Origin of the sequence: Pseudomonas sp. AF32, assembly GCF_022342325.2 — a bacterium.
Classification (GTDB): Bacteria; Pseudomonadota; Gammaproteobacteria; order Pseudomonadales; family Pseudomonadaceae; genus Aquipseudomonas; species Aquipseudomonas uvaldensis.
The window spans coordinates 50521-92712 of sequence record NZ_RQJK02000026.1 but is presented as its reverse complement, the minus strand read 5'-3'; the positions used below and the strand labels follow the sequence as shown (position 1 = coordinate 92712).

46 protein-coding genes and 1 pseudogene (1 of these 47 only partly in view) are annotated in these 42192 nt (G+C 60.2%); 10 read left to right on the top strand and 37 right to left on the bottom strand.

Translation table 11 applies throughout. The annotated features are described in order from the left end of the window. Window positions 1–330: 330 nt before the first annotated feature. Window positions 331–807, top strand: a complete 477-nt coding sequence (locus EGM97_RS22305; RefSeq protein ID WP_238962162.1) for a hemerythrin domain-containing protein — start codon at window positions 331–333, stop codon at window positions 805–807. A gap of 56 nt (window positions 808–863) precedes the next feature. On the opposite strand, the gene EGM97_RS22300 is transcribed toward EGM97_RS22305, so the two are convergent. The 7 genes from EGM97_RS22300 to EGM97_RS22270 all read right to left on the bottom strand — a co-directional run bounded on the left by EGM97_RS22300 (window position 864) and on the right by EGM97_RS22270 (window position 7521). Further along, window positions 864–1745, bottom strand: coding sequence for a LysR family transcriptional regulator (locus EGM97_RS22300; RefSeq protein ID WP_238962163.1), 882 nt, complete (start codon window positions 1743–1745; stop codon window positions 864–866). Window positions 1746–1855: 110 nt separating this feature from the next. Beyond that, window positions 1856–2485 (bottom strand): isochorismate family cysteine hydrolase YcaC, encoded by a 630-nt coding sequence (gene ycaC / locus EGM97_RS22295; RefSeq protein ID WP_238962164.1) that lies wholly within the window; start codon window positions 2483–2485, stop codon window positions 1856–1858. Between the two features lie 144 nt (window positions 2486–2629). Beyond that, the gene (locus EGM97_RS22290; RefSeq protein WP_053158860.1) at window positions 2630–4468 is read right to left on the bottom strand and encodes an amidohydrolase; all 1839 of its coding nucleotides are present in this window, start codon (window positions 4466–4468) and stop codon (window positions 2630–2632) included. A 118-nt stretch (window positions 4469–4586) separates the two neighbouring features. Next, window positions 4587–5216, bottom strand: coding sequence for an antibiotic biosynthesis monooxygenase (locus EGM97_RS22285; protein ID WP_238962165.1), 630 nt, complete (start codon window positions 5214–5216; stop codon window positions 4587–4589). Beyond that, entirely contained in the window at window positions 5209–5622 is a 414-nt protein-coding gene (locus EGM97_RS22280; RefSeq protein ID WP_238962166.1) for a DoxX family protein, read from the bottom strand. The genes EGM97_RS22285 and EGM97_RS22280 overlap by 8 nt, the downstream gene beginning before the upstream one ends. Next, complete coding sequence (locus EGM97_RS22275; protein ID WP_238962167.1) at window positions 5619–6566, bottom strand: LysR family transcriptional regulator; 948 nt, start codon at window positions 6564–6566, stop codon at window positions 5619–5621. Before EGM97_RS22275 ends, EGM97_RS22280 begins: the two co-directional genes overlap by 4 nt. Window positions 6567–6699: 133 nt before the next feature. Continuing rightward, window positions 6700–7521: an alpha/beta fold hydrolase gene (locus EGM97_RS22270; protein ID WP_238962168.1), complete on the bottom strand. Its 822-nt coding sequence runs from the start codon at window positions 7519–7521 to the stop codon at window positions 6700–6702. Window positions 7522–7732: 211 nt separating this feature from the next. On the opposite strand from EGM97_RS22270, the gene EGM97_RS22265 reads away from it, so the two are divergent. Continuing rightward, entirely contained in the window at window positions 7733–10543 is a 2811-nt protein-coding gene (locus EGM97_RS22265) for an ATP-binding protein (protein WP_238962169.1), read from the top strand. Here the strand turns inward: EGM97_RS22265 and EGM97_RS22260 are convergent. Both EGM97_RS22260 and EGM97_RS22255 read right to left on the bottom strand, forming a co-directional pair. Next, window positions 10490–11953 (bottom strand): ATP-binding protein, encoded by a 1464-nt coding sequence (locus EGM97_RS22260; protein WP_238962170.1) that lies wholly within the window; start codon window positions 11951–11953, stop codon window positions 10490–10492. The two genes, EGM97_RS22265 and EGM97_RS22260, sit on opposite strands and share 54 nt — an antisense overlap. 181 nt (window positions 11954–12134) lie before the next feature. Beyond that, window positions 12135–13085, bottom strand: coding sequence for a GlxA family transcriptional regulator (locus EGM97_RS22255; protein ID WP_238962171.1), 951 nt, complete (start codon window positions 13083–13085; stop codon window positions 12135–12137). 245 nt (window positions 13086–13330) lie between these two features. Here EGM97_RS22255 and EGM97_RS22250 point away from each other — a divergent pair, with 245 nt between their 5' ends. Further along, window positions 13331–14053 (top strand): pirin family protein, encoded by a 723-nt coding sequence (locus tag EGM97_RS22250; protein WP_238962172.1) that lies wholly within the window; start codon window positions 13331–13333, stop codon window positions 14051–14053. 23 nt (window positions 14054–14076) lie between these two features. Here the strand turns inward: EGM97_RS22250 and EGM97_RS22245 are convergent, their stop codons facing one another. After that, entirely contained in the window at window positions 14077–15117 is a 1041-nt protein-coding gene (locus EGM97_RS22245) for a GlxA family transcriptional regulator (protein ID WP_238962173.1), read from the bottom strand. 353 nt (window positions 15118–15470) lie between these two features. Between EGM97_RS22245 and EGM97_RS22240 the strand changes: the two are divergent. The 6 genes and pseudogenes from EGM97_RS22240 to EGM97_RS22215 all read left to right on the top strand — a co-directional run. After that, window positions 15471–16553, top strand: a pseudogene (locus EGM97_RS22240) (cache domain-containing protein); the annotation flags it as partial. A gap of 6 nt (window positions 16554–16559) precedes the next feature. Next, on the top strand, window positions 16560–17414 hold the full coding sequence (locus EGM97_RS22235) for a methyl-accepting chemotaxis protein (protein WP_477788856.1): 855 nt from the start codon (window positions 16560–16562) through the stop codon (window positions 17412–17414). Window positions 17415–17525: 111 nt separating this feature from the next. Beyond that, window positions 17526–18188 carry a class I SAM-dependent methyltransferase gene (locus EGM97_RS22230; RefSeq protein ID WP_238962175.1) on the top strand — a complete coding sequence of 221 codons (663 nt, stop codon included), beginning with the start codon at window positions 17526–17528 and terminating at the stop codon, window positions 18186–18188. Between the two features lie 152 nt (window positions 18189–18340). Continuing rightward, on the top strand, window positions 18341–18604 hold the full coding sequence (locus EGM97_RS22225) for a hypothetical protein (RefSeq protein WP_238962263.1): 264 nt from the start codon (window positions 18341–18343) through the stop codon (window positions 18602–18604). A 385-nt stretch (window positions 18605–18989) separates the two neighbouring features. Continuing rightward, the gene (locus tag EGM97_RS22220) at window positions 18990–19361 is read left to right on the top strand and encodes a hypothetical protein (protein WP_238962176.1); all 372 of its coding nucleotides are present in this window, start codon (window positions 18990–18992) and stop codon (window positions 19359–19361) included. Between the two features lie 12 nt (window positions 19362–19373). Beyond that, the gene (locus EGM97_RS22215; protein WP_238962264.1) at window positions 19374–20063 is read left to right on the top strand and encodes an SOS response-associated peptidase family protein; all 690 of its coding nucleotides are present in this window, start codon (window positions 19374–19376) and stop codon (window positions 20061–20063) included. Between the two features lie 468 nt (window positions 20064–20531). On the opposite strand, the gene EGM97_RS22210 is transcribed toward EGM97_RS22215, so the two are convergent. The 9 genes from EGM97_RS22210 to EGM97_RS22170 all read right to left on the bottom strand — a co-directional run bounded on the left by EGM97_RS22210 (window position 20532) and on the right by EGM97_RS22170 (window position 28384). Then, a complete protein-coding gene (locus EGM97_RS22210; RefSeq protein ID WP_238962177.1) occupies window positions 20532–21047 on the bottom strand; it encodes a lysis system spanin subunit in 516 nt (171 codons plus the stop codon). Continuing rightward, complete coding sequence (locus EGM97_RS22205) at window positions 21044–21469, bottom strand: cell wall hydrolase (protein ID WP_238962178.1); 426 nt, start codon at window positions 21467–21469, stop codon at window positions 21044–21046. Before EGM97_RS22205 ends, EGM97_RS22210 begins: the two co-directional genes overlap by 4 nt. Before the next feature lie 60 nt (window positions 21470–21529). Next, window positions 21530–22024, bottom strand: coding sequence for a tail fiber assembly protein (locus EGM97_RS22200; RefSeq protein ID WP_238962179.1), 495 nt, complete (start codon window positions 22022–22024; stop codon window positions 21530–21532). Between the two features lie 10 nt (window positions 22025–22034). After that, window positions 22035–22763 (bottom strand): S8/S53 family peptidase, encoded by a 729-nt coding sequence (locus EGM97_RS22195; RefSeq protein WP_238962180.1) that lies wholly within the window; start codon window positions 22761–22763, stop codon window positions 22035–22037. Window positions 22764–22857: 94 nt separating this feature from the next. After that, on the bottom strand, window positions 22858–23535 hold the full coding sequence (locus EGM97_RS22190; RefSeq protein WP_238962181.1) for a hypothetical protein: 678 nt from the start codon (window positions 23533–23535) through the stop codon (window positions 22858–22860). Continuing rightward, window positions 23535–23846, bottom strand: a complete 312-nt coding sequence (locus tag EGM97_RS22185) for a hypothetical protein (RefSeq protein WP_238962265.1) — start codon at window positions 23844–23846, stop codon at window positions 23535–23537. Before EGM97_RS22185 ends, EGM97_RS22190 begins: the two co-directional genes overlap by 1 nt. An 8-nt stretch (window positions 23847–23854) precedes the next feature. After that, on the bottom strand, window positions 23855–27334 hold the full coding sequence (locus EGM97_RS22180; protein WP_238962182.1) for a TipJ family phage tail tip protein: 3480 nt from the start codon (window positions 27332–27334) through the stop codon (window positions 23855–23857). A gap of 57 nt (window positions 27335–27391) precedes the next feature. Continuing rightward, entirely contained in the window at window positions 27392–27982 is a 591-nt protein-coding gene (locus EGM97_RS22175) for a tail assembly protein (RefSeq protein WP_238962183.1), read from the bottom strand. Between the two features lie 57 nt (window positions 27983–28039). Further along, complete coding sequence (locus tag EGM97_RS22170; RefSeq protein ID WP_238962184.1) at window positions 28040–28384, bottom strand: hypothetical protein; 345 nt, start codon at window positions 28382–28384, stop codon at window positions 28040–28042. 139 nt (window positions 28385–28523) lie between these two features. On the opposite strand from EGM97_RS22170, the gene EGM97_RS22165 reads away from it, so the two are divergent. After that, window positions 28524–28913 (top strand): hypothetical protein, encoded by a 390-nt coding sequence (locus EGM97_RS22165; protein ID WP_238962185.1) that lies wholly within the window; start codon window positions 28524–28526, stop codon window positions 28911–28913. Between the two features lie 99 nt (window positions 28914–29012). Here the strand turns inward: EGM97_RS22165 and EGM97_RS22160 are convergent, their stop codons facing one another. From EGM97_RS22160 to EGM97_RS22075, 18 genes are all read right to left on the bottom strand, one after another. After that, window positions 29013–29474 carry a type II toxin-antitoxin system YafO family toxin gene (locus tag EGM97_RS22160; RefSeq protein ID WP_238962186.1) on the bottom strand — a complete coding sequence of 154 codons (462 nt, stop codon included), beginning with the start codon at window positions 29472–29474 and terminating at the stop codon, window positions 29013–29015. After that, window positions 29471–29641 (bottom strand): hypothetical protein, encoded by a 171-nt coding sequence (locus EGM97_RS22155; RefSeq protein WP_238962187.1) that lies wholly within the window; start codon window positions 29639–29641, stop codon window positions 29471–29473. Before EGM97_RS22155 ends, EGM97_RS22160 begins: the two co-directional genes overlap by 4 nt. A gap of 129 nt (window positions 29642–29770) precedes the next feature. Further along, a complete protein-coding gene (locus tag EGM97_RS22150) occupies window positions 29771–30547 on the bottom strand; it encodes a C40 family peptidase (RefSeq protein ID WP_238962188.1) in 777 nt (258 codons plus the stop codon). Window positions 30548–30549: 2 nt separating this feature from the next. Beyond that, on the bottom strand, window positions 30550–31299 hold the full coding sequence (locus tag EGM97_RS22145) for a phage minor tail protein L (RefSeq protein ID WP_238962189.1): 750 nt from the start codon (window positions 31297–31299) through the stop codon (window positions 30550–30552). A gap of 9 nt (window positions 31300–31308) precedes the next feature. Continuing rightward, window positions 31309–31647, bottom strand: a complete 339-nt coding sequence (locus tag EGM97_RS22140) for a phage tail protein (RefSeq protein WP_238962190.1) — start codon at window positions 31645–31647, stop codon at window positions 31309–31311. Continuing rightward, window positions 31647–34616 (bottom strand): phage tail tape measure protein, encoded by a 2970-nt coding sequence (locus EGM97_RS22135; RefSeq protein ID WP_238962191.1) that lies wholly within the window; start codon window positions 34614–34616, stop codon window positions 31647–31649. The genes EGM97_RS22140 and EGM97_RS22135 overlap by 1 nt, the downstream gene beginning before the upstream one ends. Window positions 34617–34626: 10 nt before the next feature. Next, on the bottom strand, window positions 34627–35001 hold the full coding sequence (locus EGM97_RS22130; protein WP_343075400.1) for a DUF1799 domain-containing protein: 375 nt from the start codon (window positions 34999–35001) through the stop codon (window positions 34627–34629). Next, the gene (locus EGM97_RS22125) at window positions 34926–35312 is read right to left on the bottom strand and encodes a phage tail assembly chaperone (RefSeq protein ID WP_238962192.1); all 387 of its coding nucleotides are present in this window, start codon (window positions 35310–35312) and stop codon (window positions 34926–34928) included. Before EGM97_RS22125 ends, EGM97_RS22130 begins: the two co-directional genes overlap by 76 nt. A gap of 9 nt (window positions 35313–35321) precedes the next feature. Next, window positions 35322–35969, bottom strand: a complete 648-nt coding sequence (locus EGM97_RS22120) for a phage tail protein (RefSeq protein WP_238962193.1) — start codon at window positions 35967–35969, stop codon at window positions 35322–35324. Between the two features lie 72 nt (window positions 35970–36041). After that, the gene (locus EGM97_RS22115) at window positions 36042–36461 is read right to left on the bottom strand and encodes a phage tail terminator-like protein (RefSeq protein WP_238962194.1); all 420 of its coding nucleotides are present in this window, start codon (window positions 36459–36461) and stop codon (window positions 36042–36044) included. Then, a complete protein-coding gene (locus EGM97_RS22110; protein ID WP_477788853.1) occupies window positions 36458–37132 on the bottom strand; it encodes a hypothetical protein in 675 nt (224 codons plus the stop codon). Before EGM97_RS22110 ends, EGM97_RS22115 begins: the two co-directional genes overlap by 4 nt. A gap of 2 nt (window positions 37133–37134) precedes the next feature. Further along, entirely contained in the window at window positions 37135–37518 is a 384-nt protein-coding gene (locus EGM97_RS22105; protein ID WP_238962195.1) for a hypothetical protein, read from the bottom strand. A gap of 1 nt (window position 37519) precedes the next feature. After that, on the bottom strand, window positions 37520–37888 hold the full coding sequence (locus tag EGM97_RS22100; RefSeq protein ID WP_238962196.1) for a hypothetical protein: 369 nt from the start codon (window positions 37886–37888) through the stop codon (window positions 37520–37522). A 6-nt stretch (window positions 37889–37894) separates the two neighbouring features. Further along, window positions 37895–38173 carry a hypothetical protein gene (locus EGM97_RS22095; protein ID WP_238962197.1) on the bottom strand — a complete coding sequence of 93 codons (279 nt, stop codon included), beginning with the start codon at window positions 38171–38173 and terminating at the stop codon, window positions 37895–37897. Between the two features lie 41 nt (window positions 38174–38214). Continuing rightward, entirely contained in the window at window positions 38215–39183 is a 969-nt protein-coding gene (locus EGM97_RS22090) for a major capsid protein (protein ID WP_238962198.1), read from the bottom strand. A gap of 9 nt (window positions 39184–39192) precedes the next feature. Then, on the bottom strand, window positions 39193–39939 hold the full coding sequence (locus EGM97_RS22085) for a DUF6651 domain-containing protein (RefSeq protein ID WP_238962199.1): 747 nt from the start codon (window positions 39937–39939) through the stop codon (window positions 39193–39195). Between the two features lie 150 nt (window positions 39940–40089). Next, window positions 40090–41163: a phage head morphogenesis protein gene (locus EGM97_RS22080; RefSeq protein WP_238962200.1), complete on the bottom strand. Its 1074-nt coding sequence runs from the start codon at window positions 41161–41163 to the stop codon at window positions 40090–40092. Further along, window positions 41163–42192 carry the 3' portion of a DUF4055 domain-containing protein gene (locus EGM97_RS22075; RefSeq protein WP_238962201.1) on the bottom strand. It continues 350 nt past the right edge of the window, so only the last 1030 of its 1380 coding nucleotides appear in the window; its start codon lies off the right edge, out of view; its stop codon occupies window positions 41163–41165. The genes EGM97_RS22080 and EGM97_RS22075 overlap by 1 nt, the downstream gene beginning before the upstream one ends.

Genomic DNA, 42192 nt, shown 5'->3' with positions numbered 1-42192 from the left:
ATGCTGGCTCGCAAGCTTGCTCGGATCGTATTCGCTCTGCTGAAAGGGCAAAGCGAATACCAACCAAAAGCGGCTTGAGGGCTTCCCCTCAACCATAGAATCTCCCACAGAGTGCACAGGGTGGGGTCTGGTCAGGGCAGCGCAAAGTGCAAGGCGCTTTGGCCCCTCTTCATGCAGCTTGCACGATGATCAAAATGATGCGCATCTCAACTCGTTGTTTTAAAAGGATTTTATAAAGCCGCTTGGCTGGCACGGCCGATGCAATCCTTGGTTAACGCGACGTCGGCGCTTGAAGCCGGCTCGTAACCGTGAATTGCCGAGGAGCTTTATATGAACGCCATCGATCTGTTGAAGGCTGACCATGAACGCGTCAAAGGTATTCTGGCTCAACTGAGCGAATCCACCGAACGCGGCATCAAGAAACGCACTGACCTGTTGGCGAAACTGGAAATGGAAGTCTCCATCCATACCCGGCTGGAGGAAGAAATCCTTTATCCTGCCTTCAAGCAAGTGGGCGGCAAGGATGAGGCCGAGATGTACTACGAGGCCAAGGAAGAGCACCGCACCGTCGATTCGCTGGTACTTCCGGACCTGAAGGCCACCGACCCTTCCCAACCGGAATTCGCCGGCCGGGTGAAGGTGGTCAAGGAACTGCTTGAACACCACATCGAAGAAGAAGAAAAAGAAATGTTCCCTCAAGCGAAAAAACTGTTGGGCAAAGCCAAGCTGGACGCCTTGGGTGAACAGATGGAAACCATGAAAGCGCAGTACAAGAAAGAACTGAGCAGCGCCAATCTCGCTGCCTGATCGAGTACCGCGAATGCTTCAGCCGTCATTCGGACGGCTGAATGCGTTCCGGTTTGCTACTGCTGCATGTGTTCGCGCAAGAATTCGATCAATGCCTGCACAGGACGCGAGCTCTGCCGATGCTGCGGGTAAACCGCCGAAAGTGTCAGCGGCGCGGTTTCGAAGCCCTTGAGTACCTGGACCAATCGTCCCTCCTTCAATCCATCCCCCAGGATAAACGTCGGCAGGTAAGTAATGCCCATGCCGGCGATAGCCGCATCCCTGAGCAGTTCACCGTTGTTGGCGCGCATGCGACCGCCGACTTCCAGCACCAGCGGCTTACCCCCTCCTGCAAATCGCCACTGCACCTGACGGCCATGACCGTAAGGCAGGCACTCGTGCCCGCCCAGGTCTTCGGGCCGTGTAGGGTGGCCGCGTTGGGCGAGGTACGCCGGGCTGGCGCAGAAGATCCGCTCGATGGTGGCAATGCGTCGGGCGATCAGCGTCGAATCCTCCAGCACGCCGATTCGCAGCGCGAGGTCATAGCCCTCGCCCAGTAAATCCACGGAGCGGTCGCTCAAGTCGACCTCCACGCTGACGTCCCGGTAGCGTTGCAGAAACAACGGCAACAGGCTCCCCAGGTGCGCCACGGCGAATGACAGTGGTGCGCTGAGGCGAAGGGTGCCACGGGGTTCGCTGGTCTGGCCGCTGATGCCCTGCTCCACTTGCTCGATCTCACTGAGCAGGCGCAATGCCGCTTCGTAATAGCGTTGGCCGAGGGGCGTCACGTCCAGTCGCCGCGTCGAGCGATTGAGCAGGCGTACACCGAGTCGCTGCTCCAACTCCATGAGCTTGCGGCTGACGAACTGCTTGGACAACCCCAACTTGTCCGCTGCGGCCGTGAAACTGCCCGATTCCATGACCTGGGCGAAAATGCGCATTTCTTCGAAGGGGTTCATTGGAGATCCGCGGGTGGACAGTCAGGAATTCTATAAACAGATTCAGGTTTTTCGCCAGGCAAAAAGATGCCCGCACAAAGGCGGGCATCCATTCAGACAGGCAGCACAGCTTACTTGGCAGTCAGTGCCGCATAACTGTTCATCAGGTTGCGGTAGTTCGGAATGCGCTGGGACAGCAGGTTGCCCAGGCCTTCGATGTCGTTGCGCCAGTCGCGATGCAGCTCGCAGGCCACCGAGAACCAGTTCATCAGTTGCGCGCCAGCAGCGGTCATACGGGCCCAGGAAGCTTGCTGCACGGTTTCGTTGAAGGTGCCCGAGGCATCGGTGACGACGAATACGTCGAAACCTTCGGCCAGCGCCGACAGGGTCGGGAATGCCACGCAGACATCAGTCACCACGCCAGCGATGATCAGTTGCTTGCGACCGGTGGCCTTGATCGCCTTGACGAAGTCTTCGTTGTCCCAGGCATTGATCTGGCCTGGACGCGGGATGTAGGGCGCGTCCGGGAACATTTCCTTGAGTTCCGGCACGATCGGGCCGTTGGGGCCTTGTTCGAAGCTGGTGGTCAGGATGGTCGGCAGTTCGAAGAACTTCGCCAGGTCGGCCAGGGCCAGTACGTTGTTCTTGAACTCGTTCGGCGAGAAGTCCTGGACCAGGGAAATCAGGCCAGTCTGGTGATCGACCAGCAGGACGACTGCATCATCTTTGTTCAGGCGGTTGTAGACAGGGGCGTTGCTCATGGATGACTCCTTTGGATGGATGTTACGAAACCTTGTGGGAGCGAGCCTGCTCGCGAAGCGTCGGCACATCCGACGACTCCGCAAGCTGACACACCGCTATCGCGAGCAGGCTCGCTCCCACAGGGGGAAACGGGACAACTTCAGTCAGAAGGCAAAGCACGAACAGCCAAACGCGCCCCAGAAACCCTGGAAGTCACTGACCGGCACGTTCGACAGTCGCGCTCGCTCATGGCTGTGGGAGTGCACGGCGCAAGGGCCGCTGCACTGGTGAACCTGGGCCTGCAGCGGTGAGGTCGGGCGCCAATGCCCCGGGACCTTGACCACCGGCGACCAGTCCGGCAATACGGGAACGCTGGCCGGGCCGAGTTTTTCGAAGTCGCCGGCGGCGTACACCACCTTGCCATCGACGACCGTCAGCACGGACTCGATCCACTTGATGGCTTCTTCCTCGACACTGAAGAAATCCGCGCTCAGGGCCGCCAGGTCCGCCAGTTGGCCGACCTTGATCTGGCCTTTCTTGCCCTGTTCGGAGGAGAACCAGGCGCTGCCATGGGTGAACAGCTCCAGCGCGGTCAGGCGCGGCAGGCCTTCTTCGTACAGCGACAGGCCGCCGACGGTGCGCCCGCTGACCATCCAGTACAACGAGGTCCACGGGTTGTAGCTCGACACACGGGTGGCGTCGGTGCCGGCGCCCACCGGCACGCCCTCGGCCAGCATGCGCTTGATCGGCGGCGTGGCTTCGGCAGCCTTGGCGCCGTAGCGGTCGACGAAATACTCGCCCTGGAACGCCATGCGGTCCTGGATCGCGATGCCGCCGCCCAGGGCCCGGACCCGCTCGATGTTCTTGGGCGTGATGGTCTCGGCGTGGTCGAAGAACCAGGGCAGGCCATTGAACGGAATGTCCCGGTTGACCTTCTCGAACACGTCGAGCATGCGGCTGATGGATTCGTCATAGGTGGCATGCAGGCGGAACGGCCAGCGTTGCTCCACCAGATGGCGCACCACCGGCTCCAGGTCCTGTTCCATGCCGGGCGGCAGGTCCGGACGCGGTTCGAGGAAGTCCTCGAAATCCGCCGCCGAAAACACCAGCATTTCACCGGCGCCGTTGTGCCGCAGGAAATCGTCGCCCTGGTGCAACTTGACGCTGCCGGTCCAGTTCTTGAAGTCGGTGAGCTCTTCCTTGGGCTTCTGGGTGAACAGGTTGTAGGCGATGCGCACCGTCAGTTGCTGTTCACGGGCCAACTGCTCGATGACCGCGTAATCGTCCGGATAATTCTGGAAACCACCGCCGGCGTCGATGGCGCTGGTCAGGCCCAGGCGATTGAGTTCGCGCATGAATTGACGGGTGGAGTTGACCTGGTATTCCAGCGGCAGCTTCGGCCCCTTGGCGAGCGTCGAATACAGGATCATCGCGTTGGGCCGCGCCACCAGCATGCCGGTCGGCTCGCCGTTGCTGTCGCGCACGATTTCACCACCCGGCGGGTTCGGGGTGTCGCGGGTATATCCGGCCACCCGCAGCGCGGCGCGGTTGAGCAAGGCGCGGTCATACAGGTGCAGCACGAACACCGGGGTATCGGGGGCGGCCTGGTTGAGTTCTTCCAGGGTCGGCATGCGTTTTTCGGCGAACTGGAATTCGTTCCAACCGCCCACCACGCGTACCCATTGCGGCGTCGGCGTGCGGTCGGCCTGGTCCTTGAGCATGCGCAAGGCATCGGCCAGGGACGGCACGCCTTCCCAGCGCAGTTCCAGGTTGTAGTTCAAGCCACCGCGGATCAAGTGCAGGTGAGAGTCGTTGAGACCGGGAATGACCGTGCGGCCCTTGAGGTCGATGACCTGGGTGCCGCTGCCACGCAAGGCCATGGCTTCGGCGTCAGTGCCCACGGCAACGAATTTGCCCTGGCTGATGGCAACGGCGCTGGCGCGGGGTTTCTCGCGGTCGACCGTGTGAAATTGGCCATTGAACAGAATCAGATCGGCATTCATCGGATTTCCTTTTGAATGAGAAGAAGCAAGGGACAGGCGCGGCCAGAAAGCCGCCGCGGCACTGAGCAAGGACCCGGCGGCCAGTAACTGGCGGCGCAGCGGATCGGTCGGATCATCGTTATTGGCCATGGCCGGACTCCAGATGTTCATGGGCCTTGGACGCTTCCAGCCACGGCGCGAACAAACGGGTCGCCAGTGGCATGCACACGTAACAAACCGAGAGCACAATGGTCAGGGTGATCAGGAACGTGGCGACCACGTAGTTGGACAGAAACGCATTGAGTTGCAGCACCGGCCCCCAGATCAGCGGTACCAGCAAGGTGTGCGGCAGAATCACCAGCAACGTCACCACGGCCTGCTTCCAGCGCGGCGGCGGCGTGGAGGCATCGGCCAGCGGGGCAAACCAGAACTCCTTATGGGCCCCGACTTCAGTCTGGTCACCGTCAGCCAGCAACGGCGCGGCTTCGTCGATCAATTCCCGGCGCACAGGCGAATCCAGCCAGCGTTGCATGGCCTCGGTGGAACGGAACCGCAGCACACAGGTGAACAGCGACAGCCCGCCCTGCTTGCCCCGGACCACATCCACGCCCAGGTGTCCCGGCCAGCCACCCGCCACGGTCACGGTGCGACGCAACCAGGCCTCGTAGGCCGCGTCCTGACCGGCCTTGACCCGGTGCTTGACCACCAGGGTGACGATTTCATCGGCACCGGGTCTGGCGCTGGTTTCGAGGGTTTGCGATTCAGACATGGCGAAGCACTCCAGCAAAATGCGTGTTGATTGCCAGACGCCCGGGTCCGGCAATGAAGACGCTGGTAAACAGGATCAGCAGCAGCCAGCCGAACTGCCCTTCTTCCAGGCTCCACTGTGGGTGGACCACCAGCAGCGCAACGGCCAGCAGGAACAGGATGGGCAGGCAGGCCAGGCGCACCAGGACACCGGCCATGATCAGCAACGGACAGAGCACCTCGGCGAAAATCGCCAGCACCAAGGTCGGTGCGGCGCCGAGGTGAAACGGGTCTTCGATACGGGTCAGCTCGACGCTGTAGTTCAACAACTTCGGCAGCCCATGGACCCAGAGCAGGAACAGCGCGCCGCTCAAGCGCAGGAACAGCAAGCCCAGGTCCTGCAACGGACGTTCATCGGTGAGGTTCATCGGTGGTCTCCGACCGGCTGCGCTGAAGCGGCCGCCGGCAACGGTTGGGACATATGTGTGGCGATGCGCGAGCGCAGCCAGCGCTCGGCGGGGTCGTTGTCGTGGACACCGCTCCAGACCATCGACAACTCGGCCGGGTTGATCTCGAACGGCGGGTCTTCGGCGCGCAACCCACAGCCTTCCACCAGCGCACAGGCCGCGTAGTCGGGTACGGTGGCGATCAGTTCAGTGCCGGCGAGCAATGCGCGCAACCCGCTGAACTGTGGCACCGCCAGTACCACTTTGCGGGTCCGGCCGATGCGGGCCAGATCCAGGTCGATATTGCCGCTCAGATCACCCGAGAACGACACCATGGCATGGGGCCGCGTACAGTATTCGTCCAGGGTCAGCGGGCCCGGACGCTTGTCGCCACGCAAGACCTTGCAGGGGATATCCCGCAGTTTCTTGCGCTTGGCATTGGCCGGCAGATCGGTGGTGTAGCTGACCCCGACGCTGATTTCGCCACTGGCCAGCAGCGACGACATCAGCAGGAAATTGGCCCGGCGCACCACCACGATGATGCCCGGCGCTTCTTCCCGCAGTTGGCTCAACAGCGGCGGAAACAGGCCGAACTCGGCGTCATCCGACAAGCCGATGCGAAACACGTCGCAACTGGTGGACGGATCGAACGCCTTGGCCCGGCTGACCGCGCCGGAAATGGTGTCCATGGCCGGTTGCAGCTCTTTGAGGATGGCCATCGCCCGCGGGGTCGGCTCCATACCGCGCCCGTGACGGATCAGCAGCGGATCGTCGAACAGATCCCGCAACCGCCCCAGCGCCGCGCTCACCGCTGGCTGGCCCATGAACAGCTTTTCCGCGACGCGGGTCAGGTTCTTCTCGAACATCAACGCCTCGAAGATCACCAGCAGGTTCATGTCGAGGCGGCGTAGATCGTTGCGATTCATCGATTAGGGTCCTGTGCAATACCGATCCTGTGGGAGCGAGCCTGCTCGCGATAGCGTTGTCACATTCAACATTGATGCAAGCTGATCCGCCGCCATCGCGAGCAGGCTCGCTCCCACAAGGGCCATAGCTTGGTCAACCCTTGATGAACGCCAGCAGGTCTGCGTTCAACTGGTCCTTGTGGGTATCGGTCAGGCCATGGGGCGCGCCGGGGTAAACCAGCAGCTGCGAGTTCTTGAGCAGTTTGGCGGCTGCGATGCCAGCGGTTTCGATGGGGACCACCTGGTCGTCATCGCCATGGACCACCAGGGTCGGCACGTCGATGTTGCGCAGGTCTTCGGACAGATCGGTTTCCGAAAACGCCTTGATGCAGTCATATGTGTTCTTGTGACCGGCGAGCATGCCCTGCATCCAGAACCAGTCGATCATGCCTTGGGACACCTTGGCGCCCGGACGGTTGGCACCAAAAAATGCACTGGCCACATCTTTGTATAGCTGAGAACGGTCCGCGAGGGAGGCCTGGCGGAAACCGTCGAATACCTCGATCGGCAAGCCGCCAGGGTTGGACGCGGTCCGCACCATCAATGGCGTCACTGCCGAGATCAGACCGAGCTTGGCTACGCGGGCGGCGCCATGCCGGCCGATGTAGCGCGCCACTTCGCCACCGCCCGTGGAAAAGCCCAGCAACACCGCTTCCTTGAGGTCCAGCCGCTCGATCAATTCCGCCAGGTCATCGGCGTAGGTGTCCATGTCGTTGCCATTCCAGGGCTGACTTGAGCGCCCATGTCCGCGACGGTCATGGGCAATCACCCGATAGCCGTTGGAGGCCAGGAACATCATCTGCGCTTCCCAACTGTCCGAGTTCAACGGCCAGCCATGACTGAAGACCACCGGTTGACCACTGCCCCAATCCTTGTAGTAGATCTCGGTGCCATCGCGGGTGATGAAGGTGCTCATGACATGACTTCCTTGCAGTGAATGAAGGGCTTCATGGTCGGTTCAGAAACGGCTCCTGCGTGAGTTAAACGTTGTTAATTTTTCCCTCTTTTGTGACGAGCAGATGTCTAGGTCGAGGGATCCGGAGCTCCTCGCCGTTGCGTTCAAAGCCAAACCTGAGGAATATGCTCGGATAAATCCCATATACCGGGACCCCGACATCGAGAACACCATGAACCACCCCCTCGACCTTGCCGTCGAACAGACCGTGCATTTCGGCCCCTATCAGGTCCACCCCCGCCTACGCCTGGTACTGGAAGCCGGACAACCGTTGCGCCTGGGCCGGCGGGCGGTGGAGATCCTGCTGGTGCTGCTCGAACACGCCGGGCAAGTGGTCAGCAAACCACAGCTGATCGCTCGGGTCTGGCCCAAAAGCGTGGTGGAAGACACCAACCTGCGGGTGCACGTCGCCGCACTGCGCAAGGCCCTGGGCGACGGTCAGGCCGGCCAGCGCTACATCGTCACCGTGGCCCAGCGTGGCTACAGTTTCGTGGCGCCGATTTCGTTCGCGCCGCTCGAAGGACAGACGCCCGTTGCCCCTGCGTCATTGGTCCATAACCTGCCACTGCCGAACACCCGGATGATCGGGCGCCAGGCGATCCTGGATGAGCTGGTGGCTCAACTGCCGCGCAAACGCTTCATCACCCTGGTGGGCGCGGGGGGCATCGGCAAGACCACCGTCGCCCTGCGCGTCGCCGAGCGGTTGATCGGCCGCTACCGCGACGGCACGTACCTGCTCGACCTGGCCTCGCTCAACGACCCGGCCATGATCGCGCCGAACCTGTCTGCCTTGCTGAAGCTGGCGCCTTATAACGGTGAACCGCTGGATGTCATCGTGCGCCAACTCAAGGACCAGCATCTGCTGCTGGTGATCGACAATTGCGAGCATCTGATCGATGCCGTCGCGCAATTCAGCGAAGCCCTGTTGCGCGGTGCGCCCCATCTGCACATTCTGGCCACCAGTCGCGAAGACCTGCGGGCCGAAGGCGAACATATACAGCGCCTGGATGCCTTGGCGTTTCCGCCCAAGGGGATGGCCATCGAAGGCTACCCCGCCCTGGAATATCCAGCGCTGCAACTGTTCGCCGAACGGGCGATGGCCAGCCAGGAAAGCTTCGAGCTGACCGACCGGGAGGTTCCCCTCGTGCTCGATATTTGCCAGCGATTGGATGGCATTCCCCTGGCAATCGAGCTGGCCGCTGCGCAGATCGGCCGCTTCGGGCTGGAAGCCCTGCACCGGCAACTTCAGGACAGCGTCGCCCTCCTCCACCAGGACTGCCGGGCCAGCGCACCGCGCCAGCAGACCCTACAGGCCACCCTGGACTGGAGCTTCGCCCTGCTGACGCCCTGTGAGCAGGCCTGTCTGCGGCGGGTGGCGGTATTCATGAGCAGCTTCAACCTGGCATCGGCCGCGGCGGTGATCGTCGGCCCGCATATCGCGCCGGATCAGGTGCTGGTGTCGATCAGTCAGTTGGTCGCCAAATCATTGCTCAACGTGGAGCTTGGCGACGAAGAAGTGCGCTATCGCCTGTTGGACACGACCCGTAGCTATGCCCTGGAGAAACTGACCGAGGCCGGTGAGCTGTCCATCAGCCAGGCGCGCCATGCCGAACGCTGCCTGACACTGATGGAGCAAGCTGAGAGCGACTGGGAAAACACCCCGACTCAGCTCTGGACCGCCCGCTACGCCGACTATCGCGACGACATCCGCGCCGCGCTTGACCGGGGCCTGGCCCCACACGGCGCGCACGCCGTCGCCATTCGCCTGACCGCCCGGACCCTGCCTCTCTGGCAGGAACTGTCCCTGCTCAAGGAGCACGGCCTGTACGTCAACAAAGCGCTGGCATTGCTGCAGGCCAGTCCCGCGCCCTGTCCAAGGCTGACCCTTGCCCTGGAACTGGCCCGTGGCAGTTTCAGCTACCACACCGTAGGCGGCACATCGGCGACCATTGACGCGTTCATCACCGCTCGCCAGCTTGCGCAGCAGTGCAAGGACCTGACCAGCGAACTGCGGGCGGTCTCGGGCCACATGGCCGTCAATCTCAGTTGCGGTCATTACCAACAGGCTCTGGAGCAAAGCCGGGACTTCGACCGGTTGGGCACGCATGGCGACCCGACCCTGTCTCTGAGCACTCAGCGGCTGCGGGTACTGGCGCTGCATTTCGCCGGCAACCAGGACGCGGCCCGCCGTGACGCCGAGGAGGTGATCCAGCGCATGTCCCAAAGCGGCCATCTCAGCCGATTCACCCACGGCTTCGGCGTGCAGTACGACCAGAGCGTCGCCGCGCTGACAATCCTGGCGCGGATTCTCTGGCTGCAGGGTTTTGCCGAGAAAGCCCGTCGCACCGCCAGTCTCGCGTTGCAAATCGCCCTGCAGATCAACCATGGCACCTCGATCTGTTACACCCTGGCACTGGCCGGTTGTGTGATCGAGCATTACAACGGCAACCGTGCGACCGCCCATGAACGGCTCCAGATGCTACGGCACCAGGCAAAGAAACATTCGGTGCTGCTGTTCGATGATTGGGCCGGTTGCTACGCCTGCGCCTTTGAGGGGAGCCCCTCGCCGGTGGATCAGATCACCACCGGTCTGATCCACGATATCGTCGTCACCCTGCGGGCTGATCTGGTCAGCCCGAAACAGATCGAACGGGCCCACCAGGGGCTGGCGGGCTGGTGCTCGGCGGAAATCCTGCGGGCCGACGCCCAAGCGCTGCTGGCAGGCAATGACCCAACGCTCGAAACGCGGGCTGAAGAGCAACTGCACATGGCCTTGAGCATGGCCCGCGACCAGGGGGCCCTGGCCTGGGAGCTGCGCAGCGCCATGTCCCTGGCCCGGCTATGGCAGGGCCGAGGTCAGGAACAGGCGGCGCGGAACCTGCTCGAACCGGTTTTTCGCCGGTTCACGGAGGGCTTCGATACACCCGATCTAGTGGAGGCCGATGCGCTGCTCCAGTCCATGTCTCGGCGGCACGGGCCTTGACTGGGGCGCCCAGGCGTCCTGCAACACATAACGCCGATGATAAAGATGCCATTGACCATTACGCTGCAGTTTTTCCAGGGCATAAGCCCGTGTGGTATGGAGCAGGTAGAACCGAACCTCTTCGCCGCACGGGTCGCGCATCACCAAAGATTGTTTCACCAGCTGTGCCAACAGCGCAGGCAATTGCCCTGGGGTCAGCTCGGGACAACTGACCACCGCCATCGCCGCGTCCAGGCTGAAAGGACCGTCGAACACCGCGAGGCGTGACAACACTGTCTGCCCGGCGGCACCCAGGCGCTCGAAACTCCAATCCAGCGACGCTTCCAGGCTGCGGTGGCGAGCCAATGCGGTGCGCCGGCCATGGCTCAAGAGCGCCAGCCCGTCATCCAGTTGTTCAAGCACCCCCGCGACCCCTAGGACGCCAACCTGAACCGCGGCCAGCTCCAGGGCCAAAGGCAGGCCATCAAGACGCTGGCACACCTGTGCAAGAGTTGCCCGCTCCCGGTCGTTCGGCTTGAACCCGTGCTGACGAGCACTCACCCGGTCAATCAGCAACTGCACCGCCGGACAGGCCAACAGCGCCTGCTGGGGCTCCAGCTCTTCGGCCACCGCCAGGCCGGGCAACTGCACGACATATTCATCGGCCAAGTCCAGGCATTCGCGACTGGTCACCAGCACCGACACCTCGGGAGCGGCTGCACGAAGCACCAGAATCAGTTCCCGACAGGCGTCGAGCAACCGGTCGCAGCCATCGAGCACCAAGAGCATCCGACAGGATCCAAGCTGCAATGTCAGGGCGTCGGGCTCCAGGCCCAGCGTCTGAGCGAGGTGCGCCCGCACCTGATCCGGATCCACCAGCGCATCCAGATCAACCAACCAGACGCCGTCATGGAAATACCCCAGCAATAACTCCGCCGCCCGCAGCACGACGGTGGTCTTGCCGACACCGCCCGGCCCGGTCACGGTGGTCAGGCCGTGGCGCGGCACGTCGGCCAACAGCTGACCCAGTACTCTGTCTCGTCCCAGCACCGGGCTCAGGCGCGCAGGCAGGTTATGCCGTTCGCTGCGTGACGCTGAAACCGGTGAGGAAACAAAACAATAGCCTCGCCGGGGATCGTTGCGGATATACCGGCACCCTCCCGTGACATCACGAAATGCCCGGCGCAGCGCCGCGATATGCACGCGCAGGTTGATGGCTTCGACGACGCTGTCCGGCCAGACACGCGCAATCAGGGTCTGCTTGTCGACGTAGCTGCCGGCGTGTTCAACCAGGACATGAAGAATATCCAGGGCCCGTCCGCCCAGCGACAGGGGCCTGCCCTTGCAGGTGACCAGGCGCTGCTGCGGATGGAAGGTAAACGGACCGAAAACCACCGTCGTTTCGGTACCCGGCTTGGCGAAATTGTTCATGGGCGTTCCAGCGCCAGCAGCCAGTTTGGACATGACGCTGTACCCGACAATGTCTCTGCCCCGGCTCAAGCGCATCCTTTCCAAAGGGTTCACCGGTTATCTTGGCAGCCATGAGCGACACGACAATACTGGCAAAGGACGCATCACGGACATCACGATGCCCTGGACGGACACCGCCGGCTCAACTGAACTGTTGGCGATACTGTGCCGGGGTCAAGCCAAGCTTTTCACTGAACTGGGCGCGCATGTGCCGCACGCTGCCGAAGCCGCTGCGAAAGGCCACGGTCTTGAGAGGCAAGTCGGTGGTTTCCAACAGCTGACGCGCCCGGTCGATACGCGCACCCTGGAGGAACTCCATGGGCGTCATTTTGACCTCACGGGCAAATACCCGGGCGAAGTGCCGCACACTCATGGCCGCCAGCTCGGCCATGCGCTCGACCGTGAAGGGCTCCTCCAAGTGCTCGATCACATGGTGCTGCACCCGGGTAATGGCCGATTCCTGGGTCGCCACCGCCGCCACCAACGGGCTGAACTGCGCCTGCCCACCCTGGCGTTTCATCACCACCAACAACACCTTGGCCACATCCAGGGCCACCTTGCGTCCATAATCCTGGGCGACGATAAACAAGGCCAGGTCGATACCCGCGGTGACGCCGCCGGACGTCATGAGGCGGCGGTCCTGAAGGAGAATTCTGTCGGTTTCCACCAGGGCCTTGGGGAAGCGTTGAATCAGGCGTTCGGTGTAGTGCCAGTGGGTGGTGACCCGGTATCCATCGAGCAATCCCGCTTCGCCCAGTACAAAGGCCCCGGTGCAAATGGAGCCATAGCGTGTGGCCCGTTGCGTCGCGGCCTTCAACCACGTCTGCAGCCCCGGATGCTGTTGGTTATAGGCGCCCGGCCCCCCCGGTACCAGCAGCACGTCATAGGCCGCCCAGGCCTGGTCGATGTGGATATCGGCCTGCACCGTCACCCCGTTTGACGCCCGCAGCGCGCCGCGCTCGGTACCCAGGGTCAGCAATTGATAACGCTGGTCCGGTTCGAGATAACGATTGGCGATGGAAAAGACTTCAAGCGGCCCCGCCATATCAAGCAGCAGAAAGTCCGGGAACAACACCATTGCAACGGTTTTCATCAGGAAGAACGCCAGAGGATCGAAGGAAGCAGCAAGTTCCGATCACTGTGATCAGGGCCTGAACACAGCGGAACCTCCGCATTATGGCGAAGCGAAGCGTAGGCTGGCGAGCTTACTCGATTGTCCACTGTGAAGGGACAGTCTTTCGTTTTTGATCTACTTATTGGATCATTCGTTAACCATTAATCTTTTCCTGAACCCGGCGAACGGCCACGACCGCTCCGCCCAGAATCAGGAGAACCACTATGCTGACCCTTCGCAAAGCTTCGGACCGCGGCATCGCCCGTCACGGCTGGCTGACCTCGTTCCATACTTTTTCCTTCGCCAACTACCGCAACCTCAACGAACAGGGCTTCTCCGACCTTCTCGTCATCAACGACGACCGGGTTGCCGCAGCCAAAGGCTTTGGCCAGCATCCGCATCGGGACATGGAGATCTTTTCCTATGTGCTCGAAGGTGCGCTTGAGCACAAGGACACCCTGGGCACAGGCTCGGTCATCCGCCCGGGCGATGTGCAACTGATGAGCGCTGGCAGCGGCGTGGCCCACAGCGAGTTCAACCACAGCGATAGCGAACCGGTGCACTTCCTGCAGATCTGGATTGTGCCCAACGTCGCTGGCGCCACGCCGCGTTATCAGCAACAGCACTTCAGCACTGAACAGAAACGCGGACGGCTGCAATTGATCATATCGCCGGATGGAACCGACGGCTCGCTGCAGATTCGCCAGGATGCACGGGTGTATGCCGGGCTGTTCGACGGCAAGCAAAGCGCCGACCTGAGACTGGCGCCAGACCGCTACGCCTATGTGCACGTGGCCCGGGGCAAGGTCGAGCTCAATGGCGTATCCCTGCAGGAAGGCGATGGTGTGCGGGTTCGCGATGAGCAGGTGCTGACATTGACCAATGGCGAGAACGCCGAGGTGTTGGTGTTCGATCTGCAACCCAGGGAATTGCCGCAGATGCCATAAATCTGTAGGCATAGACCCGAGGCTTAGCGCATCGCCTGTTTCCGCTCGAACGTTGAACGATAACTGCCGGGCGGAACGCCGAAGAAATCCCGAAAACGTCGCTGGAAATGCGGAGAGCTGACGAAGCCCGTCGCAACGGCAATTTCCGTCACGGAGCGGTTGGTTTGCTGGATCAACTGGCGGGCGCGGGTCAGGCGCAATTCCAGATAGTAACGCGTCGGGGTCGCGCCGAGAAAACGACAGAAGCGCCGTTCGAGCTGGCGCTTCGAAATCTTCACACACGCTGCCAGCTCATCGATGGTCAGAGGCTCCTCGATGTTTTGCCACATCAACTCCAACGCCAGTTTCAGGCTCTCCGGCAGCGTCGGGTCGGTTTCGACGAAGACCGGCGGCAAATCGCTTTCATCGCCGGATTCATCGCAACGCAGGATCTCTTCGATGGCTCCCACCAACGCCTGCCCACCCGTCTGGCGGATCAACTGAAGCATCATGCGCAGGGAACTGTTCGCGCCCGCGCAACTGACTCGCTCCCGGTCGACGACGTAGGCCCGGCTGGACACTTTCACGCGGGGAAAGACTTCCAGCATCATCGCACGGCTTTCCGGGTGGACGGCGCACTCGAAGCCATCCAATAGATTGGCGTCGGCGACGAAGAAAACGCCATTCCACAGTCCGCCCATGATCGCCCCCGACGCCGCGTTGGCGCGCAGTTTGCGCCGCAACAGGGGCACGCCTTGCAGCTTGACGCGAAAGCCCCCGGCGACGATCAGGATATCCAGGTCCTCCGGCAGTTGCGCCAGTTCGACATCGGTAGAAATGACGATGCCCAGGTCACTGGTCACCTGTGCGCCCGAAACCCCGACGGTCAGTACCTCGTAGAGGGGCCTGTCGCTCATCAGGTTGGCGGTGACCAGCGCGTCCACCGCACCAGTGAAGGACATCATCGAGAAGTTGTCCATCAAGACAAACGCGACACGAATCGGAGCCTGGTCGGTACCCGGTGAACCGAGTGGTCGATAGGCCATGTTCTTGTTTTTGAGTACGCTCTCGAATGCGCTTGGCATAGGGCCTCGTTAATGGAAGACAATCAGGCTTGCTTGACACTTGCGCCCTGGCACAGCAGTCGCAGCCGTCTTTCGGATCAGGAACACCGGCCACAATTACCCTGCTACTTTCCTGTGATGATGAGCAAAATCGCACCGCCGAGTAGCCCCAATGCGTCACTTTCAACACCTTCTGCGACATGGCCTCGCTATACAGGAAAACCTCCTGTCCGCAAAGCCGGAGCCCGCCTAAAGTGCCTACGACTTTGGTCGATACGCTCTAGGTAGGCTCGGGCGCTTCCGTTCTCGGAAACGCCCAACGGATCCTGCTGTTTCCGCCGAAACAACATTTAAAAATACCCGCGGGAGAAGTCATGAATATCAAACAGAAGCTGACATGGGCGTTCGCGGCCATCGCCTGCCTCCCCGTCATCCTGGTAGCCGTGCTCGTCGTGCTGAACCTGCGCGACGCGGCACAGAGCAACTTTCTGGACAGCAGCGGCCGGGAAATCCGGCAGATCGACAATGGCATGAAGACCTTCTTCGATGGCATCAGCCAGAACGTCGCGCAGTTCGCCAAGGATCCACGGATCATCGCGGCCAAGGGATTGAAAAGCTATATCGGCGCCGACGCCGCAAAAACCCCTCTCCCGGAGATCAATCAGCAGCTTCTGGCAATCTTCGACGGCTTTGCCAAGAGCCATCCAACTACGGCCTATCTTTCCGTGGCGCAAAGCGACGGTGGTTATGCCAGCTGGCCTGACGACGCCAAGCTGTCGAACTACGACCCTCGCGTGCGCCCATGGTACAAGGCCGCACTGGCCTCACCGGGCACCATCGCTCGTACCGATGCCTACTACTGGGCACCGGATGACGTAACGCTGATCTGCACCGTACACACCGTCAGCGACGCCAGTGGCAATGTGATCGGCGTCGTCGGCCTGGACGTGTCGCTCAAACAACTGACCGAACTGGTCAAGCAACTCAAGCTGGGTGAAAGTGGCTACCTGATGCTGGTCGAAGCCAATGGCAACGTCCTGGTGGATGCCAGCGATCCCAAGCACAACTTCAAGCCGCTGACCGATCTGGGTCCCAATTACGCCGCATTGGCCAAAAGCAGCGATGGCGCGGCACAGATCGAGATCGATGGCGTGCCCTACATGGTCAACATGGTGACCTCCAAGACTCTGGGCTGGCGCTTCATCGGCCTGATCAAGCGTGATGAAGTAATGGCCCAGGCGTCGAGCCTGACCTGGTTGATCGCGCTCATCGCTGCCGTGCTGGCGGTCGTTTTTGCCATCGTCGGTGCAAGCTTCGCCCGCATGATCGTGCGGCCGATTCGCGGCGTCGCCGATGGCCTGCAGGAAATCGCCGAAGGCGAAGGCGACCTCACCCGTCAGCTCAAAGTGCAAGGCAAGGATGAAACGGCCACCCTGGCGAGCTGGTTCAACCAATTCCTGGGCATGATCGCGCAGCTGGTGCAGCGCATCGGCAGCGCCTCGTCCGATTTGCAGAGTGCCGCCGCCGACACCAGCGAAGTGGCCTCGAACATGAACGAAGCCGCCGGGCGCCAGCGTCAGGCGGTGGAACTGGTGAGCACCGCCTTCAACGAGATGGTCGCGACCGCCAACGAAGTGGCCCGCTCCTGCAGCCAGGCAGCCTCCAGCGCGGACACGGGCTACCGGGATGTACATGACGGCCAGCACCATATCGGCGAAGCCACTGGCAGCGTCCTGAAACTGAGCGAAGACTTGCAGCAGTCGACCCAGACCATGCAGGCACTCGAACAAGACAGCAAAAATATCAACACGATTCTCGACACCATCCGCTCCATCGCCGAGCAGACCAACCTGCTGGCCCTCAACGCAGCCATCGAAGCTGCGCGCGCCGGCGACCAAGGGCGCGGGTTCGCCGTGGTGGCTGATGAAGTCCGGGCCCTGGCACGACGCACCGCTGACTCCACCGGCGAGATCGACAGCCTGCTCGGCAACCTCGCCCGGCGCACCCAGGAAGTGACCCAGCAGATGCAGACCAGCCTGCAAGTGTCGCAAACCAGTGTCGAGCGCATCCAACAGGCCCGCGACAGCTTCGACAAGATCCGCAACTCGGTGGACTCGATCCGCGACCAGAACACTCAGATCGCGACGGCGGCGGAGCAACAGCACCAAGTGGCGGAGGACATCAACCGACACATCGCGCAGATCCATGCCGATGCGCAACTGGTCGAAGAATTTGCCCACACCGCCCAGACCGGTTCCGGCCGCCTGACGGACATCTCCGGTCAACTCAAGGGGTTGGTAGGCCGGTTCAAGTTCTAAATACAGCTCTTTTCGATAATGAGCCTGTGGGAGCCAAGCTTTCCTCCCACAGGACCGCGTCAATCCGCATGTTCTATCCTTGAACTCAAGCCCTCACGCTTGAGACTGCCAATGTCCGCCTCCGAATCCGCCCTCCTCCAGAGTTGGCAACACAACGCGCAGGCCTGGATCGAAGCCGTCCGCACCGGCGCCATTGAAAGTCGCCGCGAAGTCACTGACCAAGCCATCCTGCTGGCGATACTCAGCCGCCAGCCCGAACGGGTGCTCGACCTCGGATGCGGTGAGGGCTGGCTATTGCGCGCCCTGGCCAAACGGGCCATCGAAGCCGTCGGCGTGGACGGCGACGCAACCCTGGTGGAGGCCTCACGGGCCGCCGGTTCTCCCCTTGTGTATCTGGCCAGCTATGACGCGCTGGTGCACACGCAGGTGGATATCGGCAGCGATTACGACCTGATCTGCGCCAACTTCGCCCTGCTGCACCAGGACATCATCCCCCTGCTCAGCGCCCTGAAAGCCCTGCTCGCTCCAAGTGGCGCCCTGGTAATCCAGACCTTGCATCCCTGGGCTACGGCAGCAGGCGATTATCAGGATGGCTGGCGGCAGGAAACCTTCAACGGATTCAAAGGACAATGGCAACCCATGCCGTGGTATTTCCGCACGCTTTCCAGCTGGCTCAACGCGCTGGACATGGCGGGCTTTCGCTTGACTGGGTTGCAGGAGCCGCAGCATCCGCAGAGCGCGGCGCCGCAGTCGTTGTTGATGGTGGCCGAATAACGAACGGAAACCGAAATTGAACGGGATTGGCGTTGCTCCAGCAATCCGACCCCCTGACCCGATGATTGACAATCTTGATCTCAAAAACTCAAACCTCCTGCCGATACCCATGACAAGAGTAACGATTGGACTACAGCATTGAGGCGGCAGTCATGACAGAGATTTATTTGCTGATAGCACATGGCACAGACCAAGGCGAACCTTATGTCCTCGGCTGGTTCGACGACCGACACAAAGCCAGAGAAGTCGCCGAGCAGAAAGAATGGGAGGCCTATCGCGCCAGCCTGAAGGCTGGGCACCTATGGTCAACCCAAAAACCGCTGGCACCTGATCAGACCGACTATCGCCGTTACTGGATCAAGACCATTTCGAAGTTTGATCATGTTCCAGTGCCGAGATCCTTGGCGCTGCATTGATCTCCCCTTGGCGATAATTCAACGAAACGGGTTGTTTATTGCAGACATGAAAAAGCCCAACCTTTGCAGATTGGGCTAAGTCATTGAAAAATATGGTCGGGACGGAGTGATTCGAACACTCGACCCCTAGCACCCCATGCTTGAAAATGGGTTTCAACCCCAATATTTACTGGCTCTTCTACCGGCGCTCGCTGCAAACGGTGCCCAACGGAGCCATACGGAAAACAGCGACCCCCCGAAAAAGTCCCCAGGCAATTTTTGCCACTCCCCGGCGTTCTGCCGACCGCTCACAACCCAAACCCCTACAGCTCGTCGCCTCACCCTCGCCCGAATTGTCGCGCCTCGATTACTGTATATCCAAACAGTGCAGACTGAGGCGTTACCCGTGGATCCGTTAGAAATCGAAGACACCAGCGACTGGCTGGGCTGCCCCACTCCGCTGGAGATGTACAAGCACTCCTGCCTGATGTTGGAGAACGAGGTGCAGGAGCTGACCAGCCAGCTACGCAAGGCGCGCCAGGACATCTTCGGTCTGGTGGAAATGCACGCAGCCGAGGCCAAAGAATGCGCCAGGCTTCGGACTGAACTCAAGCAGGTAAAATCCGATCTATCTAGCAGGGACCAGGAGTTTGTCTCCTTACAAATGAACTCGAACTACCTGCTTGCCTCAAAAGATCAGCTGATTTCTGAGTACTACAGGCAGTTGAACGAATTCATGGGAGGCAAGCTCGCCCCACCCGTTCCCAACAGAGTCTGAATGGGCCACAAAATGTGCGGACGACTCTCCCAGTACACCGGCATCCACGACTTCGTGGCGGCACTGAGCATGCCCAATGCCCTGGTCAACTCTGCCAGCGACCTACCCCTGGAGAAGTACAACGGCGCGCCATCGAGTCAGCTCGCCCTGTTTCACCAGGAAGGCGACGTGCTGCATGCCGACATGGTTCGCTGGGGCTGGCGACCAGCCTGGGCCAAAGACCGGGCAGCGCCAATCAATGCACGGGTCGAGAAAGTCGCCCACGGCCCCTTCTATCGGTTGATCTGGCCGAACCGCGCCATCGCCCCGATCAATAATTGGTTCGAGTGGGTCGACGAAGGCGGACCGAAGAAGCAGCCCTACCTGATCCGCCGGCGGGACCTGGCCCCGATCCTCTGCGCGGCCATAGGCCAATTCCCCACCCGTGACCGTCAGCCAAGCGAGCACGACGGCTTCGTCATCATCACCGCTGACAGCCAGGGCGGCATGATCGACATCCACGACCGGCGGCCTGTGGTGCTGAATCCCGAGCTCGCCCGGGAATGGCTCGACCCGGCCACGCCCAAAGAGCGCGCCGAGCAAATAGCGTTGCACCAGGGAGAGCCGGCGGAGGCTTTCGAGTGGTTCAAGGTAGACCGTGCCGTCGGCAACGTGAGGAACCAAGGACCTGAAATAATCAAGAGCATAGCCTTGGGCCACTAGCAACGACCAATCTCTTCGGGCAAGATATCGTCCAATTTCGACAGTCAAAGCCATGACTTTGACTGCCGCCGATCCGGTTGGGTGCCGTCCCTGTGTCTGGAACGATTCATAACACAAAAAACGGCGCGGTCTGAACCGGCTACTTCCCTACCAACCGCTTCAAGGGACTGAAGTAGCGAGTTCTTGGGAGGTATACCATGGGTATTTCCGAACAGAATGGTTCAGCGGGTTTGGCTCAACGCATTCATGCGTTCGGTACCGCGGTCAGCGCTCTTTGTAGCGTTGGCATAGAACCAGTAACCGCAGCTTTGCTGGTTCTCTGTGCTGCCGTCGTTTTATCGAAGGTCTGATCCGTTTAGACTGGAGCTCCCCCGTATGCGGGCGGGGGTTGCTCACTTCGCTTATTTCCTCCGTCCTCCGTTTACCCGTTCCGAACGCTTTATTTATTCCGCGCCTACTGAGGCAGCTCTATTTTTCTTTCGAGAATACCCTCACGTATGCCTGGCAGGCAGCAAGCTTGATCAGTCCCCGGTCGCCGTCGTCGGTAATGGCGACAATTCTTTGAGCATGCGCTGAGTCAAGTTTGGCTCTTGCTCTTCCATGAACCACGCCGCCGGCGTCGGCGGTGGCAGGCACTGCGTTGCAACTGGCTGAATCCTCGAGGAGGACTGACAGCCGCAAATCAGAAGTGGCAAGGCGATCGCGCAAGCGAGCCTGATTGGTTTGAGCATCGCTCAGTTCCTTGAAATGGGTTTGTTCGCTGGCCGACAGCCGCTGCTCCAGGGCCAGGCGCTTGTCTTGCTCCGTCCGGGCCTGTGACGCTGCCGCACTGCTGATTTGAGCCAGGTCGGACTGGTGCAGGCGGGCCTGCTCCGCCAACCGTTCTCCATAGCGCCAGTCCTGGACCTTCCAGGTCGCCGCGACCGCCAGCAGCACAAGCGCCAGCACGCCAACCACCCAGGCTTTCACACCCCCAGGATTCATGGCACGTCCTTGAAGAAGACGTGGTTGCCCAGGCGCAGGGTCTGCGTGGCTTTGGCGGCCCAGGCCGGCGGCTTCGGCATCGTTGTCGCGTAGTAGTGGGTCGCACCCTTTGTGATGTCAGGCTCGGCGCCAGAGATCACCAGGTCGGCCGCCCGCTGGGCCTGGGCAAACTGCTTCGGTGGGATCAGCTTGGCGCCGCTCAGGTAGGGATAGTTCGGGTCATTCTTGTTCCAGCAACTGAACTGATAGGGCTTCAGGCACACACCGGCATAGCCCTCACCCCACCAGGACTTGGCCTTGCCATCTTCCACGCGGTTGCGGATGGTCCAGGCCACGGCGATCTGCCCGGCAAGGCCCTCCCCTCTTGCTTCGGCCCACAGCGTGCGTGCAAGGATGTCGCGGTCTCTTTCGGAAACAGCCATAACTTTTCTCCAGGCAAAAAAAATCCCGCTCGATGGCGGGTGCGTAGGGGCGGGTCGAGATCAGGCAGGCGGCAGCGGCCAGACAACCTCATCTGGATATCCCTGCTGCTCCGGCAGACGGATGAGCGCAACCCTGAATTTTTTCCAAGCCGTCAGCGCGGCGACTTCCTCAGGCGTTGCTTCGTCGATGTCGACAGCATCCTGCAACGGGGCTATGGCCTGATCAGCGACCTGTCGCAGGCCTGATATTTTCTCGGCCGCCTCCCGCAATTTCATTGCCGGCAGGAGCCGTTCAATCTCTTCTTGGGACGCCAGACGCATCCCGAGGATAACGCTCGCGGCGGAATAGATTAGGGTGATGCCGTCGGTCCAGTAACGGGGCTGCGGATTCAAGTGCGCGACGATCTCCTCAGCGGACATCTTCCGCAGATTGCTGCCCATGAAACTGTCCTGGCTACCATCCTCAGGGTAGGCATAAACCACACCGGTCGTTTCATCCACATAATAATTGTGGGGGACATAAATAGACTCAATAGCCATTTCATCGCCATCCATAAATTTAGCCTTATATCAGTTCGCGCCAATTGACCAGCGCGGCAGTACCGTTACCCGCAGAAGCGCTATAGACCGCACCTGGCGGGACTATAACTTGAGGGAGTGAAATGTAGTTGCCAGCAACGCCAGCGTAATTACCGTAAACCGTAGTTGAACCGACTGAAGCGAGCGCGACAGTGGTGGCAGTGGATGTCGGTCCAATAATACCGGCGATCTGAATAGGACGCCCCGTTGTGTTCGTGTAGCTTGTTCCAAGCGCACGACTTGACGTCACGTCAACCCAGCTTTGCGACAATCCGAGACTGCGTGTATCCGTAAAGGAAACCGTCTGCAAATGACGAACATACATAATTCCGGTGTTCACGCTTATTGCAATTTGTGCGGCGCTGGTTGTGTTATTGAATCGATTGACCCACAAGTTGTAGGTTCCGAATGGAAGCCCTCTGGTGCCTCCCGACGCAGTAACCAAGCTGTACATGCCTGTCGCCAGGGTCGGCGAATCTAGGTCGGAGATGGAGATCGGTACTGAAGTTAGGCTACCCAACCCGAAAGCGTTGGAGCTGCCAGTACCGCCATTTGCTATTGGCAAAACAGCAGGAAGTGAAATGGGTGAGCCGGAACCTCCCAGCGCAGCATAGATTTCATCGAAGTTACTTTGAGCTTTCGTAAAGGCACTGCGCGGTGTATCGCCGCCGACGCCGGTGGGCGCAGTACCTAGACTGATTACCTGTTTAGACATTCCAGACACCTATCGAGACAATATGTAGGATTCAAGGAAGCGGAAGCCGTCCTAGTCTTGTACAGAACATGGCTACTTCCTGTTCTGATTTAAATTAAACACTGAGTTTGGCGAATACAGCTGGCAGAAAAAATGCGAATGGATTGGAGAATCCATCGGTTACCGCATATAGAACACCGGCGTTAAAATCCCACAAAGTTTTGAGAATGCGCCCAGATGCCGCACCCGTAACCATTTTCATTCCAAAATTATTGATAAGAAGGTATTCATTCTCAGGAAAGTTGAACGGCACATTGTAAAAACTACGCGTACTGGTTGTCCCTGTGGTTTCGGATCGTACATAGGTCCAATTCTGAAATGCTCGCGTGAAAAGAGCGTTCGGCGTTCCGCTGTCAAAAAGCAACTTGGAGGAAGCATCCCACAGGCGCAACCCAAAAGATGAAACAGGCTGAGCGCCGAACGTTGCAGCAAAGTACCGGCCATTTGGCTGATTAGTATTCACGTCGTATGCCCGGACATAAAAGCCAGTCCAGTTCCCAGCCGAACCAATGACCTGCATAGCCGTTAGGCCTGCGACACCGCCGCTATCCGGCCTGCAAAAAACTAATGGCGGCTCTTGACTGGTTATCGTGCGGGGAAACGAAGTGGTAGAACCCAAACCAGATTCTTGCGTCGGCGCATAACGCCCACTGCAAATTACATTGAGCCTGGCGAACTCCGAATCTATCACCACTAGATTGCTATTATTTGTGAAGGTAAGTCCGTAGCTCATCAGGCAAACCTTATGACCATTAACCGCATGGTTCCACTGGTGGAAAGACTCGACTCATATGTGCGCGTGTAGTTATAAACTCGCGCAACACCAGAGAGCATTTCCGTTTCAAATTGATAGGACGTTGATTCGTTATAAGGACCAACAGGAATGACAATGGCGACGGAGTTTGAAGCATCGCTTCCAGCTACTGCGAAGTCCTGATTCGATTTGGTAGTGCTGGGGAAGGTGACAAGAGTTGAAAGGACCACCCGCATCGTGAAGGAGTTCTCGTCCATCTGGAGCGCCCCGTCGGCGCCCCATAACCTCATTCCATAGCTCATGCATCCATATCTCCCAGTTGCACTCGCTTGACGCCGTTTTGGTCATAGACCTTGATGGCTCGATTGGTCATGGTTAGACGGCCACCACCCGGGGCTGGACCGTTGAACTCAAGGTTTCCGGCCTTATCCAGGCGCCAGCCCTGCACACCTGCGACATAGTTGTCCGACTGCAGGTACTGGCCGATCTTCAGCATCGTGATGCTGCCGTCCTGAATGAACGCCGAGTTCATGAACACCTGACCGCCCTGGACCGCGAACGGAACCGAGATGGCGCCGCCGCCGATGGTGTTCACAATTGCGAAACGATCCGCACTCACCAGGAACTGGCTTTGCAGACCCGCCGGCGTGTTTTCGATGCCAAGGCCGATGCCGGCCGCGACGTACTTACCGTCAGCAGTGAGCTGCATCTTGACCGACCACATGGTCGAGGCCTTGCCATCCAGCGCAACCATTGCCTGGCTGACGGTTTGAACGGTTGCGGTGTTTTCGTTGACCTTCGCCTGTACGTTGTCCACCCGCCGCGCAGTGGCGACGCCATCCTCAAGGCGGGCGGACTGCTCGGACCAGACTCCGATGTAGACATCGTCCGAGCCGGCGAAACCCTCTGTGTCGCCAGCCAGCGCCGGGTTGACTTGGACATACACACCGTCCAACTTCGTGGCCTGGGCGGTGAGCTGATCGCCCTGCTGATCAATCTTCAGGGTGTTCTCGGAGACCTGCGCGGCAAGCGCATTCGCTTCCTGCAGTATCTGACCGATGTCCTCCCAATAGGTCGCATTGGGCGGCGCATTTGCTCCGCCTGGCTCGGCAGGCACGTCCTGTTTTGCCCGGTATAGGCGGTCGCCTTGATAAACCACAGCCCCACTGAGATACGAATCAGTGGCCTCATAGAGCATCGGGTTTGAAAGATCGTCGATCTGTTCTTGCAACCCAGGAATCAGATTGATCTTGTCGACGATGTCCTGACCGAGTTCGGTTTCGCCAATTTGCCCCTCGATCAGATCCAGGATTGGCCCAGCTTCCGAACTGGCCTGACCCATAACCCCATTGCCGACTGGGTACCATGGCCCGACGTTCCCAGTTCGGTCCACCAGGCGAGCCCAGAAAAAGAACGTGGCGCCGGCCAGCAGGCTCTGCATGCTGTAATCGCTCTGGGGATATGCCAGGTCGGCCAACTTCGTGGCGACCTCCAGGTCATTCGCCGGGCCGTACCAGATCTCTGTCCGCTGGGTGTCTTCAGCACCAGCAGGGAAGCCCCACTTGAGGCCGACTCCGAACAGCAATGACGTTGCCGTCAGGAACGACACCGCCGGCGGCAGGCCTTCCTTGCCCTTGAGTTCGGTCAGCACCGAGTTACGCCAGATCGACGAGATGTCGAAGGCACTTACCGCGCGCACACGGGCCACGTAGGCGCCCGCGTAGATGCCCACAACGTCCACACCAGTCGAGCCAGTGCGTTGGACCTTGACCCAGTTGCCGCTGTCCTTGCGCCACTCGACGTCATACGCCACAGCCCCTTCCACAGCAGGCCATGTGATGGTCATTGTGGCGACAGCGATGCCCTGGGAAACGACAGAGTTTGCCGTCAGGGTGACACTGGCGGGCGCCGGAACGACGGTGATCGGAATCACGCTGATTGGCCGGTCTTCCAGGCGTGCGCCGGTGTCGATGAAAGGAAATTTGCTCGGCTCGTACTGCAGAGCGCTGATCTCGAAGTCGCCCTCGGTGGTGCGCTTGGTCCGCAGTACGCGATAGAGCGGAATCGCCAGGTCGTCAGCGTCGAGCGCCCACTGAAGCTGTGCCCGCGGCGCCTCGCTGTAGGCGACGGTCACAGTGACGGCGCGGCCAGCCACGCTCTGCACGGTGCGCCCTTCCGCCCGCCCGCCGGGCAGGTTGATGATCAGTCGGTCCCCGGCCTTGGCCTGGGTATCTCGGTCCAGGGTCACAACACGACCAGCAACAGCGGAGATCCGTCCGCCAATCTCCCGGCCAGCCAGCAGCGAGTCGGCAACCGGGATGATGTGTCCAGGTAGCGGGATTACGCCCTCCATACCGGTCTTGAAGGTAATGGTGCGGTCCAGGTTGTTGCTCAGGATCGCCCACTTGCCCCGGCGCTGGGCTTCAGAGGCACGGGTGCAGCCAATGGCGCTCAGCTCAGTTGGTCGGTCCCCATAGCGGCGCTGGAGGCTCAGGTCCGAAAACGGGATGACGTCGGTGTCGTAGTTGTTCGCCGGGTTGTCGTAGCTGACCAGGGCCCGGGTATACCGGGTCTTCGCCGAGGCGCTGCCGTAGGAGAACTTCCCGTCAATGACGTTCGCCCGGGTGAAGACGTAGTCGAAGTCCTGGGCGCGCGGCATGTCGGCCTGCATGATCAGTTGGCCCTGGGCCCAATAGGTCATGCCCCGATAGATGCCGGAGATATCCCGCAACAGCGTCCAGGCGTCAGCTTTGCCCTGCAGGTTCATGTCGCACAGAAAGCGCGGCTCAGTACCGCCCAGGCCATCCGGTACAAGCTGGTCGCAGTACTGGGCGATCCGGTACAGCTCCCAGACGTCAATCATGAACGGCTTGATGCGCTTGCCCAGGCCGAAACGGTCCTCAGTGCAAATGCCGTAGGTGATCCAAGCCGGGTTGTTGGTCCAGGCCAGCTTCATGCTGCCGTCCCATGTGCCGGTGTAGGTTCGACTGATCGGATCGTAGTTGCTCGGGACCATCCAGCGGCGCGCATTGCACTCCACAGTCACGGCCGGAATGTTGGTGAATTGCTCGGCATCGAACTCGATGTAGAGGAGCGCGGTGTTCGGGTACCGAAGTTTTGCGTCGATAACTTCGGTGAAGCCAGCGATCAGCATGGTATCGGCGATTTTGTTGCTGTTCTGGTTTGGCGTCAGGCGGCGGACACGGATCTGCCAGCCGGAGGTTGCCTCTGGCAGATCCACGCGCCTGGAGCGCTCGTACCGGGTGGTGGTCTTGCCGTCGACAGCATCGGTCAGCACCTGCTGATAGGCGCCGCCGTCGGTAGCCACGTCGATGGCATACTCGATGCGGTAGCCGCCTATGTTGCCTTGATCGTCTTGGCGTTGCAGCGCGGGCCAGGCGAACCGCAAGCGCACTGCCGACAGTTGGGTGTTTGTGACTGACCGGACCCAAGCCGCATCGCTGCGCAACTCAATGTTCAGCGACGTCTCGTTCTCAACCGATGGGATGCCTGGAATGTAGGTCTGATCGACCGATCCAGAGCGCCACTCCCATTTCACGTTCGGGAAGTTGACGTTGCCGCTGCCGTCGTTGATCGGGGTATTGTCCAGGTAGATGTCGGCAGCTGTGGGAACCCCATCAAACTCGCCCTCACCCACGGCAATCAGCAACTTGGCAATGTTCGTGGAGCGCAGGTTGTCGCTGGCCTCGGTCGGGGACTTAGGCTTTTTGTCTCCTCCCTTCGCGCCGTGAATATCGATCTTGCGTGCTGCGCCCATACTTTCCTCCAGGCGAAAAAAAACCGCCTCATGGGCGGCCTGCGTATTTCGGCGCTTTTAAGCGCGATCTTCGGCATAGATAGAAGCTGAAATAATCATGCCGCCCCACCGACGCCTACCGATGCAAATCGGTATCGGGTTTCCGGAAGCGGTGGTATTTCGCGCAGATCCGAAACTGTAGCTCGGTGAGTTTTCTGGGGATGCGCTTTGTTTCAGGCCGGATGCCTGAGGACTGAGCATCTGGATGACGCCGCCGGCGGCAAGTGCAATTCCCACTGGCGCCAGAGCCTGGAACCCCGGGATGAAAGAAGCGGCAATGAGCACCGCACCGACAATTGTCTGAAGAAGCCCGGCGCGCTTGCCGCCGGAAATCACTGGAACGATTCGGATCTCTTCAGTGCCGCCCAGCGCGAACTCCTTTTCGGTCACGTTCTTCCGGTTGCGAAAAATCGCGAACCGCATGCCTCGGCGCTCCAAGTCCTTGATAGCTACGTCGAAGCCATCAAGCGTGCATTTCAGCGCTTTGAACGCTTCACCGACCGACTTGCTCCCAAGTTTGCGACGGTGGACCCGTCCAAACAATTTGATGAGCGGACCCGAAAGTAGGATGGTGGTCATTGTTGGATGGCTGTAATTGATCGCTGACACGGTTTTCTCCTGGCATGAAAAAGCCGCCCGGAGGCGGCTTGGCGTACTTAATTTCGTTTACAGACAGCCTCTCACTGCCTGCTCCATATCGCCCCGCCCATATCCAGGGGCCCAGGCCATACGCTGGTAAAGCTTTACAGCACTGCCCTTTGACGTCTTGCGGATGCTCAGCAGTTCGTCGGTCATGTTGTTGGTCGCTGCGATGAGGCGGTAGCCATACTCTGTCTCGGACATGCTCACGTCACTACGCGCGTCCTGCCATCTCGGGAGGACGCAAAGTGCGTAACGCTTCGGGTCCTTCGCTGTGTTGGTTGAAATGCTAGGGTCGTTTGACTCCAGGTCGCCCGGGGAAACACATCCAGCCAACAAAACAGAAACCGCCAGAACAGCGAAAAATTTCATATCGGTCCCTCGCTTGGATTTGAGGAGACTCTACCACTGCGTAGGGGGAGCGCTGAACTCTCGCAACGATTAAAGTTAGGGCGTCACTACTGATCCCTGCCCAGCGCTGCGCTCCTCGCGCCACGACAAAGGAATGCCCATGTCGCCCGACTTCTCCATCGACACCCTCAATCTCCAGGCCAAGGTTGGCGAAACTCCCACGCATGATCTTGCTGAGTCTGGGAAGAATGACCCTGAAATCATGAGAGCCTGCTGTGAGGCTGAAGCAGCTCACTATTGGAAACAGCCTGAAGGAGATCGCATTTGCGCAGCGCCGTACTACTTCGCGCGCCTCGCTATCCTGCACAGAAAAGCCAAGGACTACACCGCTGAAATAGCGATATGCGAGCAGTGGAAAGCCATCATCGATGACTACAAGTCTCAACCCATGGTTATAGCCGAACGTGCCGCGCAGGCGCATAGAGGGCCTAGATCCGAAGCCATCGTGACCAGACTGAAGAAGGCCCGCGAGCTTCTGGAAAAACAGTAACCCCAAGCCAGGCAATCCCGGGCCTTTTCTCGGCTGTGCTAATTTCCAAAAACGAAAAAGCCCAGCAGGTGGGCTGGGCTTCAAATCCGTCTAGGCAATTCAATCGTAGCCTGTCGAAATCCATTCGTTGTCAGGAAAATACTTTCCTATAGCAGCCTGCTCGCTTTCGTAAAATATGCCAAGCCCTTTAACCAGTTCTGGGCTTTCCATTTGAAGATGGCCGGGCTCAAGTATCGTCAGCAAGAGGTATGGTGCGCGCCTCATGTACCCAAGCTGACCATAAACCAATATCTTATCTGAGGTAAAAGCCTGGGGGTCTTCAACCTTTTCGGTTTCGATCAGATAATTCCATCTCGGCGTGACGTTTGGTGTTTCGAGATGGACCTTTCGCAACCCAAGATCAACAACCGACTTGGGCTTCATGAAGGCTGTATCCTTCCCAAAGGTATCGCCTGGACCGATGCCACCATCTCGCCATAACTGAAATTCTTGCACAAGCGAAACAGCCTCGTGATGAGGCATTTCGAGAGAGAGCTTCCTGCTCAGGATGACTGCTGTCATTTACTGCCGGACTTCTTGCCCAATTCAATCAGGTAGGCGGCACTATCCTGAGCAATGTGATCAAGCGTGGCTTGATTGAGAAATGCAGGGCGCTGACGAGCCATCTTGCGCTCGTAGGCGCTAAGCGTGGTTTTCTTTCCATCCAACCGGATTTCAGTATTCGTCATTTGATTCGCCCTACTTGGGTCGAGAAGGTTTCAGCTGCCTATTCGGCTTTGTAGCTGGTGTCAACCAATTATAACGACAGTGCAACCATTTACAACCGTAAACAAGGATTCGCAACCTTTTGCGATGAGCTACACGGATTCTGATTCGGCTCCGAATGCGGCTTTATGCCGCAGAATCAAGCGCGTCCTGTCCAGCCATGGCCCGCCAAAAACGATGATCTCGCTCGGGCGCCCGTACAGATGGTGCAGCAGGAACGGCCCAGGACCGAAGGTCTCGGCGTCCTCCCTGGGCAGTGCTGGATCGGCGCCGAGGAAGATTCCTGCGTGGTTCGGATGAACCGTCCGGCCCACCTCCATCACGATCATGTCACCGCGCTGCGGCTGATCGACCCGGTAGAACCCCGCAGCCTCGTAGTTCGCCTCGTACAGGCTGGTGTTGTCCTTGCTCTCCCACCAGCCGTCGGCGCGCTTGAAGGCTTCGAACTCCAGGCCCCACTCACGCTTGTACCAGTCGGCGCAGACCTGCCAGCAATCCCAGGCACCGTGGACGAAGGGCCGCTTCAGCAGCGGCGTCTCGCCCGTGGGCACCACTGTCCGCAAGTCGCCCTCCGGCCAGCTCAAGATGTGCCAGGGCAGCTCTGTCGCCTCGCACATTGCCAGATCCCGCGGCGACGGCCGGCTTGTGGCGTCCGGATGGGAATGAACGATGCCGATCACCTCGCCCAGGTCCTCAGCCGCAGCATATTCCTCGGGATCGATGCGGAACTCCTCGTTCGGCTCGGTCGCGGTGTTCTTGCATGGGATGTACTGCTGCTTTCGGCCCACGGCCAGCAGCAGCCCGCAGCACTCTTTCGGGTACTCGGCCGCAGCGTGTTCCTGGATCGCGCTAAAGATGTGTTTGCGCATGGTCAGCTCCGGGCAATGAGGGAAACAGCAGGGAAGCCACCAAACGGCAGCGGATTGCCCTCGCCAAAGCGCGGGATGCAGCCACGGCCCAGGGTCGCGTCACACTCATCCAATTCCGGGTTGTCGGTGACGACCCCGTCTTTCGTGACATAGGGCCCGGTGTAGCCGCAGTTCGGACCGCGATATCCGCCAGTCAGGCACCAATGGCAGAGGGTCGTAGCCTGGCGCCCGATGGACTCCCCGCCAACATCGCCAGGACTGGCAAGCTCCCAAGCCACCGTCTCCCCGTCCTCGTTCGTCTTCTGGTCGATATACCAGACCTCGATCGTCTCCTGGGTGGGGTCTGCCGTTGGGTTTCCGCCGGGGAAGTTCCCGGCGTCCAGGTATTTGCCCAGCGTATGGCGCATGGTCAGCTTGAACTCAAGCAGGTCATCGAAGGCCAGGCACAAAGCCGTGATCCGGCCATTGACGTTGCCCACCGACAGCGTTGGGCGGACCGCCGTGCCGTCGCCGTTGGATTCGATTCCGTCAATCTGCATCGGCCAGGCGCTGTACTCGTTGCCCTGCCAGTAGATCGGCTTCGCCGGAAGCTCATCAGCCGCGGCGCCGGCGGCGAGCAACTCGGCCGCCGTGTGCGGGATGGCGTGCCCGTGGAAGCGCAAGATGTCGGCGCCGTAGTCCGAACCGTCCAATTCGAAGAGCAGCACTTCGCTGCCAGGCTCAAGAGCCTGGATGTCACTGATCAGCGGCATGGTTGCCCCTTATGGATGGAAGGCTCGCGTGAACGTGGCCGTCAGTTTGAAAACACCGCCCCCGACTGGGGTTGGCACAGGATTGACACAGTCGAACAGACCCAGCTCACCGAGCGGAGTCGTCCAGAGGAAAGCCTTCGCGCCGGCGTGCCGGTCCAGGAATTCCATGATCTCCAGTACGGTGGCTTTCGGGCCCGTGTAGGTGATTGGATAGGAATCTTCCTTGTTGTTCGGCCCGTCGCCGGCGGTCTGCTTGTAGCCGTCGCCAAACTGCGCGGTGCGCACCCGATAGGTAATCTCGGGTGCGTCTCCGTGCTGGGTGGGCCAGGTAAATGTTTCGATTGCCATCAACCCCTCCCATTGATAACGCGCCAGATGGCGCCGCCTGGCTGCAAGCCTCTGGCGATTGCTGTTTCGGCTTCGGTCTTGGCCGCTTGCTGGATGCCCCTGCCAAGCTGCGTCGTGTCCTCAGTGGTCGTCGCACCACCGTCACCAGTGGTCTGGACAGAAACGGCAACGGGGAAGTTGTAGACGTTCCCGCCGCTCCCGCCGCTGCTGATGGCCCGAACGCCCAATTGCCCGCCAGCCGTCCGGGTCAGCGGCATGATTGCCTCCTCCCCCGCCTCGCCCATCACACCAATCTCACCGCCGGCCATGCCGAACGCCGTCGGTTTGCTGACGATGGAGTTGGTGAATGCACCGCCGTTGGCAAACATCTGCACGCCACCCGACCAGGCGCCGCCCTTGGCCTGGATGCTGCCCGGAGTGAAGCCTGACAGGTCACCTGAGTAGCCGGCCTGGGTTGAGCCAGCAGAGGATGCGCCACCGAAATACGAGCCGGCGGCAGACGCGGCAAGGCCGAACAGCGCTTCCATGGCCGAAGACGCGGCCGCCCGAGTCGCGATGCGCGCCATGTCCGCCAGGATCGACTTCGCAAAGTCCGAAAACGAAAGCTTGCCGGTCATAGCGAAATTGACGATCGCGTCTTCCATGGAGCTGAACGCGCTGGTGAACAGGCTCCGTGTTTGCCCGGCCACATCCCGCGCCGACTCCAGGTAGTTGCTGAACGCCGAAGTCGCGCCTTTGCGCCAATCGCCTTGGGCCTCCGACATCTGCTCGTAGTTGCTGAGCACTGTTTCGCTCAGGTCCTTCTCGCTTTTGTTGATGGCGTCGAGCTTGGCCTGGTACTCCTCGGCGCTCATGTTGCGCGATGCGTCGGCCTTGTCGCGGGCCAAGTCCAGGCGCTGCTGGTTGGCTCGGTCGGCAATACCGTTGAGTTCGCCATTGATGGCGTTCTCCCGGTCACCACGGCCCACACCCTCCGCTGCACGGCGGCCAGCGCGCCGCAGGGCGACGTTCTGCTGGTCCAGGGCATCGGTGTAGCTCTTGATGGCCTGGGCCTGCTTGGCAAGCCGTCCCTGCTCGTTGGTGGCGATGACTTGGAGCTCGCTATCGGCCTCCTTCTGTGCTTTGACCATGCTGGCCCGGGCGTAGGCGATCTTCTGGTCCAACTGGATGCGCTGGGCTGCTGAAGTGCTGGCCTTGCCCTTCGATGCTTCGAGAGCGTCGATCTCTGCCTGGTAGGCGCCAGTAACTTCTTCCCGTTCGGCCCGGATCAGCGCTGAACGCTGGTCGAGGTAGGCCTGTTGCGAGATAAGCCCTGCCTTTTGTGCGGCATCCAGCTCCTTCTGGGCGTTCTTGTACTCGCCGAGGATCAGCGACAGCTGGTTCTTCGAGTCGTTGAACTCGGTGAGGTTTAATGCGCCTGCCGGACCGGCAGCCTTTTTATTGGTATCCGCAATCTGCTTTTTTACGCCAGCAACAGCGCTTTCGTACTGCTTTTGAAGGTCGGGCGAGTACGTGTTGTTGGCGATGTTCGCCTGGCGCGCCTTGTCCAGCTCGACAAGCTTTTTCTCAAGCTTCTGCACCTGGGTTTGGGCGGACTCCGCTTCGCGACCGATGAGCTGCATTCCACTCACGGCCGCTTCTTGGCGCTGCTGCTCCTGCTGCTTGGCCTGGGCGCGATTGCGGCGCTCCTGCTCCTCCAACATCAATGAGGAACGGTCCGCCTCAATCTGCGCCGCGCCGCGACCGCCACCGCCCCGAGGACCAGCACCAAGCCGTGCGGCGTTTTGCGCTTGAATCTCCAAATCTGCAAGCTTTTCCTCGTAGGTCGCCTCGCGACCGACGTCGAGCGCGGAATCCCAAGCCCACTTGGCAGCCTTGGCGACCTTGTTCCAGGCGCCCTCGATGAGGCCCAGGCGTTCCGTTATTTGATCGCCGCGGGATTGGATAGCATCGGCGAACGCGTCAGTCGCCAGTCTCACGGCAGCGGCCTGTTCGCCTTGCTTCTCCAGGGCAACGATCTGCTCGTAGACCGAAGCTGTAAGATAGTGATACTGCTCGTTGAGCTTGATCGACGCGGCGACAGGCTCCTTGGCGATCGAGGCGAACTGAGCAACCGTTTCCTCGACAGCCTTGCCAGTGGCCTCCTCCATGGTCAGGGCGGCCTTGGTGATCTCCTCGAAGCTGTAGGCTGCGATGTTGCCGCTACCTGCCAGTTGAGCGAGAACCGCCGCCGCTGCGCCAGTCGTCCCAACCGTTGAGCTGACTTGCTTTGCCAGGGATGCAAGGCCATCAGCCGTGGTCCCGGCATAGTTGCCGGTCAGGATCAGCGATTTGTTGTATTCGTCAGCCTCCTGGCTGCCCCTGTAGTAGGCCAGGCCGAGCGCTGCTGCTGCTGCTGCCGCCACGGTGAACGGATTCACCAGCCCAAGCACGTAACCGCCCAAGGCCTTGGCCGCCGGCCCAATACCGCCGAACATGTCTTTTAGCTGCCCGCCCTGCTGCAAGGCAACCATCGTGATTGGCTGGCCTGCAGCGATGGAGGTGAAAATATCAGTGAACTGGGCAGGCACGCCACGCAACGCGTTTGCTGTCTGCTTGGCGGTGTTGCCGGTGCGGGTCAGCGAGTCGTCAAACTTAGTGAGGTTGGTTCGGGACTGATCGATCTTGGCCTGGTACTCGCTGAAGGTCGATGCGTCGAGCGCGCCGAGTTTCTTCTGCTTGGCAAGCTTGCTTTCGAGCTCATCCAGGCGACCCAGGGCCTTGACAGTCGGGTCAATCTCACCGAGCAGGTCGGAAAGCTCATCCTTCTGCTTCTTGATCGAGGCCGATGCCTTGTCGGCGCCCCGGGCGACGCCCTCGGCCGCTTTCTCGGCCCGGCCGCCTGCCGCGGTGAGCTTGTCGAGATCGGAGCTCGCCTGCGCAGCATCGGTCGAATCGACCTTGATGCCGAGTTCAGCAATAGAAGTCATGCGGGCTCCGTTATTTCGATTCGCTCATCACGAGCATGGCTTCTGCTTCCATGACGCGGATGTCGTGGAAGGCTTCTGAGAGTTCGCGCCGCTTCATGCCCAGCATGCTGGCGACCGGTGGGAGAGCGTTGTAGTCCAGGCCCGTGGGCCCGCCCATACCAGTGCGCCACTGCGTCGACATCGCTTCGAAGAGGCGGAAGGCGGGCCAGTTATCCGGCCAGACCTCACAATCCCCACCGTAGTCGTCAGCAGAAAACCCAAACGCATCGAATCCTTCGAAGGTTGGCTGATACAGGGCCCGAGCAGCGCTTACGAGTTTCCCAGGCGAGCCGGCTGATAGGCGGCCTGGTAAGCGGCCAAGACCGCTTGTGGGGCGCCGACGCATGTCGTGCACAGGGCAGTCAGCGATTCATCCGAAAGCTTTTCGTCGAATGCCCAGCCGTGGACGATGTCCTTGAGCTGGCCAACCTGGATGGCAATCTCTGCCGCCGTGGACTCTTGCCACGTCAGGGCGTCTTTCTGGACCTGCTTGATGTGCTGCTCGCTGGCGTCGTTCCACTTATCGAAGTACTGCGCCAGGGTCAGCCGGTCCAAGTACTTGAACTCGAACTCGACGCTAACCGGGTCAGCGCCAACACGAGGGATCGCAACCATCGCCTTGAAGGTTGGGTTCTGGGAAATTTTGATCTTCGCCATGATTCCCCCTTACGCCGCGTAGCGGATGAACTTGGCGACCACTGCGAACACCGCGGTAACGGCCATGACGCTGTTCTTGGTCAGCGACGGTACGTTGTCGAAAGACGCGAAGGCGTTGTAAGCGATGACACCACCCGAAGCGAGGTTAATGCGAATTGCGCGTGCAGCCTTGTCGTCGTCAGCTTCCAGCAGCACCGCGTTGTGGGGCAGGCTCGGATCATCAGCCATGGTCAGCGTGAAGGAAAGAGGCGACTTGGAGGTCGGGATTTGGTGCTCGTCGTCTTCTTCGAGAAACGAGTAGGTGACGTTTTGCTGATCGCCGCCGGTCTTGTTGGAGTCAGTGATTTGGGTGATAGGCGTCCAGGCGAGGATTTTGCGAACAGATCCAATACCAGCGCCCGGAATGAATCGTGCAACGTTGGTGGTATTCACAGACTCCAGGACAAACGAATCGGTCAGCACGCTTTTGACGCGGACGACGCGATTGTTCAGGCGGGCCCAGCCGGAAGTAACCTCGACATAGTCGCCGGCCAACAGGCCGTGCGCGACCGACGAGACGACGGCTTCTGTGGCATTGGTGATCGCAGTGAAGGCGACAGGCGTGTCGTACGAATCAGCGATGCTGACAGTCGAGCCGTTGGGTAGAAAAACGCTCATTGGGTTTTTTCCTCTGTGCAGAAATGACAAAACCCGCTCAGCGGCGGGTTCAGGGGTTGCCCAACGGGCGGATTAGGTTGTGGTGTCGGATCGGTACTGGAACGACACAGGCAAGGCGAAGGCAGTATCTTCGGTCAACTCAGGACCAGGCTCAACCGGCGTCATGATCAAGGCCGTGATGCCATCGCGAGCCAGCCTGTCGTTGAGCGGGTACAGCGCTGCAAGCTCATCAGCGATCGTTTCGGCGCCTGACGGGCCATTGCCGACCGGTGTCACGATGGTGATCTGAAACACGCCTGTGTAGAGCCGGTGGGCACCAGCCAGGTCGTTGCTGTCGGTGCCGGCCGGTATGAGGAATGCTCGCAGGTAGGTCTCATCATTGCTCGGGGTGAACGGCACGTTCTGGTAGGCGACCCGCAATGCTGGCGTTCGAGTGTCAGCCCAGGCCTTGAGGCGCGCCTCCAGTAGGGAGCGAATGATCTTGTGACTCATACCTGGTTGTTCCTGATGGCTTCGAGGACGATCTGCTGGAAGCGGGCAAGTGTTACCCGGACCATCCCATTCGGCGCCTGAGTTGAGTGCCCGAACTCAAGCGGGATGGCATAAGGCAGGTTGTTGACGATGTAAGCTGTCTGGCCGGCTTTGAACTCGATCACCCCGCCTAGAAGCCTGGCCGTAGCAGCTTCCCCCGTCGGGTCCGGGTGAATTCGAAAGCTGTTGTCCGGGTAACCGATTGAGAAATTCCAGTTCCCGCGGAATCGCCCGCCGACGTAGCCTTGGCCGGCGACCAAGCCGTTCACGTTGAAGTTCTGGTCTCGCTCTGTTTTTGTCAGGGGCTTGGCGTATTTCACACCGCGCTTCAGCTTGCCGCCCTTGGTGAAGTTGTCATCGGTCAGGTTAATCGCCGTGTTCCTCACGGCAACCTTGAAGTCGTAATCATCTGCGGCCCGGGTATTTGCCTGACGATAGGCGATGTTTGCCGCCCAAAGCTCAGGATTCCCCACCGGAGACATTCGAATCAGCGAGCCCCCGATCTCAATCAAAATCTCCCGAAGGCTCGCGTCTATTGCTGCTTCTGCTTTCTCGGCGAACTCAGCCAACTGAGCAGCAAAACTACCACTTTGGCCGCCATAACGCTGTGTCATGTGCGATCCGCGGGCCATGGCTATTTCCTCAGTTGAACGGTCCAGGTGGCTTTGGCCGGGTCCTGGCTGACGTTCATGGCGCGCTTACCGCCGATGACATCGCCGATTTCCGGAACGGCCAAGGTTTCGGTTGGCTCGCCCAGCAGAGTGATGAAGAGCTCGTTCTGCAAGATGGTGAGCTTTTCGTCTGCGGTCTGGATCAGGGATCCATCAATCTCTTTGGCGAGGTATCTGCCAAACACTCCCCGCCCGGCGTAATTCGTGATGGTCTTCGGCGTCGTGCCTGAGTCCGGGTCGTACTCACCCTGAACCTTGCGCACACCCACGACAGGGCTCACAGCATCGGCCAGGTCGGTATCGAAGGCTTCGGCCAGATCCCGCTGTAGATCGTCACGCAGCCCCATATCAGCCCCTCACGACTTTGACCTGGCCCGAGCCAAGGTAATGGGACAGCAGCGCCAGGGCGAACGACTCGCCGGCGCTGATGGTCCGGGATGATTCGGAAAACGACTTGCTACTCGACACGCCGTCGGCAGACACGGACTTCTCCGTCACGCCCGTTTCCTTGGAGCCGTAGATCCGGCCGGCGGCTGCCTCCGTAGCAACCTCGGCGCCGGCCTGGACAACATCGTCCGGGACCGGGTCGAACACTGGCAGACCAAGATTGGTAAGCCAGGTATTCGCCATCAGCACCGCGCGCGGCTTCTTGTCTTCCGTGGTCCAGTTGGCACCCAGCAAGGCATCCACCTGCGCAACACTGATGTAGGTCGTCACGGGGCTTTACTCCTGAGCCGATTTGTCGAGCAGTTCGGCGAGGGCTGGACGCTCGGCGCTATCGTCGAACTGGATGCCTTTCTCGGTCAGCTTGGCCTTGATCTCTTCGATCCGCAGGCCCTTGGACGGCTTGTCACCACCCGAAGGCCCCTTCTTCATCGGCTCCGGGTGCTTGTAGTCATCCGGCGCGAACTTGGCGTCGATGATCTTGTAGCCCTTCTGGCGCAGCTCAGCCTTGCGCTCGGCAGTGACAGGGTGTTTCTCGTAAACGATTTTTTCGGACATTGCCCTTCTCCTGGGAAAGCGCCCCGGAGGGCGCTGTTTGATTACTGCGCGGCGTCGCCGATGGTGATGACGCCAGCCGAGGCCTTGATGCTGTTCGCAACCAGATCCCAGTTGGTGCCGGTGGCGATCTCGGCGCTGGTTGGCGACTTGCCGCCGTTGGCGGTGTCCCAGGTGTAGCCCTTCATGCCCAGGCCGAAGGTGTAGTCGGCTTGCATGGTTGTTTCGATGCGCTCCTTGCCGTTGGAGGTCTGAATGTTGGTGATCAGGTCAGAACCGTCCATTACCACCGCCGCACCATCGGCCAGGCTCAACACCTTTTGTTTATTCGGCGTGCCGGCTTCGTACAGAGCCGCGGCGTCGGTGATGATCACCGCCTTACCGAGGATGTCGACAACCTGCACACCGCTGAAGGTGAACAGCTTTTCGGCGTTTGCGAGGTTCTGGCCCAGCAGTTTGTGATACATGGCGCCTGTCATGACCTGGGCAATCAGGCGTTGCGACGCATCACCAAACAGTGCGTGGGCATTGTTGATGGCGATGTAGTTCACGCCGCCAGTTGCGGACACGTCATTGGTTGCGGACGGCTGGTTACCGATCGCGGCCACCAGTGCGGCGATGGCAGTGTTCAGTTGGTCCGACATGATGGCTTCGGACAGGTTGCGGCTGATGACCTCCAGCGCCTCCTCTGGGTTCTTCTGCACCCACGACAGCTGAGCCGGCTCCCACAGGATTGGGCCGAAGCCGCCCGCGATTTTCACGGAGTCGTACTGCTTCTGTGCCAGAGGGGTGGCAGCCTGGTTGCCATTTGCTGCGTAACGGTCCACGCGACGTTGGGCGCCATGCAGGCCAGCCCAGAACGACTCTTGCAGGAAGTCGCCGTCGATGCCTTGGGTAGTCAGACGGATGGAGCCAGCGGAAGCGGCGTTGAACTTCTCAACGTCCTGCGCCAGGGTTTCGATGGTGGTGCGCTTGAGGTACTCGTTGAATACCTTCATGTTCGAAAGGGCCATTGGGCCTCCTTATTCGCTTGCGGTCAGGCCTTTGATGGCTTCCAGGCGCTCGGCCTTGGAGCCACCGAAGTTGCCCTTCGTGGATTTGTTTGGGCCGCCACCATTCGGAGCCCCGCCGCCGTTGGCGCCAGAGCTCTTGAGGATGTGGTCACGATGGGGGTACTGCGAAACGAGGGTTTCAAGCGCTTCGTTGAAGTCGGCCAGTTCGCCCGGGCGGGCGCGACTGAAAATCTTCTGGCCCTGGGTGTCATAAGCGACAACCTTGCCTTCCTCGATTTTGAAGTTGCTCCCGAAAGCGGCTTGCACCATGTCGGCCGGGATTGCCATCTTCTCGGCGATGAACTGGGAGCGGGCGAAACTGCCACCGATTTTCTCGGAGTACAGTTGCTGCTCGAAGGTCTGCGCCTTGCTGTTGGCTTCATCCAGCTGACTTTGGAAGGCCTTGCTGATTTCGCCCTTCACCTTCTCGATCTCACCGGCATCCACCAGTTTCTTGGCGTCGAGGTTGGCTACGGTTTCCAGGGCTTTCTTGGCCGCTGCGGCATCTTCGATGCCCTCGAAGGCTTTGGCGACCTTCTCGAACCCATCAGCGCGCTCACGATGAGACTTGGCCTCAGCGTTCAGGCGGGTGATGGTGTTGCGCGTACCTACGGCGTCAAAGGCGACTTCCTTTCCATCGTCCTCGACATACACAGGCTTGCCATCCTGAATCTCAGCGTATTGCTTGCCGTCCACTTCAACAGTCTTCAGTTTCATCTCGTCTCTCTGGGCCATCCGGCCAGTTGGTGAGCCATCCGGCCCTGTCGCGCCCCGTCCATCCGAACCGCAGGCAGAAAAAAGCCCCGCACTTGGCGAGGCCTGGGTTGCGACACAAAATCGAATGTCGGCATTTCGTGTCGCGGGGAACTACAGGCGATCCCTCAACTCTTCGAGCGTCAGGAATTTGCCTTTGTCGTTGTAGAAGTCGTTGAGCTTGAGCTTGTTCTGCCTCAGCAGCTTGCCTCGCTCAGGCCCCAGGATCTCATCCTGGCGTGCCGCTGACTGCCGACCCAGCCATTCGGCGTAGGTCGTTGACTGGGGCACCTGGCCGTCCATGGAGGAGCGTGTGGCACCATCGCTGAAGCCAAGCTTCGATGCGCTCTTGAGGATTGGCAGCTTGGTTGAGCGACAGCACCAATGGATTCGCCCAGGCCCGGCCAACCATGGGACTTTGTGCCCAATCGGCAGGTAGGTTCCGAGGGTGTACGGCAGCCGGTCCCTGATGCGACACGTGGTCGAGGTACGCGTGTCCAGGGTACTGATCCACTCAACGTGGCTGATGATGTCGCTGTTGGCCTCGTAGGCCTTGTCGCTGGCAGCCTCAGCCGTGCTCGACACGGCAGACCGGACAACGGCCTCGATCTCCCTGCGCGACTTCTGCAGGATCCCGTCGGCGTACTTCTCCGCCCGGGTGCCCATGATGTTGCGAACGATCTCGGCAGTGGTTCGCCCTTCGACGACTCCAGCTCGAACAGCATCGCGAACCAATGCGGCCCGACTCGTCTCGATGCCGTCCATCCACTCCCGGAGCAATCGACCTTGGAACGGCCTGGCCTGGGCAAGCGCCTTGACCTGGCTGAACTGCGCAGCGGCAATCGGGAAGGCTTCCTGTACGACGACAGGGATAACAGCCTGGAGCGCGCCTTGCTGGAAGGCAATCTCGTACCCGATCAAGTTGTCGGTGGCCTGGTCCAGTACCTGGCGGATCTCCACAAAAGTGGACTGATTCAGGCGGAGGACGGCAGACAGAGCCGCATCCACCGAAGCCGCTGACAGATTGGAGCCAAGGTTGTCGATTGCCTCAATCAGCGCAGCACGCAAATCGGCGTCCTTGCTGTTGAGGATCCTGATGATCCTCACGACCTGGGCATTGCTCAGGTGTTGCAGGTCAACCTCATGCCCGATCAGCTTGTCCAGCAGCTTCTCGTTGGCGGTCTTCATCACAGTTTCCCGAGTTCAGGGCCCTGAGCCTCAATCTTCGCCAGCTCCTGGGTCCAGTCGTATTCATCACTGATGACGCCGCGGCGCTGCATCTCAGCGAACAGCGTTTCCTTGGAAAGCATCCCGGCATTCGCCATGCCCACCAGCGTCGGCAGCGACACTTCGGGCATGTAGTCCACGTCGAAGTTGCCGCGCATCTCGACCGTACCGCCATCGCCCAGGCCGCGATAATCGGCCATGAACTGGAGCAGTTGTGCCAGGCAGTCAGCAAAATGATTTGCCATCCGCGCCAGTGGCGACAACTCCTGCGCCGCCTCCTCGTCTGCCTGGGTGGCGGTCTTGGTGGCGTTCTTCTCTGGCGTGAGCAGCTTGGCGCCGGCCATGCGCATCTCGTCGAGCAGGTCTTGCAGCGCTTCCCTGCCCGCCTTTACCGCTGCCCCGGTGTGCTCGACGTACTTCAGATCGCCATCCTTGGGCAGATCAGTCAGCGCGCCAGTGCCCACCTTGAATTCTGGCGGAACAGGCTTGCCCTGGTTGTCGAACGCGGCCTGGACACCGATGCGCACCAAGATCGGCACGCGGATGACGTGAAGGATGTTGTCCTGGTCGCTCTGGCTCTGCCAGTGCTTGACGTTGAGGTGCGCCAGCTCCAGTAGCGGCGGCTTGGCCGTCATGAAGCCCGTGCGGCCTGTGTAGAACGTCACCCAGGAGATTTTCTTGAGGCTGTTGGTGCCTTCCTCGTGCAGCGCCCAGGCGCCGCCGCTGACACCCATGCGGTAGGTGCGCCAGGCGCCAGGCTCCAAAACACGGATCTGGTCGACGCATTTGGCGCCAAACTCCCCATCCTCTTCCTCGACAGTCTCGATGTAGCGAATCATCGTGAGCTGGCCGCCTTTCGAACGCCAGCCCAGCACTTGATCAGGCTTCACCATCACGGCGTACGGCCGGACACCTGCAGCGATTTCTTCGGCCTGGGTGCGCACACCATCCGACTTTGGGTGATCGATGAACGCATGGCACAGACCGTGG

Coding starts and splice junctions, on each gene's coding strand:
- EGM97_RS22305 (WP_238962162.1), top strand. CDS start 331: ATGAACGCCATCGATCTGTTGAAGGCTGACCATGAACGCGTCAAAGGT.
- EGM97_RS22300 (WP_238962163.1), bottom strand. CDS start 1,745: ATGAACCCCTTCGAAGAAATGCGCATTTTCGCCCAGGTCATGGAATCG.
- ycaC (WP_238962164.1), bottom strand. CDS start 2,485: ATGAGCAACGCCCCTGTCTACAACCGCCTGAACAAAGATGATGCAGTC.
- EGM97_RS22290 (WP_053158860.1), bottom strand. CDS start 4,468: ATGAATGCCGATCTGATTCTGTTCAATGGCCAATTTCACACGGTCGAC.
- EGM97_RS22285 (WP_238962165.1), bottom strand. CDS start 5,216: ATGTCTGAATCGCAAACCCTCGAAACCAGCGCCAGACCCGGTGCCGAT.
- EGM97_RS22280 (WP_238962166.1), bottom strand. CDS start 5,622: ATGAACCTCACCGATGAACGTCCGTTGCAGGACCTGGGCTTGCTGTTC.
- EGM97_RS22275 (WP_238962167.1), bottom strand. CDS start 6,566: ATGAATCGCAACGATCTACGCCGCCTCGACATGAACCTGCTGGTGATC.
- EGM97_RS22270 (WP_238962168.1), bottom strand. CDS start 7,521: ATGAGCACCTTCATCACCCGCGATGGCACCGAGATCTACTACAAGGAT.
- EGM97_RS22265 (WP_238962169.1), top strand. CDS start 7,733: ATGAACCACCCCCTCGACCTTGCCGTCGAACAGACCGTGCATTTCGGC.
- EGM97_RS22260 (WP_238962170.1), bottom strand. CDS start 11,953: ATGAACAATTTCGCCAAGCCGGGTACCGAAACGACGGTGGTTTTCGGT.
- EGM97_RS22255 (WP_238962171.1), bottom strand. CDS start 13,085: ATGAAAACCGTTGCAATGGTGTTGTTCCCGGACTTTCTGCTGCTTGAT.
- EGM97_RS22250 (WP_238962172.1), top strand. CDS start 13,331: ATGCTGACCCTTCGCAAAGCTTCGGACCGCGGCATCGCCCGTCACGGC.
- EGM97_RS22245 (WP_238962173.1), bottom strand. CDS start 15,117: ATGCCAAGCGCATTCGAGAGCGTACTCAAAAACAAGAACATGGCCTAT.
- EGM97_RS22235 (WP_477788856.1), top strand. CDS start 16,560: ATGATCGCGCAGCTGGTGCAGCGCATCGGCAGCGCCTCGTCCGATTTG.
- EGM97_RS22230 (WP_238962175.1), top strand. CDS start 17,526: ATGTCCGCCTCCGAATCCGCCCTCCTCCAGAGTTGGCAACACAACGCG.
- EGM97_RS22225 (WP_238962263.1), top strand. CDS start 18,341: ATGACAGAGATTTATTTGCTGATAGCACATGGCACAGACCAAGGCGAA.
- EGM97_RS22215 (WP_238962264.1), top strand. CDS start 19,374: ATGTGCGGACGACTCTCCCAGTACACCGGCATCCACGACTTCGTGGCG.
- EGM97_RS22210 (WP_238962177.1), bottom strand. CDS start 21,047: ATGAATCCTGGGGGTGTGAAAGCCTGGGTGGTTGGCGTGCTGGCGCTT.
- EGM97_RS22205 (WP_238962178.1), bottom strand. CDS start 21,469: ATGGCTGTTTCCGAAAGAGACCGCGACATCCTTGCACGCACGCTGTGG.
- EGM97_RS22200 (WP_238962179.1), bottom strand. CDS start 22,024: ATGGATGGCGATGAAATGGCTATTGAGTCTATTTATGTCCCCCACAAT.
- EGM97_RS22195 (WP_238962180.1), bottom strand. CDS start 22,763: ATGTCTAAACAGGTAATCAGTCTAGGTACTGCGCCCACCGGCGTCGGC.
- EGM97_RS22190 (WP_238962181.1), bottom strand. CDS start 23,535: ATGAGCTACGGACTTACCTTCACAAATAATAGCAATCTAGTGGTGATA.
- EGM97_RS22185 (WP_238962265.1), bottom strand. CDS start 23,846: ATGAGGTTATGGGGCGCCGACGGGGCGCTCCAGATGGACGAGAACTCC.
- EGM97_RS22180 (WP_238962182.1), bottom strand. CDS start 27,334: ATGGGCGCAGCACGCAAGATCGATATTCACGGCGCGAAGGGAGGAGAC.
- EGM97_RS22170 (WP_238962184.1), bottom strand. CDS start 28,384: ATGAAATTTTTCGCTGTTCTGGCGGTTTCTGTTTTGTTGGCTGGATGT.
- EGM97_RS22165 (WP_238962185.1), top strand. CDS start 28,524: ATGTCGCCCGACTTCTCCATCGACACCCTCAATCTCCAGGCCAAGGTT.
- EGM97_RS22160 (WP_238962186.1), bottom strand. CDS start 29,474: ATGACAGCAGTCATCCTGAGCAGGAAGCTCTCTCTCGAAATGCCTCAT.
- EGM97_RS22155 (WP_238962187.1), bottom strand. CDS start 29,641: ATGACGAATACTGAAATCCGGTTGGATGGAAAGAAAACCACGCTTAGC.
- EGM97_RS22150 (WP_238962188.1), bottom strand. CDS start 30,547: ATGCGCAAACACATCTTTAGCGCGATCCAGGAACACGCTGCGGCCGAG.
- EGM97_RS22145 (WP_238962189.1), bottom strand. CDS start 31,299: ATGCCGCTGATCAGTGACATCCAGGCTCTTGAGCCTGGCAGCGAAGTG.
- EGM97_RS22140 (WP_238962190.1), bottom strand. CDS start 31,647: ATGGCAATCGAAACATTTACCTGGCCCACCCAGCACGGAGACGCACCC.
- EGM97_RS22135 (WP_238962191.1), bottom strand. CDS start 34,616: ATGACTTCTATTGCTGAACTCGGCATCAAGGTCGATTCGACCGATGCT.
- EGM97_RS22130 (WP_343075400.1), bottom strand. CDS start 35,001: ATGCGTCGGCGCCCCACAAGCGGTCTTGGCCGCTTACCAGGCCGCCTA.
- EGM97_RS22125 (WP_238962192.1), bottom strand. CDS start 35,312: ATGGCGAAGATCAAAATTTCCCAGAACCCAACCTTCAAGGCGATGGTT.
- EGM97_RS22120 (WP_238962193.1), bottom strand. CDS start 35,969: ATGAGCGTTTTTCTACCCAACGGCTCGACTGTCAGCATCGCTGATTCG.
- EGM97_RS22115 (WP_238962194.1), bottom strand. CDS start 36,461: ATGAGTCACAAGATCATTCGCTCCCTACTGGAGGCGCGCCTCAAGGCC.
- EGM97_RS22110 (WP_477788853.1), bottom strand. CDS start 37,132: ATGGCCCGCGGATCGCACATGACACAGCGTTATGGCGGCCAAAGTGGT.
- EGM97_RS22105 (WP_238962195.1), bottom strand. CDS start 37,518: ATGGGGCTGCGTGACGATCTACAGCGGGATCTGGCCGAAGCCTTCGAT.
- EGM97_RS22095 (WP_238962197.1), bottom strand. CDS start 38,173: ATGTCCGAAAAAATCGTTTACGAGAAACACCCTGTCACTGCCGAGCGC.
- EGM97_RS22090 (WP_238962198.1), bottom strand. CDS start 39,183: ATGGCCCTTTCGAACATGAAGGTATTCAACGAGTACCTCAAGCGCACC.
- EGM97_RS22085 (WP_238962199.1), bottom strand. CDS start 39,939: ATGAAACTGAAGACTGTTGAAGTGGACGGCAAGCAATACGCTGAGATT.
- EGM97_RS22080 (WP_238962200.1), bottom strand. CDS start 41,163: ATGAAGACCGCCAACGAGAAGCTGCTGGACAAGCTGATCGGGCATGAG.